This window comes from Aliivibrio sp. S3MY1, assembly GCF_028765575.1.
Classification (GTDB): domain Bacteria; phylum Pseudomonadota; class Gammaproteobacteria; order Enterobacterales; family Vibrionaceae; genus Aliivibrio.
In genome coordinates this window covers 115,115-172,785 of sequence record NZ_JARACO010000004.1, presented here as the reverse complement: position 1 = coordinate 172,785, position 57,671 = coordinate 115,115, and the positions used below count along the sequence as shown (strand labels likewise).

41 protein-coding genes and 1 CRISPR repeat array (2 of these 42 running past the window's edge) are annotated in these 57,671 nt (G+C 39.9%); of the genes, 31 read left to right on the top strand and 10 right to left on the bottom strand.

Going from position 1 to position 57,671, the window contains the following annotated elements; translation table 11 throughout:
• From bcsB to PVK62_RS04485, 9 genes are all read left to right on the top strand, one after another.
• Nucleotides 1–1,241, top strand: partial view of a cellulose biosynthesis cyclic di-GMP-binding regulatory protein BcsB gene (bcsB, locus tag PVK62_RS04525; protein ID WP_274443038.1) — the 3' portion only. The gene continues 1,066 nt to the left of window position 1, outside the view; the window shows 1,241 of its 2,307 coding nt (coding positions 1,067–2,307); its start codon lies off the left edge, out of view; it ends in the stop codon at nt 1,239–1,241.
• Complete coding sequence (gene bcsZ, locus PVK62_RS04520; RefSeq protein WP_274443037.1) at nt 1,238–2,416, top strand: cellulose synthase complex periplasmic endoglucanase BcsZ; 1,179 nt, start codon at nt 1,238–1,240, stop codon at nt 2,414–2,416. Before bcsB ends, bcsZ begins: the two co-directional genes overlap by 4 nt.
• Nucleotides 2,407–6,162 (top strand): cellulose synthase subunit BcsC-related outer membrane protein, encoded by a 3,756-nt coding sequence (locus PVK62_RS04515; protein WP_274443036.1) that lies wholly within the window; start codon nt 2,407–2,409, stop codon nt 6,160–6,162. The genes bcsZ and PVK62_RS04515 overlap by 10 nt, the downstream gene beginning before the upstream one ends.
• 227 nt (nt 6,163–6,389) lie before the next feature.
• On the top strand, nt 6,390–6,728 hold the full coding sequence (locus PVK62_RS04510; protein ID WP_151653808.1) for a c-type cytochrome: 339 nt from the start codon (nt 6,390–6,392) through the stop codon (nt 6,726–6,728).
• Nucleotides 6,729–6,733: 5 nt separating this feature from the next.
• Nucleotides 6,734–8,149, top strand: coding sequence for a cytochrome-c oxidase, cbb3-type subunit I (gene ccoN, locus PVK62_RS04505; RefSeq protein ID WP_274443035.1), 1,416 nt, complete (start codon nt 6,734–6,736; stop codon nt 8,147–8,149).
• On the top strand, nt 8,149–8,763 hold the full coding sequence (gene ccoO, locus PVK62_RS04500) for a cytochrome-c oxidase, cbb3-type subunit II (RefSeq protein WP_274443086.1): 615 nt from the start codon (nt 8,149–8,151) through the stop codon (nt 8,761–8,763). Before ccoN ends, ccoO begins: the two co-directional genes overlap by 1 nt.
• Before the next feature lie 2 nt (nt 8,764–8,765).
• On the top strand, nt 8,766–10,910 hold the full coding sequence (ccoP, locus tag PVK62_RS04495; RefSeq protein ID WP_274443034.1) for a cytochrome-c oxidase, cbb3-type subunit III: 2,145 nt from the start codon (nt 8,766–8,768) through the stop codon (nt 10,908–10,910).
• A 468-nt stretch (nt 10,911–11,378) separates the two neighbouring features.
• Nucleotides 11,379–11,750 carry a hypothetical protein gene (locus PVK62_RS04490; protein WP_443111758.1) on the top strand — a complete coding sequence of 124 codons (372 nt, stop codon included), beginning with the start codon at nt 11,379–11,381 and terminating at the stop codon, nt 11,748–11,750.
• A 74-nt stretch (nt 11,751–11,824) separates the two neighbouring features.
• A complete protein-coding gene (locus tag PVK62_RS04485) occupies nt 11,825–12,484 on the top strand; it encodes a hypothetical protein (protein ID WP_274443033.1) in 660 nt (219 codons plus the stop codon).
• A gap of 137 nt (nt 12,485–12,621) precedes the next feature.
• Here PVK62_RS04485 and PVK62_RS04480 read toward each other — a convergent pair whose 3' ends face one another.
• Both PVK62_RS04480 and PVK62_RS04475 read right to left on the bottom strand, forming a co-directional pair.
• The gene (locus PVK62_RS04480; RefSeq protein WP_274443032.1) at nt 12,622–13,746 is read right to left on the bottom strand and encodes a M14 family metallopeptidase; all 1,125 of its coding nucleotides are present in this window, start codon (nt 13,744–13,746) and stop codon (nt 12,622–12,624) included.
• A gap of 56 nt (nt 13,747–13,802) precedes the next feature.
• On the bottom strand, nt 13,803–14,957 hold the full coding sequence (locus tag PVK62_RS04475) for an aminotransferase-like domain-containing protein (RefSeq protein WP_274443031.1): 1,155 nt from the start codon (nt 14,955–14,957) through the stop codon (nt 13,803–13,805).
• Between the two features lie 113 nt (nt 14,958–15,070).
• Between PVK62_RS04475 and PVK62_RS04470 the strand changes: the two genes are divergently transcribed.
• Complete coding sequence (locus PVK62_RS04470; protein ID WP_274443030.1) at nt 15,071–15,940, top strand: AraC family transcriptional regulator; 870 nt, start codon at nt 15,071–15,073, stop codon at nt 15,938–15,940.
• Here PVK62_RS04470 and PVK62_RS04465 read toward each other — a convergent pair.
• Nucleotides 15,927–16,778, bottom strand: coding sequence for an EamA family transporter (locus tag PVK62_RS04465; protein WP_274443029.1), 852 nt, complete (start codon nt 16,776–16,778; stop codon nt 15,927–15,929). The two genes, PVK62_RS04470 and PVK62_RS04465, sit on opposite strands and share 14 nt — an antisense overlap.
• A 140-nt stretch (nt 16,779–16,918) precedes the next feature.
• On the opposite strand from PVK62_RS04465, the gene PVK62_RS04460 reads away from it, so the two are divergent.
• Nucleotides 16,919–17,539, top strand: coding sequence for a DsbA family protein (locus PVK62_RS04460; protein WP_274443028.1), 621 nt, complete (start codon nt 16,919–16,921; stop codon nt 17,537–17,539).
• 97 nt (nt 17,540–17,636) lie between these two features.
• Here the strand turns inward: PVK62_RS04460 and PVK62_RS04455 are convergent, their stop codons facing one another.
• A complete protein-coding gene (locus tag PVK62_RS04455; RefSeq protein WP_274443027.1) occupies nt 17,637–18,839 on the bottom strand; it encodes a putative manganese transporter in 1,203 nt (400 codons plus the stop codon).
• A gap of 320 nt (nt 18,840–19,159) precedes the next feature.
• On the opposite strand from PVK62_RS04455, the gene astB reads away from it, so the two are divergent.
• From astB to PVK62_RS04440, 3 genes are all read left to right on the top strand, one after another.
• On the top strand, nt 19,160–20,494 hold the full coding sequence (gene astB / locus PVK62_RS04450) for an N-succinylarginine dihydrolase (RefSeq protein ID WP_274443026.1): 1,335 nt from the start codon (nt 19,160–19,162) through the stop codon (nt 20,492–20,494).
• Between the two features lie 397 nt (nt 20,495–20,891).
• Entirely contained in the window at nt 20,892–23,036 is a 2,145-nt protein-coding gene (locus PVK62_RS04445) for an LruC domain-containing protein (protein WP_274443025.1), read from the top strand.
• Nucleotides 23,037–23,047: 11 nt separating this feature from the next.
• Nucleotides 23,048–23,530, top strand: coding sequence for a hypothetical protein (locus PVK62_RS04440; protein ID WP_274443024.1), 483 nt, complete (start codon nt 23,048–23,050; stop codon nt 23,528–23,530).
• A 52-nt stretch (nt 23,531–23,582) separates the two neighbouring features.
• Here the strand turns inward: PVK62_RS04440 and PVK62_RS04435 are convergent, their stop codons facing one another.
• Nucleotides 23,583–24,773 (bottom strand): leucine-rich repeat-containing protein kinase family protein, encoded by a 1,191-nt coding sequence (locus PVK62_RS04435; RefSeq protein ID WP_274443023.1) that lies wholly within the window; start codon nt 24,771–24,773, stop codon nt 23,583–23,585.
• A gap of 198 nt (nt 24,774–24,971) precedes the next feature.
• Here PVK62_RS04435 and PVK62_RS04430 point away from each other — a divergent pair, with 198 nt between their 5' ends.
• Nucleotides 24,972–25,499 (top strand): lipocalin family protein, encoded by a 528-nt coding sequence (locus PVK62_RS04430; protein ID WP_274443022.1) that lies wholly within the window; start codon nt 24,972–24,974, stop codon nt 25,497–25,499.
• 61 nt (nt 25,500–25,560) lie between these two features.
• Here PVK62_RS04430 and PVK62_RS04425 read toward each other — a convergent pair whose 3' ends face one another.
• Nucleotides 25,561–26,820 (bottom strand): hydroxymethylglutaryl-CoA reductase, encoded by a 1,260-nt coding sequence (locus PVK62_RS04425; RefSeq protein WP_274443021.1) that lies wholly within the window; start codon nt 26,818–26,820, stop codon nt 25,561–25,563.
• Nucleotides 26,821–27,164: 344 nt separating this feature from the next.
• Here PVK62_RS04425 and speA point away from each other — a divergent pair, with 344 nt between their 5' ends.
• Nucleotides 27,165–29,057, top strand: a complete 1,893-nt coding sequence (gene speA / locus PVK62_RS04420) for an arginine decarboxylase (protein WP_274443084.1) — start codon at nt 27,165–27,167, stop codon at nt 29,055–29,057.
• On the top strand, nt 29,057–29,983 hold the full coding sequence (gene speB / locus PVK62_RS04415; RefSeq protein ID WP_274443020.1) for an agmatinase: 927 nt from the start codon (nt 29,057–29,059) through the stop codon (nt 29,981–29,983). The genes speA and speB overlap by 1 nt, the downstream gene beginning before the upstream one ends.
• An 80-nt stretch (nt 29,984–30,063) precedes the next feature.
• Here speB and PVK62_RS04410 read toward each other — a convergent pair whose 3' ends face one another.
• Nucleotides 30,064–30,969 (bottom strand): M15 family metallopeptidase, encoded by a 906-nt coding sequence (locus PVK62_RS04410; RefSeq protein ID WP_274443019.1) that lies wholly within the window; start codon nt 30,967–30,969, stop codon nt 30,064–30,066.
• 382 nt (nt 30,970–31,351) lie between these two features.
• Here PVK62_RS04410 and PVK62_RS04405 point away from each other — a divergent pair, with 382 nt between their 5' ends.
• Nucleotides 31,352–34,402, top strand: a complete 3,051-nt coding sequence (locus PVK62_RS04405; protein WP_274443018.1) for a DUF748 domain-containing protein — start codon at nt 31,352–31,354, stop codon at nt 34,400–34,402.
• 88 nt (nt 34,403–34,490) lie between these two features.
• On the opposite strand, the gene PVK62_RS04400 is transcribed toward PVK62_RS04405, so the two are convergent.
• From PVK62_RS04400 to PVK62_RS04395, 3 genes are all read right to left on the bottom strand, one after another.
• On the bottom strand, nt 34,491–35,543 hold the full coding sequence (locus tag PVK62_RS04400; RefSeq protein WP_274443017.1) for an aldo/keto reductase: 1,053 nt from the start codon (nt 35,541–35,543) through the stop codon (nt 34,491–34,493).
• Nucleotides 35,521–35,727 carry a hypothetical protein gene (locus tag PVK62_RS17665; RefSeq protein ID WP_338000107.1) on the bottom strand — a complete coding sequence of 69 codons (207 nt, stop codon included), beginning with the start codon at nt 35,725–35,727 and terminating at the stop codon, nt 35,521–35,523. Before PVK62_RS17665 ends, PVK62_RS04400 begins: the two co-directional genes overlap by 23 nt.
• Before the next feature lie 121 nt (nt 35,728–35,848).
• Nucleotides 35,849–37,723, bottom strand: a complete 1,875-nt coding sequence (locus PVK62_RS04395; protein WP_274443016.1) for an SUMF1/EgtB/PvdO family nonheme iron enzyme — start codon at nt 37,721–37,723, stop codon at nt 35,849–35,851.
• Between the two features lie 473 nt (nt 37,724–38,196).
• Here PVK62_RS04395 and PVK62_RS04390 point away from each other — a divergent pair, with 473 nt between their 5' ends.
• From PVK62_RS04390 to cas6f, 13 genes are all read left to right on the top strand, one after another.
• Nucleotides 38,197–38,976 (top strand): helix-turn-helix transcriptional regulator, encoded by a 780-nt coding sequence (locus PVK62_RS04390; RefSeq protein ID WP_274443015.1) that lies wholly within the window; start codon nt 38,197–38,199, stop codon nt 38,974–38,976.
• 145 nt (nt 38,977–39,121) lie between these two features.
• Entirely contained in the window at nt 39,122–42,283 is a 3,162-nt protein-coding gene (gene putA / locus PVK62_RS04385) for a bifunctional proline dehydrogenase/L-glutamate gamma-semialdehyde dehydrogenase PutA (RefSeq protein WP_274443014.1), read from the top strand.
• Between the two features lie 14 nt (nt 42,284–42,297).
• Complete coding sequence (locus PVK62_RS04380; RefSeq protein WP_274443013.1) at nt 42,298–43,005, top strand: 1-pyrroline-5-carboxylate dehydrogenase; 708 nt, start codon at nt 42,298–42,300, stop codon at nt 43,003–43,005.
• 149 nt (nt 43,006–43,154) lie between these two features.
• Nucleotides 43,155–44,651 carry a sodium/proline symporter PutP gene (gene putP, locus PVK62_RS04375; RefSeq protein WP_274443012.1) on the top strand — a complete coding sequence of 499 codons (1,497 nt, stop codon included), beginning with the start codon at nt 43,155–43,157 and terminating at the stop codon, nt 44,649–44,651.
• 157 nt (nt 44,652–44,808) lie between these two features.
• Nucleotides 44,809–45,168 carry a glutaredoxin family protein gene (locus tag PVK62_RS04370; protein WP_274443011.1) on the top strand — a complete coding sequence of 120 codons (360 nt, stop codon included), beginning with the start codon at nt 44,809–44,811 and terminating at the stop codon, nt 45,166–45,168.
• Between the two features lie 273 nt (nt 45,169–45,441).
• Complete coding sequence (locus PVK62_RS04365; protein WP_005423266.1) at nt 45,442–45,669, top strand: hypothetical protein; 228 nt, start codon at nt 45,442–45,444, stop codon at nt 45,667–45,669.
• Nucleotides 45,670–45,942: 273 nt separating this feature from the next.
• Entirely contained in the window at nt 45,943–46,938 is a 996-nt protein-coding gene (locus PVK62_RS04360) for a helix-turn-helix transcriptional regulator (RefSeq protein WP_274449347.1), read from the top strand.
• 33 nt (nt 46,939–46,971) lie between these two features.
• Nucleotides 46,972–47,967, top strand: a complete 996-nt coding sequence (cas1f, locus tag PVK62_RS04355; protein WP_274443009.1) for a type I-F CRISPR-associated endonuclease Cas1f — start codon at nt 46,972–46,974, stop codon at nt 47,965–47,967.
• Complete coding sequence (gene cas3f / locus PVK62_RS04350; RefSeq protein WP_274443008.1) at nt 47,964–51,383, top strand: type I-F CRISPR-associated helicase Cas3f; 3,420 nt, start codon at nt 47,964–47,966, stop codon at nt 51,381–51,383. Before cas1f ends, cas3f begins: the two co-directional genes overlap by 4 nt.
• Complete coding sequence (csy1, locus tag PVK62_RS04345) at nt 51,376–52,731, top strand: type I-F CRISPR-associated protein Csy1 (RefSeq protein ID WP_274443007.1); 1,356 nt, start codon at nt 51,376–51,378, stop codon at nt 52,729–52,731. The genes cas3f and csy1 overlap by 8 nt, the downstream gene beginning before the upstream one ends.
• A 1-nt stretch (nt 52,732) precedes the next feature.
• Nucleotides 52,733–53,707 (top strand): type I-F CRISPR-associated protein Csy2, encoded by a 975-nt coding sequence (csy2, locus tag PVK62_RS04340; protein WP_274443006.1) that lies wholly within the window; start codon nt 52,733–52,735, stop codon nt 53,705–53,707.
• 21 nt (nt 53,708–53,728) lie between these two features.
• Nucleotides 53,729–54,712: a type I-F CRISPR-associated protein Csy3 gene (gene csy3 / locus PVK62_RS04335; protein WP_274443005.1), complete on the top strand. Its 984-nt coding sequence runs from the start codon at nt 53,729–53,731 to the stop codon at nt 54,710–54,712.
• Between the two features lie 8 nt (nt 54,713–54,720).
• Nucleotides 54,721–55,272 carry a type I-F CRISPR-associated endoribonuclease Cas6/Csy4 gene (gene cas6f, locus PVK62_RS04330; protein ID WP_274443004.1) on the top strand — a complete coding sequence of 184 codons (552 nt, stop codon included), beginning with the start codon at nt 54,721–54,723 and terminating at the stop codon, nt 55,270–55,272.
• A gap of 128 nt (nt 55,273–55,400) precedes the next feature.
• Nucleotides 55,401–57,671: a CRISPR direct-repeat array (repeat unit 28 nt; unit sequence GTTCACTGCCGCACAGGCAGCTTAGAAA); it runs 4,177 nt beyond the window's last position.

Here is a 57,671-nt window from a genome sequence, read left to right as displayed (position 1 = left end):
TACTGCCAGAAAGTGCATTATTACAGGTAGAGGGGCAGACTCCTCCTCCTATTTCAGTACACTTCCGTTTACCGCCAGATTTATTTACTTGGCAAAGTCGTGGTATTCCATTTGATTTGAATTATCGCTACACCCCGCCATTGATGGATAACTCTGGTTCTCGCATGACTTTAAGTGTGAACAACCAATTCGTAAAAGCGTTTAACTTAAATACATCTGGTGAGTCAACTGACAATACGCGTATACGATTACCTCTGCTAGATGATGATTTATTAGGTGGAGGTGACGTAGTTCGTATCCCTGCTTTTCAAGTCGGTAGTAAGAATGAAGTGAAGTTTGAGTTTGGTTTTGCATCATCTGTAGGTGGGAAAGAACAATGCCAAACGACGCAACCAAGTAAAAATTATGCGGTGATTGGTGAGGACTCTACCATTGATTTCTCAGGTTTTTTACATTATATCGAAATGCCAAATATGCGTGCGTTTGCTAATTCAGGCTATCCATTTACAAGAATGGCAGACTTATCGGATACCGTTGTTGTTATTCCTCAACATGCATCAAATGAAGAAATTCAAACGTTTGTGAATATGATGGGCGTATTTGGTTCAAACTCAGGGTACCCAGTCTTAAACGTTACGGTTACCGATAATTGGAACAAAGAAACATTAGAAAATAAAGACATCCTAACGATTGGAGTCATGCCTGAACTGGCCTCTGTTGATAAAAAAGACATAGAGCATATTCAATTAATCTCCTCTGAGCGCGTACTTAATTTACCAAGTAAAAATGAATCGCAACGAGGAAAAAATTGGGTAGATCCAGCAAGTGATAATCAACAAGTTGCCGATTCTATTAGTATTCATACCACGGGAAATTTTGCCGCAATTACCAGTGTTGAATCACCTTATACGGCGCAGCGCACTATGGTGAGTTTACTTGCACAAACACCAGAGTCATTTGCATTGATTAATCAAGCATTAAACGACAGTGGAAAAATATCGTCTATGTTTGGTTCAGTCATTACTTTGCGTGATGATGAAGTCGCCAGCTTTAATGTGGGTGAGCGTTATTATGTGGGTGAACTGCCTATATCACAATTGATTTGGTATCATTTTTCTAAATATCCATTATTGATCGCTTTCTTTGCGACGTTATTGGTCGTCATGGTTACCATCATTTTATATCGAGTACTTCGTCACATTGCACAACGTCGTTTAAGTACAGAAGAGGATGAACTATGAAAACACGACTGACATTATTGAGTGTTTTTATTGGTTCATTACTAACAACGCCGATGATAACAGCACAAGAGATGGGTCTTTCGCCTCGAGTTAAATCGCAAGTGGAAATGACAAAAGAAAATCAATGCCAATGGGCACTTTGGAATAGCTTTAAGCAAAATTACATTAAGAATGGAAGAGTGATTGATACTAGCGATCCTCGCTTAATTACGACGTCAGAGGGGCAATCGTATGGGTTGTTTTTTGCACTAATCGCGAATGATCAAGCAATGTTTAATTCGTTACTTAATTGGACTGAAAAAAACTTAGCAGGAGGCGATCTCACGGCTCAACTCCCCGCGTGGTTGTGGGGAACAAGACCAAATGGTAGTACCGGTGTGCTAGATGCAAACTCTGCTTCAGATTCGGATTTGTGGATTGCTTATAGCCTAATGGAAGCGGGTCGTTTATGGGATAACTTCTATTATCAATCTTTAGGTCATTTGCTTGCGAGCCGTATTTTGCGAGAAGAAACCGCGGTGGTATCAGGTCTTGGTACGGTCTTATTGCCTGGCAAGCAAGGGTTTATTTATGGTGATAACCATGTTCGTTTAAATCCTAGTTATGTACCATTGCAATTACTTACTCGCATGGATACGTTGTTTCCAAATTATCAATGGGCAGAGTTATATCAATCAAGCGCGCGATTGATTAAAGATACCATGCCTAAAGGGTCTAGCCCTGATTGGGTTGAGTGGAAAAAGGGTCAATTTCAAAACGACAAAAAAACCAAATCCGTTGGAAGTTATAACGCAATTCGTACTTACTTATGGGCAGGAATGCTACCTAACAGTGATAAGAACAAAGCGGCTATTTTAAATAGAATGCATCCAGTTGTGCTTGAGTTAAAAAAAGGTAAAGGAATGCCTGAGATATTTAATACTCGAACGGGAAAAACAAAAAATATAGGTGGGGTTGGTATTAATGCCTCAGCACTTCCGCTGTTAGATGCCGTTGATTTAACATCTCTCGCAGATGAGTATGCTCAAGGCATTGAGGCATCATTATCAACTATTGAGAAAGATCGTTACTATAACAGCGTATTAACCTTGTTTGGGTTAGGTTGGCATAAAGGGGTTTATCAATTTGGTAATGATGGTCGTGTTATTCCTAGTTGGACTCATGTATGCCAATAGAACGCTTTGCTGCTAATAAAATAACGCGATTACTTTCTATTGCAGTGATAGGAGTATTTTGTTCATCATCGATTATGGCGGCGACGGCTAAATCAGAATTACCGATGATGAAGCCTATTGTCTTTCAGAGTGATGTATCTAATGTTGATTCGACTAAACAGTTAGTGGAACAGTTAAGATATGCACAATTACTCCATCGCCCCGATATTACAGAAACAACACTCAAACGTTTATTTGCGGTTGACCCTAATAATGCCAAAGGGCTGAGTTTTCAAGCTCAGCATTTGGCTAAATTGGGGCAGGTTGATCAAGCCATGGGTATTTTAAAAAAATTAGAAGCGACTCAACCTAATTCAGTAACCATCAAGCAGCTTAGAGATAGCTTATCTATTTATGGTGATAATAAAGCGGCCTATCAGAAAATTATTTTACTGTCCCGTTCTGGTCGTAATAAAGAAGCACTACAGGCATTCAATAAATTATTCCCTAATGGTATGCCGACGCCAGTACTACAATTAACCTACCTGAATATAGAGTCTGGTGTTAAAGGGCATGAAAGAAAGGTATTAATTGGACTTAAAAAATTAAATACAGAGCACCCTGGAGTACCTGATTTTCAATTAGCCTATGCGAAGCATATTTCAAAAGGAGCCCCATCAAACCCTATTGCTATGAGGTTATTACAACGCCTTTCATTAGAAACATCGGTTTCAGGCAGTGCTGCGTCATTATGGATCTCTCGCTTAAATGACAGTTACATAACAAAAGAGGTTGTTCAGCAATACGCGATACTTTCCAGTTATTACCCTTCAAATACAAGCTACAGAAAAGCATTAATTGATGCGAATAAGCGTTTTGAACAAGAAACTGAGTTGAGAAAAGACCCTAAATACCTAGCTAAGTTAACCGGATTAAAAGAACTTGAATCAGGGCATATTATGAATGCTCGACAACAATTATTGGTTGCCTTACAAGCTCGGCCTAATGATCCTGAAATTTTGGGTGGGTTAGGTATGGTTTATCTACGACTAGGTCAACAAGAAGTGGCTTTATCTTATTTTAAAAAAGCAAAAAAATACGATAAAGATCTTCGTAATGTCGATAAATGGACTGGTTATATCAACTCTTCAAGTTATTGGGCTTACCTCGAACACGGTGAGAAAATGATGCAAAGAGGGGATTTTGATGGTGCCAATAGAAAATACCATCAAGCAATAAAATATGAGCCAGATGACCCATATGCATATAATTATCTTGCTGAATTAGCTTTAGTTCAAAGGGATGAAGAGCAAGCTTTAGATTATTACACTACCGCATTAAGCAAAAATCGGTTAGATGAAACGGCATTAAGAGGTTGGTTTAATTTGCAACTCTCTTTCTATGGGGGCGAGAAAGCGTTAGAGAAAGGACATAACTTATCTTCACGTCAACAGCGTATTTTGGCGGAACGATTTCATGAAGTTGAGATCTCTTTATTAATGACAAAGCTTACTGTCGCGATTAATAAAGGGGATATTGAACACACTAAAACGATCTTGGATAAGCTGGTGATAGATCCTCCCGTCTCTCCTTGGCAGCGTAGTGAGGTAGCCGATTCTTTACGATCAACGGGGCAAGCTCAACGTGCTGATAAATTGATGTCGACGTGGTCAAAAAATGGAACGCCGGAGATGTCATTTGCGTATGCTTTGTATTTGGCTCGCTATGGTCAAACGGTTGAAGCTATTGCCCAATTGACGGCAGTAGCTGAAAGTGATCGTAGTGAAGCAATGAACTCAAACTTAAATCGCTTAGAACAAAATCAAATGTTTAGTGCATTATTTATTCTTGCTAAAAATGATCCAGAAGCTGCAAAGAAAGAGATTAGACGATTAGAAATCGAATATAATTCAGATCCTGATGCAATATTATTGTTAATTGATGCTCAGTTTCAGCTTGGGTTTACAAAGCAAGCGTTTATTAAACTACAGAGCATTAAACCGACAGATAAATGGAACATGGAAACGCAGTTACGTTATGGCGGGTTATTGTATACATTTGAAGAACATGAAAAATTTAAAGAATGGAAAAATCATTTAGAAGGTAACAGTGAGCATATTGTTCTTTCGTTTGATCAAAAGATCCGTCGCGATTTACTTTTTGCTGAGTATGCATTTCGAAATGAAGAGTATGCAGACGCTAAAATATACTATTCATCGGCAAGTCAATTAAATTCGCAATATCAATATAGTGCTTTACTTGGGCTGCTGAAAACTCAACAAGCACTTGGTGAAGACGATGATGCACAGCAATTGGCGCTGTATGTATACTCAGAAAAAAAGGCGTTAAGTAGCCGTCAGAGCATGGAATTAGCTCTAATTTTGATGGCGTATGGTTACCAATCAGAAGCCATTGCTTTAGTTGAAATGCTGAAACAAAAGCAAGACAGTGACGCCATTGATTATCGCGATGGAATGGCGGTTGCAGTGGAAGCTAAAGAGTGGAACCTTGCTACAAGCATGGCACATTATGCATTAGTAGAAGAGGCCATTCCCGCTCAAAACGATGCGACTATCGCTGAGTATACTAATGATGACGTACTTGACCTTGAGCTAAGTGAAGAGCCCAAAGACGAAAATTTGCGTGAGTTATACAATAATGCGGATGACAACTGGCTTACTCGAAATGTGAAATCTGATTTAGATAGTATTCAGGCTAGGGATCAAGGTTACGTCTCTTTTGGGATAGATTACAGTGCAAGAGATGGTGCGAATAAATCAGTACAAGTACCGATTGAAGCCATTATACCAATGCCTGAGTACGATGGGCATTTACAACTTCGTGCTGATGTCGTTCATCTTAATTCTGGTGATATTGATTACGATAATACAGAAACAAGAATGAATGAGAAAGAGACGGGTAGCGCTTTCGGTATTGGCTGGCTAGCTGATTCATGGAGTGCGGATATTGGAACAACGCCTGTGGGATTTGACCAACAAAATATTGTTGGTGGTTTGAATCTTTCTGGCGATTTAGGCGATATTGGATGGAAAGCGACATTATCTCGCCGCTCAGAAACCAGCAGTACTCTTTCTTATGCTGGTATGACGGTGCCCGATACCGCTTCAAATCATCAAGGTGATGAATGGGGCGGAGTGATGAAAACCGGTGTTAAGCTTGGTGGTAGTTACGATTTAGGTGGTGACGTTGGTTATTGGGCAAGTGCTCAATTTCATAAAATGACGGGCAAATCAGTAGAGGATAATACTCGTTTAGGCTTATTGGGCGGTACATATTGGAAAATAATCAACGAAAACGATAAACGTTTCAGTTTAGGCTTAAATTTAATGTATCTAAATTATGATAAGAATTTGAGTGAATATGCTTACGGATATGGTGGTTATTATAGCCCTCAGGATTATATATCTGTATCTATTCCTGTGAATTATTATGAGCGTATTAATAATGGTCTTTCATATTTAGTCAGTGGCTCAATTTCAAATTCGTGGACAAAAGAAGATGATCCATATGTTGAAGGGACAAGGCTTGATTCAAGCCGTGGCGGTGGTTTTGGTTTTTCTTTAGAGGCGGCAGTAGAGCAAAGAATCAGTAAGCGTTGGTATTTAGGGGCATCGGTTGATATTCAACGGTCTGACTTCTATAAACCAAACCACTTACTCTTTTATGCGAAATATACGTTTACCGACCGTTGGCAACCAGTATCAATACCGGTTGACCCATTAACTTTGTATGGTGACTTTGACTAGCGGAGTTTAATCTCATTATAAGAACCAAATACTTAAAAAGCCGATGAATTAATACGTCATCGGCTTTTATTATTTGTTGTAAAAATTTCTCCTGTGTGGTGATGATTTGTGTAAGAAGTAAGTCGCATTTTACGTTTATTCTTCCCAATTATATGGCTTAAATTAAGCACGCTTAAAATAAATAATCTAAACTTATTTACTATTATTGAACCAAAAGGGTTTTAAATATGAATAAATGGTTTGTCGTTTATTTTGCTGTTTTATTTAGTGGTTTTCTTTCTGCTGAAGAGTTAAATCAATTTGAGATTGGAAAACAAAAAGCCAAAGTATGTATGACTTGTCATGGTGCAGATGGCATTGCATTGATTGACCCCTATCCAAATTTACGAGGCCAGCGCGCTTCTTACCTTGTGTCTGCACTAAAAGATTATAAATCTCGCGAGAGAACCAGTGGGTTAGCCATTCTAATGCAACAGCAAGCTGATACTTTATCTAATCAAGACATGAAGGACATTGCCTATTATTACTCGATGTTAGGTTCTGAGTCTCAAGATAAAATGGAGTAAAGGCGATGACAGATATCAGGGATTACGATACCAAAGTTGTACGCTATTTTATTATTGCCGCGGTTATTTGGGCGGTTATTGGCATGAGCGTTGGTGTCATGCTCGCCGCCCAGCTTTATTGGCCATCACTCAATTTTGATTCACAATATTTTCAGTTTGGACGGTTGAGACCACTGCATACCTCGGGGGTTATTTTGGGTTTCGTCGTCAATATATTAATGGGGACCTCGCTGTATATTGTTCAACGAACAAGTAAGATTGAGTTATTTAATAAAAGCCTGTCTTGGATGGTGTTCTGGGGATGGCAGTTTATTTTAATTCTCGCCTTGATAACCCTGCCATTAGGATACACAACGACGAAAGAATACGCCGAATTAGAGTGGCCAATCGATATATTAATCGCCTTAGTTTGGGTGCTTTATGCCATCCTGTTCTTCGGTACTATTGCGAAACGAACCGTCAGCCATATCTTTGTCGCCAATTGGTTTTTCGGGGCATTTATTCTCGTTATCGCGATGATTTTCATTATTAATAATTTGGCATTGCCCGTGTCGATGTGGAAATCTTATTCTGTCTATGCCGGTGCGCAAGATGCCATTGTTCAGTGGTGGTGGGGTCACAATGCAGTAGGTTTCTTGTTAACTGCGGGCATTATTGCCATGAACTACTACTTCATTCCTAAAGTGTCAGAACGTCCTATTTATTCTTACCGTCTATCTATCATTCATTTTTGGGGATTAGTGGGCTTTTATACATGGGCGGGAACGCATCATCTGATCTATTCCTCAGTACCAGAGTGGGTGCAAAATATTGGTATCGTGATGTCGCTGATTTTGTGGATCCCATCATGGGCAGGCGCATTTAATAGTGCAATGACGCTGCTCTCTAACAAAAGCAAACTGAAAAAAGACTACATTATGTTGTTCTTCTTCTCGGCCATTCTTTATTACTGTCTCGCCACGTTTGAGGGACCATTACTGGCGATCCGTTGGTTTAATATGGTCGCTCATAATACCGAATGGATCATTGGTCATGTGCATTCTGCGGCCTTAGGTTGGGTTGGTATGTCTGCCATTGCTGTATTTTATTACTTTATTCCTCGTTTATGGGGAAAAGAAGAGCTGTGGTCACTCCGTTTATTAAAATGGCATTTCTGGTTCGCTCATATTGGCGTTGCTCTTTATGCTATCGCCCTTTGGGTTGCAGGGATTGGTGAAGGCTATATGTGGCTTACCCAGCTTGATAATGGTTCACTTGCTTATAGTTTTGTGGAGGCGATGGACTTTAAAGCGCCATGGCTGTTTGTTCGATTCCTTGGTGGTGTGTTCTTTGTGGTCGGTTTATTGATGATGGTCTTTAATTTGTATAAAACGGTTACCTCAAATTCGATTCCCACAACAGCAGTGGAGGGTAAATCATGATCTTAAGTAAAGATTTTACCCAATCGGTGTTCATTTTAATTCTCTCAACGGTCATTGTTGCCTCTTTTTCGTTATTAGTTTGGGTTGTACCGAATGTATTTATGGCTTCTGATTTAAAAAAAATATCTTTAGCTAAACCGCTTACTGCACTAGAACTTGCGGGACGAGACATTTATATCAGCGAAGGGTGTCATGTTTGTCACACCCAAATGGTGCGTCCATTAGAAGCAGAAATACTGCGTAATGGTCGTGCCAATAAAGAAGCCGATGATATTTATGAGTTTCCAAATTTATGGGGCTCAAAACGTACCGGACCTGATTTGACGAACATGGGACGTAAGTATACCGATCAATGGCATGTTATTCATTTAATGAACCCTAGAAGTGTGGTGCCAACTTCTATCATGCCAAGCTATCCATGGCTGTTTGAGCAAACACTCGATGGGGAAGCGATTTCCGATAAAATGCGAGCGCTCCGTACGCTTGGTGTACCTTATACGGACGCAGACATTGATGGTGCTCGACTTCAAGTCATTGGGAAAACCCAAGGGGAAGCGTTAATCCGTTACTTGCAGAGTTTGGGTGTTGATACTATGCAAGATCAGGGAGAATAATTATGACTGGATTTTGGAACGTATGGGTCATTAGTCTTACTGTTATCTTCTTAGCGCTAATGGTCTATGTGGTGATCAAATATTGGCGTATCAATCACCTTGCCGATAAAAACAAAACCATTGATTCATTTGATGATATTGATGAAAACGACGGACCACCGCCACGCATTATGTTTGTGGGCTATTTTGTCGCTTTTGCTTGTTCTTTGGTGTTCCTCGTTTTATATCCGGGGCTAGGTAACTGGCAAGGACTGTTAGGGTGGCAGCAAAGTGATGATACGGTTCAGGAGCACAATCAGTCTTTAGATCAACAAATAGCTCAATTGGGTAAGATTGATTTTACGGCACTTGCTGCTGAACCAAACATTGTAGCTTCTGGCAAAGGGTTGTTTCAAACTCACTGTGCTGCTTGTCATCGAGCTAATGGGCAAGGACAAAAACACTTCCCAAATTTAATTGATAATGTGTGGTTATATGGCGGCTCAGATGAAGCCATTTTGCATTCAATTAAAAAGGGACGTTACGGAGCAATGGCTGGGTGGATAAATATTCTTCCTAAAGAGGATATTCAGAACATCTCTTACTATCTTGCTTCTTTGCAACAGCGCCCACTAAACGCACCCTCAGTCAAAATAGACCTTGGTAAAACGGCATTTATGAAAAGTTGTATTGCGTGCCACGGTGCCGATGCAAAAGGGAACCAAGCGCTTGGGGCACCAAATCTATCTGATAATGTGTGGCTGCACGGTGGGAGTATTGAAGAAATACAACACACTATTAATTATGGTTTGAATAACATCATGCCCGCGTTTGAAGATCAATTAAGTGACAACGATATTTTAGCGTTAGGTGCATTTATTACGTCTCAGCGTATTACTTACGATGAAAAAATGGCCGCTATTCCACAAGAGGAATTAACTCAAGGTGAATACCTCGCTTATGCAGGGGATTGTGTTGCTTGTCATAGTGCTGAAGGCGGCGAACCCTTTGCTGGTGGTTTGCCATTTGTTACACCATTTGGAACCGTGTATTCAACCAATATAACCCCTCATTATACTGAAGGGATTGGGGATTACAGCTATGAAGAATTCAAAGCAGCACTTTACGATGGTAAAGGAAAGCATGGCTACCTGTATCCTGCAATGCCTTATACGTCTTACCAATATGTAACAGAAGAAGATGTAAAAATATTGTGGGATTACTTGCAATCCATCCCTGCGGTTTCACGTCGTAATGATGAAAATAGCATGATGTTTCCATCAAATATTCGTTTAGGGCTATTAGGCTGGAATATCGTATTTATGGATAGAGAGCCGTTAGATTTAACGACTAATGCTCCAGAAGATAACGCTGATATTTGGGCTCGTGGTAAATATTTAGTGGCAGGGCTTGGACATTGTTCAGAGTGCCATACGCCACGAAATATTGCTCAGGCATTAGAAACGGATAAGATTTTCCAAGGTAATATTATTGATGGTTGGAATGCGCCAGATATTTCATCACGAGAGTTATATCAAGATCGTTGGGATATTAAATCACTGACGGATTTCTTACATACAGGGCACTCAGATAAAGGGTCTGCGTTTGGTGGTATGGCTGATGTGGTCAAAAATAGCACCAGTTTTATGACTCGTAAAGATGTGGAGGCAATGGCGACGTATCTATTAGTGGGGGATGAAAATAATACCATTCCGCCAAATACGAAGCAGTTGCAACCGACAGGATTTACTGAAGAAGCCAAACAATCTGATATGTATCCTTTATTCGTTTCAACCTGTGGTGCTTGCCATGGTGAAGATGGTAAAGGGCGAGATCCAATAGCGCCGACGCTGTTAAATAACGGTATTATCATGCACCGAGATCCATACAATACGATCGCCGTGACTATTCGAGGGTTAGAGCCAAGCTACCTTAATGAAGAAAGAAACTTTATGCCGATGGTGAGCTTCCAAAATATATTAACGGATACGCAGTTGTCTGAATTGATTTCGTTTATTCGTGACTATCTTGGCGATCGAACGGAAGTGGTGACAACAGAAGATGTAAAAGCGGTACGAGAAAAGCTTCAACAAGCAGGTTATGCGGGCAATTTCCATACTACGCCTGATATGTACGATAAACGAGACCGTAATATCAATGTCGATTAATGAATGTAGTTGGTATATAAAATAGGTCGTTGATAGAGAATATCAGCGACCCATTTTAAGGCTGTTAGTTAACTCAGAATTAAGCCGTTTTTTCTTCTGATTTATCTTTCATTCTCAAAGCCACATTAACTAAAGCGATTAACACTGGTACTTCGATTAGAGGGCCAGTGGAATATTGGTTGTACCGACCGACATCGATTCATTCCATTGTGTCACTTGAGGGAACTGAACCCCAAGTAATACACCAATAGCCATAGTGATAAAAATCCACACGAAGCTTCTTTATTACAAAGCTTAAAGTGCTTAGTTTATTTAACTGCTGTTAGAAAATAAATAATAAGTAAAGGCAGCAAAAAAGAGTGAGGTACATCAAAAAATCAAATCAATAGGCAATAAACATTCGCAAGTTTTCTACTTGATGACCGATATAATTTATAGGCGGTTAATTATTCATCAAAGGACAGAGTAATGATAAGTGGCGTTTCTTCATATCAAAATGCAATGACATACAGTAAAACGGTGCCTTCTACTGTCATGGCTGCTAGTCCAAGTGTGAAGGTCTCTTCAATGGGAAATTCGATAGCGGTCAGTGGTAACCAAGTCAGCTTATCAAGTGAAGGAAAGGCCTTATTGTATGCACTTCAAGATATAGAAAAAGAAAGCCAACTAAACCGTGATTCAAACAAAGGCATGGGGGACGACGTTGAGTCTTTTGCTCATGGCGCTTTAGGGATGGATCATCCAGATAAAATCGAAGAAGAAAATGACTCCTCTTATTCTGCGGGGCAATACTTATCTGCAGCATTAACCGTGGGGGGCGTATTATTAGCACTGGTTTGATAATCTAAACTTGTTATTGTGTATTCTTATCTAAACTTAGGTTATCGTTAAGAAAATATACAATAGGTATGATTATGTTAGCTCGATTAGGAATAGCAATACAGGCGTTATTAGCGATCTCAATTTTTTATTTGGGGTATACCATTTACGCGTTTACTAACTCAGTAAATACGGTTGTTGAGAAATACCCTGAACTAATGGCTGAAGTAAATAAAACGGCTGATAAATTGGAAATTGATCAATGGCTATTATTAGCTCAGCACATTGAAGATCTCACCCCTCAAATATTAACCTTAGTCAGTGAAGTGAAAGATACGGTAAAGGATGTAAATCAAACCGTTGCTTCTGTTGATAATAAAATTCCGCTTATTCTTGATGAAGTTAAGTCTATTCGTACAGAATCGCTGCCTAAAGTGATCACAATAATGAATGCTGTTAATACAGAGACAGTGCCTAATACACTGGTTGAGTTGAAGAATTATCGCGAACAGGTTTTCCCTAAAGCCTTTGTCGAAAGTAAGGGTTATCGAGTAACAACCATTCCTGCTGTGATTAAAGAATCGGAGAGATTGCGTAAAGAAGTGCCACCAATCATGGCAAAAGTCGATCAAATTATCGATAAAACGGAAGAGCTATCACAGCAAGCTACTCAAGGGGCCGTGAAAGGGGTAATAATGTCACCGTTTAACTTATTGAGAGAAGCAGGGACTGAGATCCAGTCCAAAGTACAGTAGTAGCATTATATCAATTGTAGTAAATAGCTGATCATCTTAGCTTGCTAAAATGCTATTTCTGACTGTGATTGGTATTATCTTAAATAAAAACGCCGTAGAGTATTATCTGCGGCGTTTTTTAGTATTTACAGCAAAGATTATAGCTTATCGACGGTAGCCCAAATAGCAGATAGCGTGTCTTGACCAAAGGCGATGCTTCGCTCTGGAGACCAACCATACAGTTCATCAGCGTGGCTAATGTGATCTTTAAATGGCATCTCAACCGTATAAGAAAGGCATTTGAATTGCTCACCAACCCAGTTAGAAGCAACGGTTAAGTTTGCTGTACCGGGTTCATTTTTGTCGTAACCAATCTCGTCTTGAAACTCTGGAGTAATCGTTAGTAGCGCTTGTTTAAAGGTAGTCTCTAACTCAGCAATACGCTCATTGTAAGAAGGAAGACCTTCACTACCAGCAACGAAGTTGTATGGAATCGCTTCATCGCCGTGAATATCTAAGAACATATCAACGCCGGTTGCTAGCATACGCTCACGAACTAAGAATACCTCAGGTGATCTTTCCATTGATGGTGTTTGCCATTCACGGTTTAAGTTAACACCAATCGCATTGGTACGTAAGTGACCACGGATACTGCCATCAGGATTCATGTTAGGTACGATATGGAAAACAGCGCTATCAAGTAGGGCACGACCAACGGTGTCAGTTTCATCTAATAGGCGTGATAATAAGCCTTCAATGAACCATTCCGCCATTGTCTCCCCCGGGTGTTGACGACCAGTGATCCAGATATTTTTCTTAGTTTCGGCAGGCTCACCAATGGTTAGAATGCTGATATCGTTATTATCTAATGTAACACCAAGCGTTTCTAACTGGCAGCGGTGGTATGTTTGTGCACCGTGAAGTAGGTCTTGGTGGCGGTCGTACGAGTAAGGTGCAAAGTACGCAAAATACATTGAACGGTACTCTGGCATCACATTAAAGCTAAGCGTATCGCCATCAAATTCAGCTGGAATGCGAAACCACTCTTCACGGTCATAAGACGCAACTACATCGTAATCTTGCCAACCTTCAGGATAAGCAGATTTAGCCAACCCTAAAATTTTAAATGAATGCTGCTGTTGAGGCTGGCTTTCTAAGCGAAAGTGAAACCATTGAGCGATCTCAGTTTGGTTATCCGCAGGGATAGTTAACTGAATATCATCAGGCGTATTCGCTGCAACGACATGAATGTTACCACTTTCAAAATTACTGAATATTTTCATTTATATACCACTTAAATTATAAATTTTATGATGATTATCGTTATCGCTTCACCGAATTAGCTTAACGCTTCATTCAATACTTTCGTTAAACGATCTACCGCTTCAACTAACTCTTCTGGGTTTGCATTAGTAAAGTTTAAACGTAGTGCAGAGGGGGCGCCTTCTGGTTTTGGGTAAAATACAGGGCTTGGTACTACAGCAACACCGTTAGCAATTAATGTTTTAGCCAGAGCGAAAGTGTCGCAATCTGGTAGCGATAACCAAATGAACATGCCGCCATCAACAGGGGTTAGCACGCAAGTGTCAGGTAATTGTTTTTTCAGTTCTGCGAATAACACATCATAACGCGTTTTATACAGTGCTTGAATTTGTTCCATGTGCAGACCAAAATCAGCGTGCTTTAATAGGCCAACCAGTAGGGCTTGCATTGGTACGCTTGAGTGTAAATCAGCCCCTTGTTTTACTTTGATCAGAGGTTCTAAATAACTTTTCTTGCCCGTTACTGCACCGATACGTAAACCCGGAGAGGCAATTTTAGAAAATGAACGCAGCACAATAGAATCGTCAGGGCAAAAAGTGGAGACCATTGGCAGCGCTTCACCGGTAAAGCGCAGCTCACGATATGGTGCATCTTCAATGAAAGCGACTTTGTATTTAATACACAACTCAGCCACTTTTTTACGTGTTTCTAATGACCAACATACGCCAGTAGGGTTATGGAAATCAGGCACGGCATAGAACATTTTGGGTGAATCTTGAATAAAGCATTGCTCTAACTCTTCAAGATTAGGACCAAAATCTGTTTGTGATACGGTCGTGATATTGGCTTGAACTAAACCAAAAACTTGCATTGCACCAAGGTAGCTCGGTGCTTCCATTACCACGGTATCATTTGGGTTAATGTAAGCTCGCGCAATAAGGTCCAGCCCTTGCTGAGAACCAGTACAGATCATTGGTATGTGCGTTTCTGGCAATTGGTACATTTCTGTCAGTAGTTCTAAAAGAGGACCGTAACCTGCCGTCGCGCCGTATTGAAAGACTTCTGGCATATCAGACAGGCTTTCTAGTGTCGGTTTCATTAAATCAATTGGGAACGTTTTCTCATCAGGTAATCCTCCTGCGAGAGAGATAACATTCTTGTCTGTTGCTGCCGCTAAGATCTCTCTGATATAAGATGATTGGATCTGTTGCAGTGAGTGAGCTATTTCCATATGTGTTCCCATCATTATCTTATTTATTTTATTCTTTGATAGTACAAGGCGTTGCACAACTATGTTTGTCCGTTTATGCTTATAAATATGCCCATTTATGCTATTTTGAGTTTATGACCCAACAACACATATCAAGAATCAATGATGTTCTGTTTTATATACATAAAGACATCAGCAAAGAACTTACGGCAAAAGAGCTTTCTGAGGTAGCAGCGTATTCTGAGCAGCATTTTCATCGCATCTTTAAACAAGTGGTGGGAGAGTCGATTCATCAGTATATTCGTCGAACTCGTATGGAATATGCAGCAAATCAACTGATGTTTGATACTAAGTCGACCGTTTTAGATATTGCCAATACGTGTGGCTTTAGCTCACTATCATCGTTTAGTCGTGCATTTAAGTCGACTTTTGATATGTCCCCGGGGGAATGGCGTAAGCACGATTTACAGATATCAGATAAACCATATTTGAAAGATCCTGAAATTGCAGAGGGATATTTAAGCGTGGCTGATAGAGTGTTACCTCAACCAAAAATCATCGAAGTTTCAGAGCTGTTGGCGGCCTATGTGAGACACGATGGCTATAACCGTTCTATTCGTAATGCGTGGTTAGTATTAAAAGCATGGGCAAATACAGAGGATCGTGATTTCTCTACTCAATTTGGCTTACACCATTCAAATCCTGCATGGGTTGAGCTTAATAAGTGCCGTTATGTTGCTTGTATTGCGATTGATAAGCCATTGAAATACCGTGGCGTGGTAAATCAAATGGTGATCCCTGGCGGGTTACATGCGGTGTTTCGATTGCATGGTATTTATGGGCAACTACTGCCACAAATCAGTACAGTATTGGAGAAATGGTTGCCGGCATCAGGCTTTAAATTAAGATCGACACCGGCGTACGTACGCTACCACAAAAACCACTTTTTAAATGAAAGCGAAGAATTTGAATTGGATTTTTATCTTCCAATCAGCTTTTATTAGTAAGATTCGGTTTATTTGGCTTCTTCATTTTTATGTTAGCAATCATGATAGAGATAATGACCAATATCAACGCGCACTTTTGACCGCTAGAAATAGGCTCATGATAAATCCATATAGCTAAGGCGAGATGCAAAGTCGGTTCAATATATTGAAGTAAGCTTATCTTGCTGAGTGGTGTTTTGAGGATCGAAATGCTCAATAATAAAATCGAGACGAGCTGTAATGGTGCCGCTCCCATTAAGGTTGCCCAGTTAAGTGCAGAAAGTTCATCAGAGTGAGTGATGATGTACCACAAGGCAATAGGCGCAAACAGGATATGCTCAAAGAAAATAGCCCCAAAGGTGTTTAATTTTATTAGCTTTTTGATGGCAATATAGCTAGCAAAAGAGAGTGAAATAGCCAAACTTAACACAGGCAATTGTTGGTCTAAATAGACATAACTCACAATGGCCAATACCATCATAAATAGAGCAATTTTTTGTGGTGATTTTAGATCTTCTTTAAAAAAGACAAAGCCGATAAAAAACACAAAAACAGGCGTAATATAAAAGGCTAATGATGCTGCCATGATGTTATTGGAGATGGTTGCGTATACAAATCCTAACCACGATAAATTCATCATGATCCCTGCCATAAACGCAATTGAGACATTTCTAACTGTGCATTGTTTTTTGTCTATTAGGTTGGGTTTAAAGCAAAAAACAGCAATTAGAATTACCGCCGACCAAAAGATACGATTAGATAGAATTAATGCAGGGCTGAAGCCTTCCAGTTGATGGAAGTAAACAGGAACTAATCCCCATATAATAAAAGCCAAAGCCCCAAAAAATGTATACATAACGAACCTTTTAATAATCTACATCAGCACGACAGTAGCGCGCTATTTGAAGGAGATTGATTCTATGCCCTTCTTTGATGTTTTGCTATTAAGTAATGCATCCCATATGATGAAAGTAATTATTTAAAAGGAATTAAATTATGTCAGAGGAAAAAGCGATACTTTATTACGTCTATGATCCAATGTGTTCATGGTGTTGGGGCTATAAACCAGTATGGGATAAGGTGAAAAAAGCCGTTTTTAATGATGTCGATATTGTCTATGTTCTTGGTGGGTTAGCGCCTGACTCAGAAGAGCCTATGTCGCAAGAGATGCAGATCCAAATAGCATCGTACTGGCAAAAAATAGAAAATTACCTAGGTACTTCTTTTAATCATGACTTTTGGGAGAATAATACCCCGCGCCGCTCTACATATCCCTCTTGTCGTGCCATTCTTGCTGCTCGATCTCAAGGTGCAGAACTTGCCATGCTTGAGGCAATTCAAAGCGCTTATTATTTAAAAGCGATGAACCCGAGTGATAATGAGGTTCTACTAGATTGTGCCAGAAGTATTGGTTTAGATATGGTTAAATTTGAGTTGGATTTATTCTCTCCAGAGACGCACCAAGCATTGTTAGATGAAATTGCATTTTCTCGCTCAATTAGTAAAAGTGGATTCCCTTCTTTATTTTTTAAAACAGAAGATGAGCTGATTGAGTTCCCTATTGATTATGAAAAATCAGAAGGAACCATAGCACTGTTAAAAAGTCGTCTATATTAATTAATGCAAAAGGCGACAGCATAATACTGTCGCCTTTTTCATTCGCATTCATCTGATCACTAACTTATTTTGGTTATTGTTACGATCTAGCAACAAGTTACATCTCAAATAAGAAGTAATAACCATAACCAACCACAAAGGCTGGAACTGCCGAGTAGAAGGTCGCAACCATTGCTGCTTTTGGTGCTAATGCAATTGCTGGAAATAGCGCGTCACCATCGTTTGATATTGCATTTGAAAGCTGTGCTGACATTGGCATCGCCCCTGATAAATATAGGCTCGTCACTAGAATCTGAGGACCACAACCCGGAAGTAAACCAATCGCCAAGCCAATCAGTGGCATCCACATTCCATAACCTAAGAATACCGTGTGTAAATCGATGCCAGAGAAGTAGGTGGTTAGTTCAAAAATTAAGAAAGCGACAATTACCCAAGCAGAGACAAAATTGGTGTCTTGCGCCGCCTTTTGCATTGGATGAGAACTTACACACTTGTTATCTTCTGAAACTGTTGATTGATAATCACTGATTTCTTTGGTTAACGACCATAACATCATGCTGCCAATCGCTAATATGGCGCCAATCCATTCAATGCTGTGTTGTGGTAAATGAAACAGTTGATTGATATCTACTTGGAACGAACCGAGTAGGGCAATCACTGTTGCAGGAATTAATACCCATTTCCAAAATACACCCTGTAAGTTGATCGCTTTTACTTGTAAGCATGATGTGTTTTGTTCTGAATTTTCAGCTTTCTGATCTTGTTGTTTATCTTGAGCCTCAGGGCGTAAAAAATCGTCTTTATGTAATGCATTTACAACCATACCTGAGATGGCACCAACCACAACACCTAATGCCATTACGCCAAATCCCACTTTAGGCTGTGCTGCAATTAATAAGAAAGCGGCATCACCCATGGTAGCCGTTAATACCGCAACGACAGAGCCAAAACCAACTTTACCGCTGATGTATTGAGTGGTAACGACAATGGCACCACCACAGCCAGGCAGAGCACCAAGTAAAGATGAAAACACCACTTGGTTGGTACGAGATTTATTATAAAGCGCAGTAATACGGTTGGTTTTACCCATTATATTCGATAGGTAATGGTAAATAACCAATGTGAAAGCTACGTAGGTAGATACTGCCCAAAAAGCATCAGATAACGTTGTGACGGTGATTTCTCGTGTTGTCTCTGCACCTACTAAAGCTAATAAAGTGATAGGCAATAATAGACGTTTGTGTTGCAGTGAAAACTGCGAAAGTGAGAATGAGTGTGAAAATGTATGAGTAGTCATCATAATAATAAAGCCATAGGTAAATGCGAATAGTTATCAGTATATGCAAATGAGAATTATTATCAACTATCATTTCAATAGTTTTTACCGATTGATAAGTAAATTTTATGCAAAAAGAATAATTAGAATAAAAATCTGCATAGTTATTTGATAGCAGAGAATAGTTAATTAAAAGCTATTGTATGTTAAGTTAAAGTTGTGATTATGTGCTTATTAGGTAAAGTTAAATGCTACTGACTTAGTTTAATTTGTTACTATCAGGCCAATAAATAGATTAAGCCACAGTGCTTAATTAGCGCTAGAGAACAGTTATGAGGGAATATATGAAAGCAGTTGAAGCGAATTTTGATGGTCTTGTTGGACCTACACATAACTACAGCGGTTTATCGGTAGGGAACATCGCCTCTAAAAGTAACAAATCTGGAGCATCGAATCCAAAACAAGCCGTAAAGCAAGGCCTAGAAAAAATGAAGGCTCTGTATGATATGGGCTTTGTTCAAGGAGTATTAGCACCACAAGAGCGTCCAGATATCCATACACTACGTCGTTTAGGGTTTTCTGGCTCAGACGCTGAGGTGTTACAGAAATCTCATCAATATTCACCACAACTACTCGCTGCGTGTAGTTCGGCCTCAAGTATGTGGACAGCAAACGCAGGTACGGTTTCTCCAAGTGCTGATACCTCTGATGGTAAAATCCATTTTACTCCGGCTAACTTAATTAATAAATTTCATCGCTCAATTGAAGATGAAGTGACAGGCAATGTCTTAAAAGCCACGTTTGCGGATGAAAAGCATTTTGTTCATCATGAAGCGTTGCCGCACAGTGATTATTTTGGTGATGAAGGGGCGGCAAACCACACTCGTTTTTGTAATGAATATGGCGAACAAGGCGTTGAGTTCTTTGTCTTTGGGAAAAGTGCGTTTGATGAGAGCTACCTTGCTCCGAAAAAATACCCTGCACGCCAGACATTAGAAGCCAGTGAAGCGATTGCACGAACGCATGGTTTACGCGATCAATTTACGGTGTTTGCACAGCAGAACCCTGATGTTATTGACCAAGGGGTATTCCATAATGATGTTATTGCTGTCGGTAATAAAAACACCTTATTTTGTCATCAACAAGCATTTTTTAATCAAGAACAAGTGAAGTTAGAACTAAGTGCTGCTTATGGTTCTGGCTTTAATGTTATTGAGGTGCCAACAGATAAAGTATCGGTGCAAGATGCGGTTGAAACGTATCTTTTTAACAGCCAGCTAATCACCAAGTCAGATGGAACTACCTTGATCATTCTTCCACAACATTGTCGTGAGAATCCAAGAGTATGGGCGTATTTAAATCAGCTAGTAGAGAAAAAATGCGGCATTGATGAGTTGCATACCTTTGATTTAAAACAGAGCATGCAAAATGGCGGTGGGCCAGCGTGTTTACGTCTCCGTGTCGTGTTAAATGAAGCAGAGAAAAAAGCCGTCAATCAACAGACCTTGATGAACGATCAGCTGTTTACAACATTAAATCTGTGGGCTGATAAGCATTATCGTGATCGTATTGCAGACAAAGATCTTGCGGATCCACTGCTGTTATTAGAATCACGTGCAGCATTAGATGAGTTAACACAAATCATGCAGCTAGGTTCCGTGTATCCGTTCCAAAGGTAAGTGATTATTAGGCAAGGCTGGCTGTTTTTAGCGGTTTTATTTTTAAATCTCCTAATATCGATGACTTGCTTATAGCCTAATCAGTGGAATGTCATAGCTTAACGTCATATCAATTGCTTATAAGGTATTTAAAGAAAATACTCAATTAACGATAAGCGCACATTATTTAATTCAATATAAAATGCGCTTTCGTTTAATTTAGGTTATTTAGCGAACTTCCTTTCTGCAAATTATCAATATACTGTTATCAGTTTGCGTCTCAAAAAGATAATGCACAGTTCTTATTTTGATTCTATTTATCAAAATATACAAAAAACTTTTTTATATTAAGCACTTAAAAACATGGTATGGGTTGTGCTCTTCTTCATTATACGCTAGGTATAAATGAGGGAATATTATGAAAAAGAGCAGATTACTTTCTTGTATCGTTACATTAAGTCTTACTGTTGGAGTCAATGGTCAAGTGCAAGCTGTAATTCCATTTGCTTCCTGTCCAGGGCAAGCCTTTATGATACAAAACCCTTCTGGATCTCCGGTGGCTTATGGCATTAACTTAGATGTCGGTAGCTATAGTACTTTATCTTGGGAGGTTGGAAGCGGAAAAATTAATGCTATTGGCTATAGCGTTCATGATGATTACATTTATGGGTGGGATTATAGTGCAAAAACCTTAACTAAAATTGGTGCTGATTTTGTATCAACGCCATTATCGGTTTCTAATCTCAATGTTGGTCCTACGTCAATTTATGTTGGCGATGTATCAACTATTGAAAATGCTTGGTATGGATACCGAATGAATCAAGGGCTTTTTAGAGTTGGCTTAGATGACTTGATTATGACTAAAGTTGCCAACTCTGGCACGGTTGGTAATTGGCGTATTCTTGATATGGCTTTTCATCCAGATGATGGAATTATCTATAGTGTTGATAATTATGGTTATCTTTATAAAATAGATCCGAATACAGGAGTAAGTACTCAATTAAATCAAGTGATTAGCAGAAATAGTATAGGCCATAGTTTAGCTTTTGGTGCTCAATATTTTGATGTCGATGGAAACCTTTATCTCAGTAATAATGGTAATGGGTATATTTATATTATTAATATTGATGACACCAATTCGACGTCAGCCTTTTTTGCTTATGGGCCATCAAGTAATTCAAATGATGGTGCTCGCTGTGCATTTGCAGCAGTAGGACAAAATGATAATAGTGATTATGGGGATGCGCCTGATACTTACGGCACGTTATATGATTCATTTGGCGCTCGTCATGGTATTTCTGATTTAAAACTAGGTCTGATTGTTGATGGAGAAAGTGAAGCTTATGTGTTTCCACTTTCAGATGACACATCAGATTCAAGTAATGATGATGATGGTATCTCATTCCCTGTACCGCTTGAAATTGAGGAAACAAGCTTCATTTATGCAGATGTTGAAGGTGCTGAAGGTGAGGGGGTACTTAGTGCTTGGATTGATTGGGACCAAGATGGTGTGTTTAATGACGATGAAATGATTCTGAACAGTGAATGGGTAGATGATGGTCAAAATCAACTCTATTTTGAAGTGCCAAGTTGGGCTTTAGCAGGAGATACCTGGGCCCGTTTTCGTTTAAGTCATACCTATGATGTTAGCCCAAATGGAGGGGTAAGCGCAGGTGAAGTCGAGGATTACCAAGTTACTGTTACCGATCAAGGTGTATCTGTTGAACTTTACCCAGTAGGGTCTGGCTACACAACTTTCGCTTATGAGGACCAATTTCCTAAAGTCGGTGATTATGATATGAATGACGTCCTTATGAACGTCAAATACACTGAATTTAGCCATAACAATCAAGTAATTCAACTTAAAATTGAAGGGCAAGTTGCCGCTCTTGGTGGAACTTATCACTCTGGTTTTGCTATTCGTTTACCTAATATAAGTCCAGATAGAATAAAGGCTGATTCAGTTAAGCTATTTATTAATGAAGAATTACAAAATACGACAGTATTAGAGAGCGGTACTTTAGATGCTGTTTTGATTATTCATGAAGATCTGTGGTCGCTGACTGAAGCAGGTGAGGAAGAGGGGTGTAGTATGTTCCGAACTGAACCAGGTTGTGGGACTCAATATCGTCCTAGCTGGTCACTAACAATCCCGTTTGAATCCCCTATTTCTCAAGCGCAAATGCCTGATTTACCTTATGACCCATTCATTTTTGCGACCTCTGGTTATTACTATGGGGAGGATGGATTGCAAGTGAGTGGTGGGCATCCTGGACGTAATCTAGAAGTACATCTGAAAAACAAAAAGCCGACCTCTAAGTTTGATTATGGCTACATTGGCAGAAGTGATGATGCGACCAATACTGCTAATAATACTTATTTCCATACAGATAACGGCCTTCCATGGGCAATTGAAATACCTCTTAACTGGGAACATCCAAATGAGTCAGTAAGCATTCTTGAAGCGTATCCTCAGTTTGCAGACTTCTCTCAAGATGCAACAGGGCAAACTGCTTCGGATTGGTATACCACGCCTAGCGCTGGAAAAACTTATATAGATTAAGGAAATATGTTATGAATAGTATCGTGAATAAAATGTATTTATTACTTTTTGTTGCTAGTTTTAGTCTACTTACTGCTTGTAATAGTGATAGTTCTGGTGGCTCAAATGATTCAGGTACAGGTACAGGTACAGGTACAGGATCATCTTCGAATGCTCAAGTATCTATCTTAGATTTGAAAATCAATGTAGATAATAACCTTGATTCAATATACAGCCTTGATGTTGATGTTGATATTTCAGAGCGTTCCACTAAGCGCGCATTTATATCTATTTGTGATAATAGCCAAGCACAAGGTGATTTATCTAAAGTAGATTTTGATATGTGTTTACTTAAAGGTCGTTTAGAGCAAGGTGTTGGTGAATTTGATCTTCGTGTTGCGAACCATTGTGAAGAGCTAATTACCATCATTTGGATAATGGAAAAAGATCGGGATCCTCTTATCTATACTTTTGCACATAATAACCAAAAAGAGCGTTATTGGTTAATTAATTAAAACCGTTATAGGTTATTTGTAAACCGCCTTGATAGAAGGCGGTTTATTATATTTATTTAGTACCAATACTCATTAAATCATCGATAAAATGCTTAAGCGCTCGCTCTTCAATAATCCTAATTTTTTGCTGTTGAGAGTCATTTAGCATGTGGTACATACTTGCGGCACCAAAGTCGCCAAAGATAATATTTGCGTCAGTATCAAATAAGGTGTTATGCGCATACAAATCACCATGACACACTTGATTATCATGTAGGTGATCAAACACATTACGCATTTCAGCCGTCATTTTATTAATGTGCTCTAGTGATAGTGTGAAACCATCAGGAAAAGTATCACGTGTGCAGCTTTCTAAACTTGGTGGTAAACCTAAGTTTTTGTAATGTGCAGGGATTAGATTCATTATTAATGCTAAGTGGTTATCTTCACTTACTTGCGCCAATGATTGCACCAAACTTGGGTGATTACCTACTTTTAAACACGCTTGCAACTCATCTTCAGGGTAACCATCACTAGTCACTTCACCTTTAAATACTTTAACGGCAATTTCTTGTGGGAAATCCGTTTGTTTTTTATTCCAACGAGCTTTAGAAATGACACCTGATGCGCCTTGGCCTAATACTTCTTCTAATGTGTAATCTGATGAGGCGATACTCGGAACGGATTTCACTTTCACATCGGATTTACAGAATGGATTACCCGCAAAGGCAAACCAAGCCAGTTTGGGTAAATTCAGTAGTTGCTCTGGGCATTCAATCAATTGGTTTGCTGAAATACGCAGTAATTCCAAGTTGTGTAACTGAGATAGGTTACTTGGTAATTCTGTCAGTTTGTTGCCAGCGAGTGCCAATTTTTGCATTAAGTGGCAATTACCTAGTGAGTTAGGTAATGCTTCAACTTGGTTATCGGTTAAGATCAACCAACGCAATTTGGGTGGGAAGGCCTCTTCAGGAATATGCTGAATTTGACACGATTTAAATCCAATCATCTCAAGGTTTTGACACTGCGCCAGAACATCAGGGAACACAGTGAATGGGTTGTTTGATGCAAAGAAGATCTTCAATTTAGATAATTGATCGATCTCACTTGGTAGCGTAGTTAATTGATTACTCGATAAATCTAAGATTTCTAATGAATCCGCAAGCGATAAGATCTCAAGTGGAAACTCTGTTAATCCTTCACTTAATTGTAATCGAGTAATACCTTGTAATTCACCGGATTGTAACTGCGCTAATGTATGCAAACTAATCTACCTATGTTGTTTGTATTTTCCGCCGATTGTACGGTGTTTCAGTATGAAAATCTAATATACCAATTTGGTTATAATAGCTATAACGGATGGGTAATTGGCTCATGAATTGTCATCATATTGATAAAATAAGTGATCTTTTTTACGTTAATTTACCGTAATATTAAACAGAGGCAGTTAAGGGAGCTAACGATGATACAACGTATAACAAAAATAGGTTTCATAGGAACAGTATTAATGATTTTAAGCGGTTGCTTAGGGATGCCAAAGGGCGTTGACCCCGTATCAGGCTTTGAATTAAATCGCTATTTAGGCAAATGGTATGAAGTGGCGCGATTAAATCATTCTTTTGAAGAAGGGTTGAGTAAAGTCAGCGCCGAGTACCGCATTAATGAGGATGGAAGCGTTAAGGTCATTAATCGAGGCTATTCAAAAGAAGAACAAGAGTGGAATGAAGCAGAAGGGAAAGCGAAATTCATTGGGGCAGAAGATAAAGGGTATCTTAAAGTCTCGTTCTTTGGCCCTTTCTACGGTTCATACGTGGTGTTTGAATTAGATAAAGAAAATTACCAATATGCGTTTGTATCAGGCCCTGATCTTGATTACTTATGGCTACTATCTCGAACCAAAAAAGTGGACCAAGAAGTGATTGAGCGTTTTGTATCAACGGCTCAATCACTCGGTTTTAAAACCAATGAACTTATCTTTGTTGAGCAATAATTAAATTGACGCGTTAGTTAACGGATATTCTTGGGTTCTAAAGGATATCCCTGTCGATTAACTAGCGCGCTAACTTATGATGCGCTCGAGAGAAATGCCCAGCACAGAAAGCACCAACAATCGATAACTCTCCCGCTAAACACAACGCTGCGCACACTTCTGCTAACGCTTGTGATTTTCCTGTGCCGTGCAGTCCCATCAATTCTAAACAGGCTTTTTGGCTCGGTAATCCAGTACCACCACCAACCGTACCCAGCATTAAATTTGGCAAGGTTACACTTGCGTATAAATCGCCATTTTTATCCACTTCAATTCGTGTCATACCAATAGCTGATTCGGCCACGCACGCAGCATCTTGACCGCACGCAATATAAAGAGCAGCAAGGGCATTCGCATAATGAGCATTAATGCCTATAGTTCCGCTGAGCGTTGCACCCACGGTACTCATTTGCGTAAATTGCATCATTTTTTCAGGGGTGGTGTGTAGGTATTTTTTCACTAATTCAGCAGGAATATGCGCTTCGGCAGTGACTTTTTTACCACGAACACTGCGAAGAGACTGGCTACTGGCTTTTTTATCCCCTGATAAGTTTCCATCTAAATACGCATTTTCAGGCGCAATAGGGGAGTTATCCACGATATAGCTAAACACGGCATTAGTGGCGATGGTTACCATGTTCTGTCCAGAAGCATCACCAGTTAAAAACTCGAATACCAAATAAACATGATTGCCTTCAATACTGATATTAATGTCGCTGAGTTTACCGTGTGAAGTAGTCGCTTCTGCTAATTGTTTAAAGGTGTCGTATTGGGTAACAGCCCATGCAACAAATTGTCCGGCCTCAGCTAAACCATAGAATGCAAAAGCAGGAGTACGAGTAACCCCTTCATTTAATAGCATAGCACTTGCACCACCACTTGCCGTTAGCAGCTGTGCTCCACGATTATAAGAGGCCACTAAAGCCGCTTCTGTAGTGGCAAGAGGTACCAAGTAATCATCATTGGCAAATAAGCCATTCACACGTAATGGGCCTGCAAGACCAACAGGTAATTTCACCGTGCCAATAAAATGCTCGATGTTTTTCTCGTACACATGGCTTTGGGCTTGAGTGTGCGGATCGAGTAATTCTGATTGAAGTTCAGGCTTTGCTAGCTTATTCCAACGACGAGTGAGGTTTTTTTCTGTTAGATAAGGGCTAGGGGTGATTTTATTGGTTGGTCTTTCAAAATGAGGATTGAGCGATTGCTCTAATTTATCTGCAGAGATATCGCCTCCTAAGATTGATACATAGTCACGACGGTGCAGATTCAGTTTTGGCATAAGAACATATTAATTTACAGCAAATGTTGAGGGGGATTTTACTGAGTAATGAGGGATAAACAAGAGGTAGATATAAACGGTTACAGTTTGTTTATATTTTAGGGGGTTGTTAGGGCTAGATAAGTGTATAAAACAACCTTATAAAGGTCACATTTATCGACAAGTTTTTTTGATTATCACGATAAATATTCATTATTGGACTACCTTTTAATTATGTTAGTTAATGCCGTTAACGCATCGTTAGTTTACGATGTTTGTTAGGTTATACCTCGATATTCCAACGAGGTATTTTCTGTTGATGGCCCTATTGTGTGAGGTCTCTAGATTTGGAACATTCGGTTAATTTGGAACGCATCCGTGCTGAGTATAATGTAAAGCATTGGAGCCAAGGTTTTTACGGTATTGATGATAATGGTGAAGTGTATGTATCACCACGTAGTGAATCAGATCATCAAGTCCCATTAAGTCATATTGTGGATCAATTAGAGCAGCGAAATATTGGATTGCCTGCGTTGGTTCGTTTTCCTCAAATCGTACATCAGCGTGTGCATAATATTTGTAACGCATTTAACCAAGCGATTGAAGAATACCAATATGAAAACCATTATCTTCTTGTTTACCCTATTAAAGTAAACCAACAAAAAGAAGTGGTTGATGAAATTCTTGCAAGTCAGGCGCAATTAGAGCAAAAGCAATTAGGCTTAGAAGCGGGCAGTAAGCCTGAGCTATTAGCCGTATTAGCATTAGCTCAAAAAGCGAGCTCTGTGATTGTATGTAATGGTTATAAAGACCGTGAATACGTTCGCTTAGCACTGATTGGTGAGAAACTTGGTCACAGTGTTTTTATCGTTCTAGAAAAATTATCGGAATTAGATTTAGTTCTATCTGAAGCAAAGGCATTAGGTGTCAAACCTCGCCTTGGTTTGCGTATTCGTCTTGCCTCTCAAGGTGCAGGGAAATGGCAAGCAAGTGGTGGTGAAAAATCGAAATTTGGACTATCTGCCTCTCAAGTATTGACGGTAATCAATCGTCTAAAAGCAGAAGATCAATTAGATATTTTAGAGCTTGTGCATTTCCATCTTGGTTCACAAATGGCGAACATTCGTGATGTGCGTAACGGCGTAAGTGAAGCGGCACGATTTTATTGTGAGTTACGTGATATTGGCGCAAAACTCAAATACCTAGATGTGGGTGGCGGTTTAGCGGTAGATTACGATGGAACTCGTAGTCAATCATCTAATTCTATGAACTACGGCTTGACGGAATACGCACGTAATATCGTGATGACCATTGGTGATATCTGTCAGCTTTACTCACAACCAATGCCAGTGATTATTTCAGAATCAGGTCGTTCATTGACGGCGCACCACGCCGTGTTAATTACTAACGTGATTGGTACTGAAAGTTATACGCCGGAAGCGATTGAAAAACCGCATGCTGATGATCCGTTGTTACTACACAATATGTGGCGTAATTTGGAGGAGTTAGAGAATGGCGGCGACGATCGCGCATTAATTGAGATTTATAACGATACTCAATGTGACGTAGCAGAAGCGCACAATCAGTTTGCGACAGGCATGATTAACCTTCAGCATCGTGCATGGGCAGAGCAAATATCACTACGTATTAACTATGAGTTAAGCGTAAAAATGAGTACAAAGAACCGCTACCACCGTCCAATCTTGGATGAGTTAAGTGAGCGTTTAGCGGATAAATTCTTTGTGAACTTCTCTCTGTTCCAATCATTACCAGATGCATGGGGTATTGATCAGGTGTTCCCTGTAATGCCATTAAGTGGTCTTGATAATGCGGACGAACATCGCGCAGTTGTACTGGATATTACGTGTGATTCTGATGGTACGATTGATCAATATGTTGATGGCCAAGGTATTGAAACCACACTGCCAGTACCGGCTTGGAATCCAGATGAGCCTTATTTGATGGGCTTCTTCTTAGTGGGCGCATACCAAGAGATCTTGGGTGATATGCATAACCTATTTGGTGATACTCACAGCGTTGTTGTTAATGTTGATGAAAACGGCGAAGCAAATATTGATTACATCAATGAAGGCGATACCGTTGAAGATATGATGCGTTATGTACATATCGATGTGGATTTGATCCGTCAAAACTACAAAGACATGGTAACAGCGAAAGTTGCAAAAGAAGAACAACAAAGCGTGCTTGAAGAGTTAGAGCAAGGCTTAATGGGTTACACCTATTTGGAAGATTTTTAATGAACGATTTATTCACCAAAAAAGATTATTCATTGTACTCAAATGCAATGACATTTATGCGTCGTCCATTGGTACAAAACCCAATTGATAACGATGCAGATATCGTCGTTCTAGGTGCGCCATTAGATATGGCTACATCAGGTCGTCCTGGTGCGCGTTTAGGTCCTGATGCAATTCGCCGTGCATCAGTGAATCTTGCGTGGGAAGGCAAAAAATTCCCATGGGATTTCAATGTATTTGATCATACAAAAGTCATTGATTCTGGCGATTTAGTGTTTGATACCGGTGATGCAGAAGACTTCACTGTACGTCTAGAAGCGGCGGCTGATGCGATACTAGATAGTGGTAAAACGCTGTTAGGTTTAGGCGGCGATCACTTTATCACGCTTCCATTACTTCGTTCTTACGCGAAAAAATACGGTGAAATGGCATTGATCCATTTTGATGCTCACACTGATACTTATAGCCATGGCAGCCGTTACGATCACGGTACCATGTTCTATCATGCACCAAACGAAGGCTTGATCTCACCAGAACACTCTGTTCAGATTGGTATTCGTACTGAGTATGACCAAAAAGATCACGGCTTTAATGTGATTAACGCAATGCAAGCCAATGACATGAGTGTTGATGCAATTATCGAACAAGTAAAAGGCATTGTTGGTGATAAACCAGTCTACCTAACGTTTGATATTGATTGTCTTGATCCTGCGTTTGCTCCGGGTACAGGAACTCCTGTGTGTGGTGGTTTGAATTCAGATAAGATCTTAAAAATCATCCGTGGTTTGCAAGGTATCAACATGGTTGGTATGGATGTGGTAGAAGTATCACCTGCGTATGACCAAAGTGATATCACGGCACTGGCTGGTGCGACGATAGCTCTTGAGTTGTTATATGTTTGGACGGCGAACCGTTTAAACAAATAAGCATGATAAAAGCTAAGTAAGATATATAAACCCGCTGAATGAGAGTTCAGCGGGTTTATTCTTTTCAGGATTCAGGATTTTTATTTAAAACAGCGAGATTGTGAAACTTGTGCTTTCTTGTTTATCGCTTGCATAACCGCATTAGGGGTGGCTTTATATAAACGATTTAAAGAGGTCGTTGTTTTTAATTCTGTTTGCAAATATGAGGTGTAATCTTTGAATGTATTCATCTGCTTAGAACCGTAATTTTGTTGGCATGATTGAACCCAATCAACATAATGGTTAAAAAATATTGAGGCATCTTTGGTCGGCATCGCCGTCATCAAATACGCCATATCTCGGCTAGTTTGAAAGTGCTGAAAATCAATTGGCGTATCCCAATAGCCACCCCAGTAGATGAATCCATTTTTAGCAAAAATATTGATGACTTCTTCTGCAAACCCCTTCCTGTCATCTTTTCCTAAACGTTGTAACATTCGATTTGAATATTCGTGGCCTTTTAATGGTTTAAATGTTGCGGTTCCCCATGAGGTAAATTCAACAAATGGATTTTGTAATGGGTTGATATCAATAGCAACGCCATAGGCATGTAAAGAAAGCGATGATTTCCCTGCAATCGGTCGGTAGTTAAATGCTGAGGTGTTATTGGCATCCATGGATTTAACATCATTCCCCGCGTAATACTCGATAGGTTTGGCTTGATCTATTGGGAAGCCTTGCTGATACAAGATATCAAAAATACGGTTAACATGAGGAGCTACAGCATCCAATACAACCAGTTTACCTGTCGTTGTTTTTCCATCAAACGTGTAATGTTTAAAGGTGACATTACGTAAACGCTCACATTGAACTGGCGCTTTAGTCGACATAACGCCTTTGCCGATCATGGCTTGGCATTGAGGTGAACTAAGTGGAGTTACACTAGCCCAAAGTGGGGTAGAGAAAACAGTCATCGCCACTGCACTTATTATAGAGATTATTTTCATTTTTTAGAGTACCTAACCATGAACAGGGTAAATTATTTTATCTGTTGATAATAAATGCATAACAGGACTATAGCAGTATTTATTTAGGGATTTAGAGTAAATACAGCACCATTTATAAATGGTGATTTCGCTGCAAAGTTACTTTTGTCGAATTTTGATCATCGATACGAGGAGATTGGTAGACATCAACAAACACTAGGGATAAAATTTTGGAGCTTTACTTAGGGATCATAGGAATAAGTAATTATTCTCATCATTATGCCATTGATGGCTTTTTTAGTTAATCAGGGAAAGATGCGTATCTGGATAAGTTTTAGAGTTAAAGAATATCCAGATGAGTATCTGATCCTTGTCGATATAGACGTAGGAGTATAGAGTCATAATGTCGAACAAATTTAAAACAGCAATAGCCAAGTTTCGTGCTTTCCCGCGACGTATTCGCTGGAGTACGTATGCATTAAGTGCTTATCTTTTATATGCCGCACTGTTTGGTCTACTGGTTCCTTATATTGCTAAACAGCAGATCCCAGAACACCTATCTAAACTCATAGAACGCCCAGTGATGTTAGCTGATGTGACGTTTAACCCTTTTACTCTTCAGTTAGATATAGCTCAGTTTTCTATCCAGGATATTGAGTCTTCAGATTCTTTTGTCAGTTTTGAAAATGCCAGCATCCAAATGATTTTTTGGGAGTCCATTTTAAATGCCGCGATCTCAGTTGAATATATTGCATTAGATAAGCCTTATATTGATATTGAACGCCTAAATAACACACAACAGCGGGTATTTAATTTCAGTGATATTTTAGATGCTGTAAATCGTAATTTGGCTTCACAAGAAAAAACAGAACCATCAATAGAAGAACCCATTGATCGTCATAAAGCGTTATTTCCTGTTTTGATTAAACAAACAAGATTAGCTCAAGGTCATGTCAGATTTTTTGATGGTGCCACAGCAACAGAGTTAGTCTATCCAGACATCAACTTCTCGCTAGGATCATTTTCAACTCAAAGCCTATTAACAGATGCAGAGCAAAAGAATAACTACCGTGTGCAAATTACCGATGCAGATTCGGGCAACGTAGAGCTTAAAGGCCAAGTGCAATTAAAACCGTTAGAAGTGGTTGGCGATGTTAAAGTTCAACGCATTCAGTTACCACGCTTATGGGGATTCATTGAAAAAGACATTATTGCCAAATTAACCTCAGGTAATGTGAATTTTTCATCCAACTATCATCTGGTTCAAACCAGCGGTGATACCGAAAGTGATGATACGATGAGCATTACTACTGATAAGGGCATGTTCTCTGTTAATGATTTGAATTTTAATGCCGAGGGAAAATCGATTGTCTCTTTGCCTGATTTTTCAGTGAGTGGCATAGCGACGAATGTAGAGAAGCAAACCGTTAATATGGTTTCTGTGACTTCTCATGGCTTAAATGTGTCAGCAAAAGTAGACGATAAAGGGGTCGATCTTGTTACCTTATTTACCCCTAAATTTCTTACAGAAGAGTCAAAAGAAAAGAAAGAAGAACCGATAGAAAAAGATCCCAACCCTACCGTGGATTCTTCATGGTTAGTGACACTGGATGGCGTAGAAATTAAAGACTACCAGCTAAACGTCGAAGAGAAAGCCATTACCAAAAAAGCCAATCAATGGCAGATATCTCCAATTAACCTAACCACAAGTCAGATTGTAAGTGATCTCTCTAAACCGATTGATTTTGATTTCTTTACGTCGGTAAATGGTAAAGGTGATATCAGCGTTAAAGGCCAAGCCGATGCCAAACAACAAGCCGTATTGGCTGATATTGATGTGAAATCATTGAAGTTAGCGCAATTCCAACCTTATTTAGCGACCGCAGTAAATGCAACCTTAACCAAAGGGGAAGTGAGCACGCAAGCTAAGTTAGACGCCAATGCAAAAGGTAACGTTGAGGTTAGTGGTGGGGTTCAAGTAAACCATCTTTCAATTCGTGACAATAAACTAAGAAAGCCGTTCGTAAAATGGCGCTCATTGGCGGTCAATAAGTTTGATTTTGATTTACAAAAAAACAAATTAGCAGTCGATACGTTAAGGTTAAGCCAACCTTATGCGCGAGTGGTGATCAATAAAGATCGTACCACCAATATTGGCGACTTAATTGTGACACAGCCGAAAGCCAAAAAGTTGAAAACAACAGCCAAGAAGAAGAATACAAAACCGTTTGATTTGAGAGTTCGAAAAATAGCGTTCAATAATGGTTCGGCATTCTTTGCAGATAACTCCCTTACACCGAATTTCTCTTCAGGCATTGAGCAATTAAAAGGCAATATCGGCCATGTATCGAGTATTCCTGGCACCAAAGCAACGGTTGATATCAGCGGTAATATTGAAAAATACGCACCGGTAAAAGTGAAGGGCGAAATAAATCCATTACTTAAACAGCCTTATTTGGATCTTGATGTCATATTCCAAAGTGTAGAACTAACCACGGTAAACCCTTACTCAGGCACGTACGCAGGCCATTATATTGATAAAGGTCAGTTAACGTTAGCGCTTAATTATAAATTAGAAAATAACCAATTAAAGGGTGAAAATCACGTTATTATCGACCAACTACAGTTAGGTAAAGCCAGTGATAGTGATATCGCGACCTCACTGCCATTAGAGTTGGCGATCGCTTTACTGCAAGATAACGATGGGGTGATTGATTTAGGGGTTGAAGTAACTGGAGATGTAAATGATCCTGAGTTTAGCCTTGGAGCGGTGATTTGGAGCACGATTTCAAACATCATTACTAAAGCCGTCACTGCGCCATTCTCGTTCATTGCGGGCCTTGCGGACTCCGATGAAGAGTTAAATGTGATTGCCTTTGATTTTGGTGCTAATACGTTAACGACTGAAGAGCAAAATAAGTTAAAAACACTGGGTACAGCACTAGAAACTCGTCCGAAGTTAAAGCTAACCGTTGATGGAGCCGTAAATGCCCCAGAAGACAGTAAAGCGTTAGCGCTAGCCCAATTTCATCAACTTCTAGCAGATTCTGCACAGCTCATGATCACCGAGTTACCGACAAACTTGACGGCGAGTACAATGCCGACATCAGGTAAGTTATCGAAAGCTTTACAACAACTGTATAAGCAAGAGTTTAGTGAAAAGGCAAGTGTAGTAGAAGACAGAATAGAAGATGAGGAAGATAAAAAAGGCGAAGAGTTAACCGATGAAGAGTTAGCGAAACGTTGGCATATTACGTTATATAACTTGGTATTAAATAAGCAAGAGGTATCACAAGCACAGTTAGGGCAATTAGCTCAAAAACGCGCTCAAGCAGTAAAAGCATATTTGGTTGATACCGTTAAAGTCGATGCATCTCGTGTGTTTTTACTTGATAGTAGATTCGATATAGAGCAAGACACCAGTAGCGTATTATTATCGTTAGAGGCTAAGTAATCTCTATTCTCTAGGGATTTAAAGAATAAAATGGCGCATCAAGATAGGATGCGCCATTTTTCTATGTAGTGATAACCTACTTCGCTAATTAAAAAGGCATTGGGTACTGTCTAAATACCGCATTAATCTCTGAAATTGCGTCGTCACTTAATGGTTTTGAAAAAGCGTCAATGTCTTCTTTTAATTGCTCTAGAGACGTAGCACCAATAATGGTTGATGTCACGCCATCCACTTGATCACACCATGCTAATGCAAGCTGACAAGGCGTATAACCGTGTTTTTCTGCCACTTGCATATAGGCTCGAACCGCTTCATTTGCCGCTGGCGTATCTCGAAAAATACCATTACGTTGTGAGAACGTCCAACGGCTGCCTTCTGGCATTTTTCCATCTAAGTATTTGCCACTTAACATACCGCCCGCTAACGGTGACCACGGTAAATAAGCCACATTTTCATGAACACAATTTTCAATTAAATATGGCCAATCTTTAGCGTGTAATAAACTGAATTCATTTTGAATTGATACCATTTTTGGTAAATCGTATTTAGCACTCAGTTTAAGGTAAGTGTTAATGCCCCAAGGCGTATCGTCTGATAATCCGATATGGCGGATCTTACCTGCTTTTATGCAAGTATCTAATGCTTGTAAGATCTCAAGCATATCCGCTTCTTCTTTCTTCGCCTCAAAATCACTGAACTTGAATTGGTTAGGAAAATGCTTACCAAAATGTGGAGAAGTACGGTTCGGCCAATGCAACTGGTAAAGATCAATGTAATCGGTTTGTAAACGAGCAAGTGATGCATCAACTGCAGCAATAACGGCGTCACCTGTAATTGGAGCACCCTCACGAACCCAAGGTAAGCCCGGGCCTGCAATTTTAGACGCCAGAATGATATCACTACGACGTTCTAGATTTTCCGCTAACCAATTACCAATAATGGTTTCTGTTTTACCGTAAGTATCAGGCGAGGGAGGCACCGCATACATCTCAGCCGTATCAATGAAGTTAATACCTTGGCTAAGTGCATAGTCAATTTGTTGATTGGCATCCTCTTGATTGTTTTGTTTTCCCCATGTCATGCTTCCTAAGCAGATACGAGAGACAGAGAGATTGCTGCTACCAAGTGTTGAGTATTCCATTTGAGAAGGTTCCTTTATTTAATTTTTTATTAGATTCTTGTTCAAGAATACGCACCAATACTTTCCCTGCTTTAGAACTATTATACTTGAGGGTCAGTAGTGGATTATTTAGCTGGAAAACAAACTCAAGGTATAAACCAATAAAAGCCAGTAGTGCCACCATTCGAAACACGCTAATGCTCAACGGCTGTCTAAGGATCCTTGTATATGTTTTTCCTAAAACGGTTGACTAATGTTATTTGAACATAAAAAAACCGCTGATGTCAGCGGTTTTTTAATGAATGCAGTTAAAATATATTCATTAATTACAGAGTTCGAACCACTCGGAAACCTGTGTAGTTAGCGCTTGTAGATGGGTTAAGTTCTAGAGACTCATAAACTTTTGCTTTTGTTGGTGCAAAACTCCATGCGCCGCCACGAACAACACCTGATTTAGTGTTTGTCCATTCCCAAACATTACCTGCGGTATCATAGATACCATAAGGGTTTGCACCAAAACTACCTACAGGAGAAGTTGACTTGTTTGCCCAAGATGAACCACCCCAGCCCGTGTTTGCATTGCCAGAGCCAATGTCAGAGCCCCACCAGTATGCATCTTTACTGCCAGCACGTGCTGCAACTTCCCACTGTGTTTCAGAAGGAAGAGCGTAAGTAAAGCCTGTTTGTTTTGTCAGCCATTGTGCGTAGGTCTCGGCATCTTTCTTAGAGATACATACAGCTGGTGCATTTTTTGACTGTTCAAAACCAGGTTTACGCCAGTTTTGATTTTGGTGACGTTTAGTTTCGCCACCATTGATTGCATTACAACCAGCGCCTTTTTCTGCTTCAGTGATGTAGCCTGAGCTCGCAACAAACGCATCAAATTGATTTACCGTTACTGGTGTCGCAGCAATAGAGTAGGCGCTTGAGATAGTGACATTTTTTGCAGCATCTTTACCAACGTGGTAATTACCAGAACCAATCACAACCATTTGGGGTGCTTGGTGGTTGTTACTTAAACGGTCAGAAAATTTCTTACCTGGTTTTGGGCGGTTTTCTTGCAATTTTAATTCAGCCCATACCGTCATGTCTTTAGATAGTGACATTTGACGGCTGTATGGTTCAAAACCTGATTTCTCAACCGTAACTTGGTGCTGACCAGCAGGAAGCATAACATCTACAGGCGTGCTGCCGTAGTTTACGCCATTAACGGTTACGTTATCTTCATGGCGGTTAGAGCGAATGGTAATACCAACCCATTTTTTCTCTTTTTTGATTTTATCGTCTGATGACTGCGCTATGCCGTCTTCAATACAGTAACGGTTTTCTAGACCCAATAATTGACATGCAGCCGTTGAATTTGGACGTGCACGTAATGACGCTTGTAATTTAGTTGTGTAGCGGTTGCTTCCATTAAACCCACTGTCAATAATGGCACTGTCTAGTACGTGAATATTTAACGATACATTATCTATGTGTTGTTTTACTGTTTCAGCTTCAGTAAAGCCGTTGATCAACTGCTGCTGAAAGCTGTTAACCGCCTTTTGCATGCTTAGCGTTTTACCTTGACTTGAACATGCGCTTAATGTCATCGACATCTTACAAGTAACAGTATGAACTACATCTAAAGTATCTTGTGCTGCTAATTCTTCTTGCAGACGAAGCACACGCGCTTCCTGACGAGATTCACCAAGAATTTCAAGTTCGTCTAATGCACGTTGTTTTTTAGTGCTGCTTGTTTTTAATACACGAGTTTGTTCTTGAATATCCTGCTGAATGGATAATTTAGCAACTTGGTTCTCTTTTACTTCTTTCCAAGAGTCTTGGTATTGCTTTTGGAAAGGAGTGATATCTAGATCAGGATCATCAATCATTCGATTGTATTGCTCATCTAAATTACGTTGAGCAAGCTTACGTTTAGAATCCAATTGTGTTGCATTTTTATCTAAAGCATCACTTTGATTACGCAATTCACGAAGACGGCTTTGATCATTAACGACAGCATTTTCTAATTGCTTAACTTCATCACGCTTGTGAGTTAATTTAATATCAATTGAAGCAACAGAATCAACACTAACAGTTGTTGATTGAGTGTCGGTATTAGCAAGCGCAACAGAGGTAAAAAGCGCCGGCGATAACAGTAGTGCTAGTGCGGGTAATCCTTTACGGTTCATTATTTTTCTGCTTTTAATATTAGACATAAGATAATTTGTTCTTTTAATTCATTTTTAGTTAACCCTTCGATTATAAGGGTTACTGTATCGCGATACTGATCTGCGTAGCCCATTTTTTAAAATATCCTAGGCAGATGAGTATCCGTGTATTCATAGTTTTGACACTAAATATCGATGCAATTTCTATACCAAAGATAGATGCCACCGAGTGTGTTAGTCAGGGCTTTTCTTGATCATCGTTTCAATATTTAAGAACGATGATCAAGGTTATAAATAAGACAGTGTTTTCTTAAATCTTAATAATTACCCTAATTTACTGTAAATAAAGAGTATTTATATAAAAATCACAGAGTTAAATCGAATGTAATGAGTTGAAACTACATCGACAGTATCATACGTAAACATGATCATGCTTTCGTAGTGATATTTAAAATAGAATGCTACTATGATGTAGCTAACATTTTCACGAAAGACTTTATGTTGATATCGATGGATTTCTTATGAAAAAAAATTGGATTTCACCTGCACAGATTATCATGTTACCCGAAGAGAGGGATCTTCACTCGCATGAATACCATCAATTAGTGATAGGCTTAAAAGGTCACGCTGAGTTTGAAATCAATGGACAAAGCAGTTTGATTTACGCTGCTAAAGTTGGGGTGATACCCGCTAACCAAGAGCATACTTTTTCTAGTTTGTACCAAGCTGAAGTCTTAGTGCTTAATTTTCCTCAGTTTTTTGAAGATCATGAACTGGCTTCAAGAGTCAACGAATTGTTTAGTCAGCCCGGCTATTATCAATTAGATGGTCAGATACAGAATTTAATTCAGTTACTTGTATGTGAAATCCAAGCGAGTGTTAATGATCACCTTTTAAATAAAGCCTGCAGTGACACGATAATTTCCTTGCTTCACCGTCATTTAATTGATGAAAATTCAGAAAAAAAAGTTCAACGATTAAATTCTGATGTGATTGACAACTTTATAACGCAACATATTGGCAGTAAGATCACAATCTCTCAGTTGGCTAGTACCGTTTTCCTCGGTGAGAGTCAATTTTATGCCATTTTTAAGCAAGAATTTGGAACCACCCCGCATCAATATATTATCGTAAAGCGGCTAGAGTTTGCCAAAAAGCTACTCAATCAAAGCCTATTGAGTATTGGTGAAATCGCTCAGCAAGTAGGATTTTCGAATCAGAGTGCGTTTAGTCATGCTTTTGTTAAATATAAAGGAATATCCCCAAGTAAATATCGCCATTTACACTTTATTCGTAATTAAAATTTACCGCTTTTGTTCTCATTTTGTAACCGTATGGATTATTTGGCAATTTAATCGTAGGTTTTGACAAGTAATTTAAGTAAATAAAAAATAGACTCTTTCGCAATTAGCCTTACTAACGAACAGATTAATAAGAGGAACAGATATGTTTCAAGCGAAAGATGTATTGATGCCATCCATTGTTGATCAGCCATTAGCTTCCTTATGGTCAATAATTTCCCCTCTTTACATGGTCGATGAAGCTCAATGGTTAAAAGAGCTTATCCCATTAGCTCAGCCGAGTGAGCAAGAAGCCAAAATGATGAAAGATCAGGCTGGTGAGCTTATTCAACGTGTCCGTAATGATAAACAAGCCGTACAGATGATTGATGCGCTATTGTTAGAGTACAGTTTAGACACTAAAGAAGGCATTTTATTAATGTGTCTTGCTGAGGCGCTAATGCGTATTCCTGATGCAGCAACAGCAGACGCCCTTATTCGTGACAAATTACGCATAGCCGATTGGAAATCTCATTTAAAAAATTCAGATTCAACATTCGTTAACGCTTCTACGTGGGGGTTATTGCTGACCGGAAAAGTCGTTAGCATGGACGTAAAAACCGATGGCTCTCCCTCCAATGCGATTAGCCGTTTAGTGAATAAGTTCTCAGAGCCCGTCATTCGTCAAGTAATGAACCAAGCCATGAAGATCATGGGCCATCAATTTGTATTGGGCAGAACGATTGAAGAAGCGCAAAAGAAAAGCAAGCCAATGCGTGAAAAGGGCTACACCTATTCATTTGACATGCTAGGTGAAGCAGCATTAACACAATCTGATGCGCATAAATATTTCAAAGATTATATTGTTGCAATCGAAAGTGTCGGCAGAGCTACAACGATGGCGGGATCTCCTGATCCAACGGTATCGATTAAGCTATCAGCATTACATCCTCGTTATGAAATGGCGAATAAAGCCCGTGTTATGGGCGAAATGTGTGATTCAGTCTTACAGCTTCTAGAACGTGCTCGTGAGCTTGATGTTGGTATTACGATTGATGCTGAAGAGGCCGATCGTTTAGAACTGTCTTTAATGTTATTTGAGAAATTGTATCGCAGTGACATCGTTAAAGGATGGGGTAAGTTTGGCATCGTTGTTCAGGCATACTCTAAACGAGCACTGCCAGTATTAGTGTGGTTAACTGCGTTAGCAAAAGAACAGGGTGATATGATCCCACTTCGTTTAGTGAAGGGCGCTTATTGGGATACTGAGCTTAAAATATCTCAGCAACTTGGCTTTGCACGTTACCCTGTATTTACTCGAAAAGAAGCGACCGATGTTTCTTATTTAGCGTGTGCACGTTACCTATTAAGTGGGCATGTTAAAGGCCATATTTTCCCACAATTTGCTAGCCATAATGCCCATACGGTTGCCGCTATTTCATCTATGGCTACTCATGGTGAGTTTGAATTTCAACGTCTACATGGGATGGGAGATGCACTCTACGACCATGCGATGGATATGTTTAAACGCAGTGTTCGAATTTATGCGCCTGTTGGCAGTCATAAGGATCTTTTGCCTTATTTAGTGCGCCGTTTACTTGAGAATGGGGCAAACAGCTCATTTGTTCACCGTTTAGTTGATGCAAACTGCCCAATCGAAAGTTTAACAGAGCACCCTGTTGATGCATTATTGGCGTGTCCATCCCTAGATAATCAGTTGATCCCATTACCACCACAGATATTTTCTGATCGTAAAAACTCATACAGTATTAACTTTGATGTAGAGAGTGAAGCACAGCCGTTTGAAGCATTGGTTAAAGAGCAAATGGCTACGTATTGGCAAGGTGGACCAATCGTTAACAATAACCGCTATTACGAAAGCATGATCAAGGATAACGCTGCTGACTTACATAAAATTACGTCGCCATATGACAGAAGCAATAGTGTGGGATCATTAGTATGGAGCTCTGAAGAGTACGTCTCAGATGCATTAACTATTGCTCATGATTACTTTCCAACATGGCAGAGTACGCCAGTATCAGAACGTGCTGAGTATTTAGATTTATTGGCAGATAAACTTGAAGAGAACATGCCAGAGTTGGTTGCTTTGTGTCATAAAGAAGCGGGAAAAACCATTCATGACAGCATTGATGAAGTGCGTGAAGCGGTCGATTTTTGTCGTTACTATGCCGTTCAAGCCAAACTGAATTTCACCAGCCCCGAAACCATTGTTGGTTTTTATGATCTCTCGCATCAAATTGCGCGTCAAGGTCGTGGTGTCTTTGTCTGTATTAGTCCTTGGAATTTCCCATTGGCCATTTTCCTAGGTCAAGTTACGGCAGCACTTGTTGCTGGTAACACCGTGATTGCAAAACCGGCAGAGCAAACATCATTAATTGCGGTTCGAGCGATGGAGATGCTATTAGAGACAGGCATTGCGCCACAAGCGGTTCACTTATTACCTGGGGATGGTAAAACGGTTGGTGCGCCATTAACCTCAGATCATCGTGTAGCAGGGGTTGCCTTTACAGGTTCAACGGAAACCGCGCAATTAATTAATCGCACTTTAGCCAATCGAACCTTTGAAGGTAATGGCGTAGCACCTGTTCCTTTTATCGCAGAAACTGGCGGTCAAAACGCAATGATAGTAGACAGTACAGCACTGCCTGAACAAGTCGTTCGTGATGTTGTTCGCTCAGCCTTTGCATCGGCAGGTCAGCGTTGTTCTGCACTTCGCGTTCTTTTTGTTCAGCAAGACATTGCCGATAGAATTGTGAACTTAATTAAAGGGGCGATGGCAGAGCTAAGAGTTGATTTACCTGAACTGCACAGCACTGATGTCGGCCCAGTTATTGATACGAAAGCAAAAGAAAAATTATTAGCTCACATTGAAAAAATGACCATTGAAGGCAAATTGGTTGCTCAAGCTGAATTGCCAGATTGGGCTGAGAAAGGGGATTTTGTACCACCAAGCGCGTTTGAAATTGACGCCATTAGCCAATTAGAAAATGAGCAATTTGGTCCAATCCTTCATATTGTGCGTTTTAAAGCCAATGAGATTGATAAGGTGGTTTCTGACATCAACTCAACAGGGTTTGGTTTGACCATAGGGATTCATAGCCGTAATGAAGTGACATACACGCGAATTGAGAAAAACATCAAAGTGGGTAACTGCTATATCAATCGTGATCAAGTTGGTGCAGTTGTTGGTGTTCAACCGTTTGGTGGCCAAGGGCTATCGGGTACAGGACCAAAAGCGGGCGGGCCCCGTTATTTATTTAGATACACAAAAGCACAACACATTTTCCCTACGATTGACTCAAAATGAGAAAGGAGAACCTCATGACAACAATAACTCATATTATTGACTCAGCACTTTCTCAAGGACAAATAGAATGGCAAGCGGATTCATTCTCAACGCGCATGGAAAAATTATTGCGTTGGTCAGAGTATTTAGCGGAGCATCCTGATTTTGGCGTTCTGGCAGCAAAAATGGTTCGTTTTCAATGCCAACGTGCGCAGCATTTAATTTCTGAAACGGAACTAATGCCAGGCCCAACAGGGGAGAGTAACGAGCTTTATACCGCAGCAAGAGGTGTTTTTTACATCACATCAGATGAACATTCATCGGTTATTGCATTAGTTGGACAAATAACGGCGGCATTAGTGGCAGGAAACGCTATTATTGTTGCCCTTTCGGATCAGGGTGTGCAACTCACTTCCGTTATTCTTGAGGGGTTGCATCAAGCTAAGGTTCCAAGATTAGCGGCTCAACAGGCAAAGTTTGCAATAACAGACATTAATGATGTTCGTTTAGCGGGTGTCTGCTTTGTTGGTAGCGAGCAAAAGTCGATAGCGCTTAACCAGCAATTAGCCAAACGAGATGGATTATTAGCGCAATTGGTTGCCGAAACCGATCAAGACCACTTACCAGTAATTACAGATCCTCATTTTGTTCTACGTTTTATTACAGAGCGTACACGAACAATTAATGTCACAGCTGTCGGTGGTAATGCCACCTTGCTAGAGCTTGGTGGGGGTAATCACTAATAATTAATATTGATACTAATTTGGATAAAATCTTACCCAAGCTGGTATCAGAAATCAGCGTCGTTATTGTGCCATAACAATAGAGCCTTGATGCTCATACACAGCAGTAACGACGTTAAGCTTACTGCCAATAATATAAAGGAAATATAATGATTGAAAATAATGTTGCCATTACAGGTACGTTTATCGCTTATCTGATAATGATGCTTGCGATTGGGATTTATGCCTATAAGCGAACGAGCAGTTCATCTGATTACTTTTTAGGAGGCCGAACACTAGGGCCTTGGCCAGCGGCGCTATCAGCGGGGGCTTCTGATATGAGTGGTTGGTTGTTACTTGGCCTACCGGGTTATGCTTATGCTGCGGGTTTAGAGTCGTTATGGCTTGCTGGCGGTTTATTGGTAGGTACGTGGTTGAACTGGCTCATTTGTGCTAAACGTTTACGAACTTACAGCATAACTACTGATGACTCATTAACACTGCCAGAGTTTTTATCACGCCGTTTTAATGACAAATCTAAACTTATTCAAACCATTTCAGCGTTGTTTATTTTGCTGTTCTTCCTTTTCTATACGAGTTCTGGTTTGGTTGCTGGTGGTAAATTATTTGAAACGGTATTTGGTCTAGATTACAAAATAGCGGTGGTTATTGGTACGCTTTGTGTTGTGTCTTATACTTTATTTGGTGGTTTCTTAGCGGTAGCTTGGACTGATTTAGTTCAAGGGCTTTTAATGTCTGCGGCATTGTTGATTGTACCCATTGCCGCGATGCAAGGTGGTTTTGGGCAGTTGAGTGCAGATTTAGTTGCGATTAATCCAGAGCTTATGACGTTATGGACCGGAATGGATGGCAATCCACTAAGTGCCATTGCGATTATTTCATTAGTGGCTTGGGGCCTTGGTTACTTTGGTCAGCCACATATCCTAGCGCGTTTTCTTGCTTCTCGCACAAACAGAGAGCTGACTGCTGCTCGTCGAATCGCCGTAGTATGGACAGCGTTATCCATGGTTGGTGCAGTGTTGGTTGGTCTTGTTGGTTTACTTTATGTCAATGGTTCAATGGCAGGTCAAGCGATTGATGGCGAAAAAATCTTCATGCTATTAGTGAATGCGATGTTCCACCCCGTGATTGCTGGCATCTTATTGGCTGCGATCCTTGCTGCCATCATGAGTACTGCAGATTCACAGCTATTAGTTTCTTCTTCAGCATTATCTGAAGATCTATATAAACAACTAGTGAAAAAAGACGCAACCAGTAAAGAGGTCGTCAGCGTAGGACGTATTGCCGTGATAGCGTTATCACTTATCGCATTAGCATTAGCGATGAACCCTGATAGCTCAGTACTTGGTTTAGTGTCTTACGCTTGGGCTGGTTTTGGTGCTGCATTTGGTCCTGCAATTGTACTAAGTCTTTACTGGAAAGGAATGAACCGTAATGGCGCACTTGCTGGTATCGTTGTTGGTGGTATCACGATTGTTGTCTGGAAACAGCTAACAGGCGGTTGGTTTGATGTGTACGAAATTGTCCCTGGGATCATTTTTGCAACAACAGCAATTATTGCTGTGAGTAAGTTGACAGGTAAACCTGAAGAAGCTGTCGCTCAGCAACATCAAAAATTTGAACGTAACTTAATTGAATTCGAATAAGCTAATGTAAAAGTGATTTAATATGAAAGCCCCATTTAGAGTCTCCTCTACTTGGGGCTTTTTTGTAGGTTCACTGAAATGAAACTGTTACAATCTATACACTTCAAAAAGAAATAACAATTATAATCAATTAGATTGCATTACTAGGAGAGTAAACATGAAATTAATTCGTTTCGCGCTTGGAAAAGTCATTTTAGGGTTGAACTGTGTATTTTCGCCATCAGGCGTTAAGCGTGACCCTGTGAAACAAATAGAAATAGACGCAGAAACGGCGAACTACTCACTATACCAATTTGAAGCTTGCCCATTTTGTGTCAAAGTTCGTCGTACAATTAAGCGTCAATCATTGAAGATTGAACTACGTGATGCAAAAAATAATGAAGTCCATAAAGCCGAATTATTAGCTGGTGGCGGACGAGTAAAAGTGCCATGCCTACGTATTGATAAAGATGGCGAAACGACTTGGATGTATGAATCATCAGATATTATGGCCTTCTTAGAGGAAAAATATCCTTAGTATTCACAAGGTTATAACTGCCCATAAAGTAGTAATCAAAGGCGAACTTATTGATAGTTCGCTTTTTTATGTGTTTTTTTTGTAAATTTACAGCTGTTTTATTAATGAGATTTACTTGTTAATAGTTCTATTGTTAGTCGTTTTTGTGACTTTGTGAGACTCAAGTCACAAAACGCTTGGCTTTACGTTAATGCTAGGTTAAACTGCTCTTTGTGACTTGATTCACAAATAAAATAAAAACACATTAGGCTAGTTATTATGGAAAAAATGAGTATGACTCATAAATGGTCAATTAAAAATTGTCCCAAGGATATAGAGAGCCAAGTTTTATCTGTTATTGGATTAATCGATAAGAAAGGTTCAGCATCAGACATGGATCTCTGCAAGATCTTTGGTGAAGTTCTGTGGAGTGATGGGAAATATTTCAATTCTCACGCATTTCGCTTCCTATTTGATCATGAGACTCTTTCATGTGAAGTAACGAAGAGACACTTACACTAAAGCAAACAAGCTATGTATTTTTAAGGTCATTATTGTTCCCCCGATAATGGCCTTTTTTATTGTTATTTTTCCACTTATCAGTTTGTTGATACCAACACCACTAATAATATAATCATTATTATTGTACTTATCTTTCATGTTTACTACGTATAGATAGCTCAAATTAGATTGAGAACTAAATCATAGAAATAATAATCAGAATATCATTTTATTTATAGAGGTGATATTGTGTAAGTAATTGTTTTAAATAAAATATAGATAAGGTTGTTAGTAGTGGAACAGCTCTCTCGTTTATCAATTATTCATAAATTACTTAGCCAATCTAAATACCCAGTACCGAAAAGTACACTTCTAGGAGCATTAGAGTGCTCTGAGTCTACCTTTAAACGCTTGATCCGAAAAATTAATGACGAATTTGATGCCTCTATATCATACGATAGAGATCTAAAAGGTTATTTATATGCTCCTGATAGTCCCCAATTACCATTACCATATCTGAGTTTTACTGATAAAGAATGGTTTGCTTTATTAACCGCAGAAAAGCTGTTTACTGATCTACATATTGGATCATTAAATAAAGAGCTAGAAGGGATCAAACACGTTCTACAAAAGACAAAAAATCGAGCAACAGATTTTGGCATCGCCAATAAAATAGAAATACGCAGTGCGATTAGGACGATTAACCATGCTGATGTCTTCAATCAAATTACAACAGCGCTATGGGCAGAATCAAGCGTTGATATTGAATATCAAGACAGCAGCCAGAACATTACAGTACGCACCCTCTCACCTCAAAAGGTATTTCTATATAAAGACGCATGGTATTTATTAGCTTGGTGCCATTTACGATCTGAAATCCGAATATTTTCTCTTAACCGTTTAAAATCAGCGAAAGAGGGTGATACCCCTTTTACCGCGTTACCTGAAGAATCAGTGCAAGCCTATTTAAAAAATAGTTATGGCCTAATGGTAGGAGAGACTCAGTATCAGGCGATTCTTTGTTTTGAGCAAAGCGTAGCACCTTGGGTTTTAGATCACACTTGGCATAGTGAACAGCAGATAGAAACTCAAGATAATGGAGACTTAATCCTAAGTTTCTTCTTTAGTGACCACCGTGAATTAGTACGTGAAATTATGCGTTTTCAACCAAATGTAACCGTTGTCTCGCCTGCATTTTTGAAAGAATCAGTAGAGCAATGTTTATTAAAAGCGGTAGAAAAAATACAAAAAGATCGCTCAGGGTCAGTATGTGACCTTGCTGTTCAGTAAGATGGCGATATTAATCATTCAAGGATAGTGTCAATGGATAACTTTTCGTCTTCAGATCTAAAAAGCATTCTGCATTCTAAGCGTGCCAATATGTTCTATTTAGAATATTGCCGAGTGATGCAAAAAGACGGTCGTGTTCTGTATCTCACAGAGGCGAAGAATGAGAACCAATACTTCAATATCCCGATTGCAAATACCACCGTACTGCTACTCGGCAATGGTACATCAATTACCCAAGCGGCCATGCGAATGCTCGCTCAAGCTGGCGTTTTAGTTGGCTTTAGTGGCGGTGGTGGAACGCCTCTCTATATGGCGAATGATGCAGAGCAGCCAATTGAATGGTTTACGCCACAAAGTGAATATCGCCCAACCGAGTATTTACAAGGATGGATGTCATTTTGGTTTGATGACCAAAAACGTTTGGCAGCAGCAAAAGTATTTCAGCAAGCAAGGTTGAGTTTTTTACAGAAGATCTGGGCAAAAGACAGAGAGCTAAAACAAGAAGGCTTTGATGTAAAAGAGCCAGGGTTGCAAGCCGCGTTTGAACGGTTTGAAGAACGAACAGAAGCCGCAACAAAGCAGAGCGATTTATTACTGACAGAAGCGCAATTAACCAAACACTTATATAAGTTTGCAGCGAATAACGTTCAGCTACAAGATTTTAAAAGGCAGCATCAATCAACCGATAAAGCCAATGACTTTCTCAATCATGGCAACTATTTAGCTTATGGTTTGGCTGCGACAACATTATGGGTATTAGGTATTCCCCATGGTTTTGCCGTAATGCATGGCAAGACTCGACGTGGGGCATTAGTGTTTGATGTGGCTGATTTAATTAAAGACACCATCGTGCTGCCGTGGGCATTTATATGCGCCAAAGAAAACGACACAGAGCAAGAGTTTCGCCAACAAGTATTGCAAGCCTTTACCGATCATAACGTATTGGATTTTATGTTTGATACCGTTAAAGACGTGGCGTTAATGCATCAACAACCTAAGTCGCTAGATGGCGGAGATCAAGCAAGATGATGGTCACTTTTGTTTCTCAGTGTGAGAAAAATGCGTTAAAGAAAACACGCAGAGTGTTAGATGCCTTTGCAAACCGCATTGGGGATAACACATGGCAGACCATTATTACCGAAGATGGTTTATTAACCGTAAAGAAAATGCTGCGACAAACAGCAAGCAAAAGCACTGCGGTAAGTTGCCATTGGATACGCTCACGCTCTCGCAGCCAGTTTTTATGGGTGGTGGGAAATCGCTTGAAATTTAATACCGAGGGTGTGGTGCCAGTGAATCGAACCAGTTTGAATCTTGATCATAAAGAATGGGAAAACGGTTGGGATAAACTGGAAGTGATCGCCAATGCCACCAGCATTGCAGGCTTGTTTCATGATTTTGGTAAAGCCAATGATTTGTTTCAAGCAAAACTGCAAGGGATAAGTGGAGCAAAAGGAGAACCTTATCGACACGAGTGGATTTCTCTGCGCTTGTTTGAAGCTTTTGTAAAAGGAAAATCAGACCAAGAGTGGTTATCTGAATTAAGTGAAATAAATCGCTTAGGTAATGGCAATCGTATTGAATCCTATGTATTAGACAACTTACATAATGATCACAGTTCAGGTTCATTATCACCATTTAAGTCATTGTCTTCTTTTGCTACGTTAATCGCTTGGTTAATTGTTTCTCATCACCGTTTGCCATTACCTCAAACTAAGCGCACACAAAATGTCGTTAATGAAAATATGCCTCAATGGTTAATTAATGTTTTTAATTGTGATTGGAACTCTAGTAATGCAGAGCAATTAGATCAAATTGGTAGTGAAGTCATCAATAAAAATTGGACTTTCAGCCAAGGGACTCCATTTATTAGTAAAACATGGCAAAAACAAGCGTCTAAATTGGCGTATCGAACATTAAAAAATACAAAACTAAATCATGAGCAACCATGGTTAAAGCAACGTTTTGTTGCTCATTTGTCACGTTTGTCTTTAATGCTTTCGGATCACTATTATTCTTCCTTAGAAGCTGAACGATCTCAATTGGAGTGGCGAGATAACGACTATTTACCAAAAGCTAACACAGATAGAAAAGCGACCCAGCTTGAAGGAAGTGCGGTATTTAAACAGCAATTGGATGAGCATAATATTGGCGTTGCTCACAATGCCATGCACTTTGCATTAAACCTTCCTGCTTTGAAATATGCACTGCCAGCGATAGGGCAACACAAACTATTCAGTCGCAATGCACCGAAAAAATTCGTATGGCAAGATAAAGCTTATAAAGCCGCCAAAGAGTATGCTCGATTAAGTGAAAAGCAAGGATTCTTTGGGATCAATATGGCCTCAACAGGCTGTGGTAAAACCATTGCCAATGCTCGGATCATGTATGCACTTGCTGATGAAAGAGAAGGGTGTCGCTTCTCTGTTGCCGTAGGCTTAAGAACCCTAACATTACAAACAGGTGATAGTTATCGTGATTTACTGAAATTGGGAGATGATGAACTTGCGGTATTAATTGGCTCGCAAGCGGTTAAAACCTTACATCAAGTGAATAAAGAACCAACTAAAGAAAAACAAAGTTCAGGAAGTGAATCAAGCGATGATTTTTTCGAACAACTTTTCATTAGTTATGACGGTCAAATTTATGATGGACGCTTAAAGCACTGGCTACAAGGAAACCCTAAATTAGAGCAATTGATTAGTGCACCTGTCGTGGTTAGCACCATTGATCATTTAATGCCCGCGACAGAAAGCTTGCGTGGTGGCAAACAAATTGCGCCTATGTTGCGTCTATTAACATCAGATTTGATTTTGGATGAGCCAGATGATTTTGGCTTGGAAGATCTATCAGCGTTATGTCGCTTAGTTAACTGGGCAGGCATGCTTGGTTCTCGTGTGTTACTTTCTTCGGCCACCTTACCACCATCACTAATCAATGCGTTATACCACGCCTATTTAGCAGGAAGAAAGCACTTTAATGAAGCCAATTTTCCAGATGGGGAGTTACAAAGTGTGGTTTGTGGATGGTTTGACGAGAATAAAAGCCATGTTACTGAGATAAAATCATCTGATGCTTTTACGGAAGAAAACGATATCTTCGTGCAGAAGCGCATTAAAAAACTGAACGAAAATAAAAAAGTGCTGCGTAAAGGGGAGTTAGTCACAGTTCATATTGATGATGAGTTAAGCGAAAAGAAAGATGATGATCATATTTATCAGTCAGTCGCAGCAACCATTCATAGACTGCTCCATCGATTACATGATAATCATCACGTAAAACACCGCTCAGGACGAAAAGTATCTTGCGGTGTGGTTCGAATAGCAAATATCGACTCAATGATCAATGTGATGAAGTGCCTGTCTGAAATGAGCCCGCAAGAGGATTACAGTATTCATTTTTGTGTGTATCACTCACAGTTTCCATTGGCAGTGAGATCTCACAAGGAAAATCGTTTAGATAATACCCTAACGCGATATGACTCAGAGCAGCTTTGGCAACAACCAGAGATTATAGAAGCGCTCAATAAAACAACGACAGCGAATAATATTTTTGTTGTTATCGGGACGTCGGTTGTCGAGGTAGGACGAGATCACGATTACGATTGGGGCATTGCAGAGCCAAGTTCATTACGTGCGTTAATTCAACTCGCTGGCCGTATTCAACGTCATCGCCAACAAGAGCCGAGCAGTAGCAACTTAATGGTATTGAATAAAAACATCAGAGCATTAAGAGGTGATACCACAGCTTACTGTAAACCGGGTTTTGAAAGTAAAGATTTGCCTTTGTCGACTCATGATTTGAATGAACTATTAAATGGTGAGTTAGAAAGTATCTCTGCAATTTCACGAATAAAAGAGCCGTCTTTTTCTCAGAAAGACTTCTGTTTAGATAAAACATCAAAAAATAAAAAAGCTAAGGGGATTGATAGTTTTTCTGTACAAGAGCATCGTGCGTTAAAGCTAACGCTAGGTTTAGAAAATAAGCTAAATAAAGATATCTTTTTTCAGAAAGATGATGAAGCTTGCTTGTGGTGGAGTAGTGATAATCATGCTGATTGGAATGGTGAGTTTATCAACCAAACTAGGTTCAGAAAGTCAGACTCACAAGAAGAATTCATTTTGTGTAAAGCCGATGAGTGGGATGATTTAGGTTGGCATCAAAAAGACACAACGCAAAAGAAATGGGTATTTACGCCACAAAATCATAGAGTGGTAACACAAAGCATTGAGTTATCAGAGGGTAACTATTGGTGGATGAATACCGATGCAGAAACCATCTATAGTAATTTAGCAGAACAGCTAGAGCAAACAGTAGAAAGTACCGGGCAATATTTTGGCGCTATTAGTTTAAGAGCACCAAAAGAAGATCAAGAATTAATTTGGAATTGGCATGATCAGTTGGGCATTTACCAAACAAAAATAACTAGGAATAATAATGGATAATACATTATCTCAGGCTATTGCTGATTATATTCAGCAACGAAAAGAAGCAAAGTTAGAGCCATTACTAAAGGCACTAAATAAGGTCTTAGAAAAAAGTGAAGATCCTGTTGAAATTGCAAAAGCGAAAGCAGTTTATGCAGAAGAATCAGCACCGATAGAGGCTGAATTTAAAATCAACACATGGTTATCAGATAAAGCGAATAGAGCATCAGAGCTTAGTTTAGCCACACATGGTCCTAAATATACTAATGGAGATGTAAAAAAGGCGACTAGTATTTTTGAAGACGTATATGTGTCAAATGATACATATTTAACAACGAAAAGTATAAAGAATAAGGCTCTTGATTTTGTTGGTAATTCTGCTCGTTTTCCTATAGCGAGTTTACTCAAGCTAGAATGTGATGGTGAAAGTTTAATTACTCAATTACAGCAAGGCCACATCAATGCATTACACCCTTTTGGAAGTGATGAACAGCAATTACAAGAGTGGAAAGAAGGATTTGCACAAGCCCTTGGTGACAGCAAGTTATCTAGCCATACCTTAAGTAAGCAACTGTACTTTCCTTTAATTGGTGAGGATAAAACCTCAGTTGACTACCATTTGTTATGTCCACTTTTTTCATCGGCTCTTGCGCATGAGCTATATCATGAAGTAAGACGCATTCGGTATGGTGACTCAAAAGAGATCCGTGATGCTCATAAAACAGATAAATACCATGAAAAGTTAGATGAACGTTTCTTTAATCTTGCGGTACAAAATTTTGGAGGGTCTAAACCTCAAAATATCTCGCAATTAAATAATGAACGTCATGGAGAAACGTTTTTATTAAATTGTGCGCCACCGCAGTGGAAGAGTATCACCTCACCACCAATAAGCAGCCCAAGCGTATTTGGGCGTGAATTAAGCTTTAAATCGGCTGCATTGATCCGTGATTTCCGTTTATTTCTTGAAAACGTAAGGGAAGATGAGCGAAACGTACATATCCGCCGTCAACGAGATAACGCGTATCTTTTACCAATCATTGATACGGTGTTAAACCACGCTGCGGTCATTCAAATGATGAAAGATCATGCAGGTTGGTCAAATAGTGATGAATGTAAAATGAAGCCTAATCATGCATTGTGGTTAGATGTTTACAACACCGATGAAACATTCCAAAAACACCGTGAAAAAGGGGATTGGTTGGTGCTTATCGCGACGGATTTTGCCAGTTGGTTGACTCATAAATTAAAGAGCAATAAAGAGAAATATATTTTGGGTGATATTGAACACGCTTATTTTTCAACGTTGTTTTTACATCAATTAAAGCATTTTGAACGCTCAACGCCAAAATTAGGGGAGCTGTAACATGAGCCGCTATTTATTATTAAAAGACATCAGCGTACAAAACGCCAATGCCATTGCAGGCTTAACGTATGGTTTCCCTTCCATGACGAATTTTTTGGGATTTGCCCATGCTTTATCACGAAAATTATCTTCTGAATTAGCAATAACATTAGGTGGCGTAGCCGTTATCAGTCATGAAAATATGGTTCACGCAAGGCAACCTAAAGAGTGGGGGGATTATGTCTTTGCCTTAACGCGTAACCCATTAACTCAAAAAGGAACCACAGCTCCAATTAATGAAGAAGGTCGTATGAATATGACGATTTCTCTCTTAATTGAAGTGCACGGTTTGTTGGGTGGTGCCATGTATCAGGAAGATCAACTCGTCAATGAGGTTGAAAATCTAGTGCCTAAACTCAGAATTGCCGGAGGGCAAATAACACAAATTGGTTCTATATCACTGACCAATAAAGAGGAAGATAAAAAAGTATTGCGTCGTTTAATGCCCGGGTTTGTATTGTTAGACCGCAGTGAATATTTAACTGAACACGTTAAAAATATACATGAGCAAGGCGAGCAAATCTCAGTATTTGATGCGTGGTGTGATTTTTACAAAGTTAAATATCAAGCCACGCGCGTAGAAAGTGAGGCAGAAGATCAAGGCGAATTAAGTAATAAAGCCAAGTGGGAGTTTGTGAAGAAACCTCAAATGGGATACTTGGTGCCAATCATGTCAGGTTTTTGTGCTATATCGCCACTGTATGAGGCTGGAAAAGTTGACAATGTGCGAGATACGACCGTTCCTGTTGCGTTTACTGAGGCAGCCTATGGTGTTGGTGAATGGATGAGTCCGCACCGTTTAACAAACATAGATGATGCCATTTGGCGTTATGAGCATTGTGAACCTTGGTATGTCGCTAAAACAAAACCGTTTATAGATCCTATTATCGAACTCTTTATGGATGAGTTTGATGAAAATGCAGCAATGAAATTTTAAAAATAAATAGAGAGAATTAAAATGGCTAAAACAAACTTAAAAACACCGTCAGTCTTGGCGTTTGAAGCAAAACTACTTCCATCTGATGCATTAATGTTTGCGGGTAATTGGGAGAAACAAGAGTGGACACCAATTATGGTGGGTGAAAAAGCGGTACGCGGTACGATCTCAAACCGCTTAAAAACAGCAATGGCAAATGATCCAATAAAACTCGATGCAGAAGTATCAAAGGCTAATTTGCAAACCGTTGATATTGCAGCGTTAAATCATCAAGCGGATACATTAAAAGTGCAATTTACCTTGCGTGTATTAAGTGATTTACAAGTGCCATCGACCTGTAATAATCCTGAGTATCAGGCGGCATTAGCTGAGAAAATTGAGGCTTATAAGCAAGAAGAAGGCTTTACTGAATTAGCCAAACGTTATGCACAAAATATTGCTAATGGTCGTTTCTTGTGGCGTAACCGTGTTGGTGCTGAAAATGTGGTAGTAAAAGTAGCAGCAGAAGGAAAAGAATTTACCTTTAATAGTCATGATTTTAATTTACGTAGCTTTGATAATAATCCATCGGTGGATGAACTAGCCGAGATTATTCAAAAAGGGTTAGTTGAAAATCACTCGTTAATTAAAGTTGAAGCATTCACGCAGTTAGGTGAAGGCCAAGCTGTGTACCCATCACAAGAGCTAGTGATGGGTGGAGGTAAAGGGGATAAGAGTAAATTCTTGTATCAGCTAAATGGTCAAGCGGCAATGCACTCTCAAAAGATTGGTAACGCATTACGTACTATTGATACTTGGCACCCTGCTTTTGAAGAGGTTGGCCCAATTGCGGTTGAACCGTATGGCTCTGTAACCAACCGTGGTGCTGCTTACCGTCAACCAAAAGAAAATAATGACTTCTATAAGTTATTGGATGGTTGGATGTTAAAAGATAAACAACCAGAGAAAGAGCAACAGCATTACATTATGGCAATGCTTATTCGTGGTGGCGTATTTGGTGAATAGGGGTTGTCATGAAATTTTACTGTGATATTAAAGTATTACCCGATCCAGAAGCGTCAGAGCCTGTGCTTATTAGTAACTTAATGGCGAAGCTACATCGAACCTTGGTGGAACTGAAAGACAGTAATATTGGTATTAGCTTTCCTAATGTAGATAAAACGTTAGGAGATACTTTGCGTTTGCATGGTAATGAAAGCGATTTGAAGCAATTATTTGAGATAAATTGGCTGAAAGGCTTACGTGATTATTGCTCTCAAACATCAATTTTATTGGTTCCTGAGGGGTGTCAGTATCGCTGTGTAAAACGCAAACAAGCTAAAAGCGCTAATAATAAACGTAAGCGTTCTATTGCTAAAGGTTGGTTGAGTGAAGAAGAAGCGACATTGAAAATTGGCAATGAACAGCAAAAAATGTTGCGCTTACCCTTTGTTCAATTAAAGAGTACATCCACAGGGCAGGTGATGAAGTTATTCATTGAGCATGGTGGATTGCAAGATAAAGCCGTTGAAGGCCAGTTTAATCGCTATGGATTAAGCTCATCAACAACGGTTCCTTGGTTTTAACCAAAAAATTGCTCTTTAAAAACGAGTCAATAAAATCAGTAAGTTACAATAGGTAGTAAAAATTAGGTAAAAATGGATATTTTTGCTTATCTACTTGTTGTAACTTATTTTTGTGCTGATATTCTATTGTTCACTGCCGCACAGGCAGCTTAGAAACATCGGCTCGAATGGCATCAACGGAGTGGATCGTTCACTGCCGCACAGGCAGCTTAGAAATACTATTTCGCATCAAAAGATGTGGTTTTTAGGTTCACTGCCGCACAGGCAGCTTAGAAATCAAAGATAGACCAAGCTTCAGAGCTTTTCCAGTTCACTGCCGCACAGGCAGCTTAGAAAGACAGAGAAAACTAAAAACTTCATTTATCAACGTTCACTGCCGCACAGGCAGCTTAGAAATCATCATCGTTTTTTCGGTTAACGTTGTGAATGTTCACTGCCGCACAGGCAGCTTAGAAACATCGGTCGAAGATAGTTTTTTCTTTTTCAGTGTTCACTGCCGCACAGGCAGCTTAGAAATTTCTTGAAGATCTCACTAATTTCAAAACCAAGTTCACTGCCGCACAGGCAGCTTAGAAAGTTAAATGGGTAAAAAATTTGCGGTATGTGATGTTCACTGCCGCACAGGCAGCTTAGAAAAGCACAAGAAAAGACTAAAGAGATTAAAGAAAGTTCACTGCCGCACAGGCAGCTTAGAAAGCATAGAGGTGTGCGAAAAGTATTCCAGTACAGTTCACTGCCGCACAGGCAGCTTAGAAATGTGAAGATTGGTCGAAAAATCGAATCTGTGAGTTCACTGCCGCACAGGCAGCTTAGAAAAATAACTGGAGCTGCGCCCTCAACCCATACAGGTTCACTGCCGCACAGGCAGCTTAGAAAACTTACCGCCGTTTCTCAAAATCCCCTCGATGGTTCACTGCCGCACAGGCAGCTTAGAAATCATCAACCCATGAACTCTTATACCCTTCATAGTTCACTGCCGCACAGGCAGCTTAGAAATGTGTCGTGGTTTAACGGTGAGGGCGGCAGCTGTTCACTGCCGCACAGGCAGCTTAGAAAGCAAAGCCTTGCTTTGGTGGCAAAGGTTCAGAGTTCACTGCCGCACAGGCAGCTTAGAAAATCTCTTTACGTTACTCGTGATGTTGATGAATGTTCACTGCCGCACAGGCAGCTTAGAAATGATGCAATGTTGACTCAAGGTGAAACCGCAAGTTCACTGCCGCACAGGCAGCTTAGAAATAGCGCACTCTCAGGAACGCGAACGGCCCATAGTTCACTGCCGCACAGGCAGCTTAGAAATGAAGAAGTCGACTTAAGGGATGATCTTTTTGGTTCACTGCCGCACAGGCAGCTTAGAAAATCAGGGAACGTGGTAAACACTGGAGATATCGGTTCACTGCCGCACAGGCAGCTTAGAAATCAGATGACTTTTGCACCAGATCATAACTAACGTTCACTGCCGCACAGGCAGCTTAGAAATAGATCCAGACCCTTATGGGCACTTAAAATCAGTTCACTGCCGCACAGGCAGCTTAGAAATTGTGAGCTGGGTTATCTGCAACTCCGATATTGTTCACTGCCGCACAGGCAGCTTAGAAATGAGTTGATTGTTAGTTCCGGCGTTTTTCTTAGTTCACTGCCGCACAGGCAGCTTAGAAATTTAGAAATTCCGCCGTCTGAGCAGCTATATAGTTCACTGCCGCACAGGCAGCTTAGAAAATTATCAAGAATGCACAGAACCGGAGTACCTTGTTCACTGCCGCACAGGCAGCTTAGAAAAAACAGCGCGTGAAATGATTTTAAGTGCCCATGTTCACTGCCGCACAGGCAGCTTAGAAACTCCATTTGAACCGCAGTGACAATGCCGAGCGGTTCACTGCCGCACAGGCAGCTTAGAAAATCAATCTAATGAACGCTGCGCTTGGTATTTCGTTCACTGCCGCACAGGCAGCTTAGAAAGTAAGGGCGCTCACTTGATTGATCTCTTACTAGTTCACTGCCGCACAGGCAGCTTAGAAACACATAAGACCAGCCGTTGCTGCCACACCTCCGTTCACTGCCGCACAGGCAGCTTAGAAAAAGTGCGATCACAGAGTGAGATACATCATTCAGTTCACTGCCGCACAGGCAGCTTAGAAAAGCCATTGCAGCAACACCTTTTGTTCCTATGTGTTCACTGCCGCACAGGCAGCTTAGAAAATACTAAAAGGTGGAAGCAACGCCGCGAGTGGGTTCACTGCCGCACAGGCAGCTTAGAAAAACTATTAGAGAGATTAAGTGGTATTTATAATGTTCACTGCCGCACAGGCAGCTTAGAAAACCTATTGGACTCGATTATTTTTTTTAGTCACGTTCACTGCCGCACAGGCAGCTTAGAAATGCCCATGGCGTAGTGTCTGCTT

What these genes read in the sequence shown, in the direction of transcription:
- PVK62_RS04410 (WP_274443019.1), bottom strand. Translation starts at nt 30,969, where the DNA reads ATGAAAATAATCTCTATAATAAGTGCAGTGGCGATGACTGTTTTCTCT.
- PVK62_RS04445 (WP_274443025.1), top strand. Translation starts at nt 20,892, where the DNA reads ATGAAAAAGAGCAGATTACTTTCTTGTATCGTTACATTAAGTCTTACT.
- csy1 (WP_274443007.1), top strand. Translation starts at nt 51,376, where the DNA reads ATGGATAATACATTATCTCAGGCTATTGCTGATTATATTCAGCAACGA.
- PVK62_RS04460 (WP_274443028.1), top strand. Translation starts at nt 16,919, where the DNA reads ATGTCAGAGGAAAAAGCGATACTTTATTACGTCTATGATCCAATGTGT.
- PVK62_RS04510 (WP_151653808.1), top strand. Translation starts at nt 6,390, where the DNA reads ATGAATAAATGGTTTGTCGTTTATTTTGCTGTTTTATTTAGTGGTTTT.
- PVK62_RS04395 (WP_274443016.1), bottom strand. Translation starts at nt 37,723, where the DNA reads ATGTCTAATATTAAAAGCAGAAAAATAATGAACCGTAAAGGATTACCC.
- cas1f (WP_274443009.1), top strand. Translation starts at nt 46,972, where the DNA reads ATGGATAACTTTTCGTCTTCAGATCTAAAAAGCATTCTGCATTCTAAG.
- PVK62_RS04390 (WP_274443015.1), top strand. Translation starts at nt 38,197, where the DNA reads ATGAAAAAAAATTGGATTTCACCTGCACAGATTATCATGTTACCCGAA.
- csy2 (WP_274443006.1), top strand. Translation starts at nt 52,733, where the DNA reads ATGAGCCGCTATTTATTATTAAAAGACATCAGCGTACAAAACGCCAAT.
- speB (WP_274443020.1), top strand. Translation starts at nt 29,057, where the DNA reads ATGAACGATTTATTCACCAAAAAAGATTATTCATTGTACTCAAATGCA.
- csy3 (WP_274443005.1), top strand. Translation starts at nt 53,729, where the DNA reads ATGGCTAAAACAAACTTAAAAACACCGTCAGTCTTGGCGTTTGAAGCA.
- ccoP (WP_274443034.1), top strand. Translation starts at nt 8,766, where the DNA reads ATGACTGGATTTTGGAACGTATGGGTCATTAGTCTTACTGTTATCTTC.
- PVK62_RS04400 (WP_274443017.1), bottom strand. Translation starts at nt 35,543, where the DNA reads ATGGAATACTCAACACTTGGTAGCAGCAATCTCTCTGTCTCTCGTATC.
- putA (WP_274443014.1), top strand. Translation starts at nt 39,122, where the DNA reads ATGTTTCAAGCGAAAGATGTATTGATGCCATCCATTGTTGATCAGCCA.
- PVK62_RS04490 (WP_443111758.1), top strand. Translation starts at nt 11,379, where the DNA reads ATGATAAGTGGCGTTTCTTCATATCAAAATGCAATGACATACAGTAAA.
- PVK62_RS04370 (WP_274443011.1), top strand. Translation starts at nt 44,809, where the DNA reads ATGAAATTAATTCGTTTCGCGCTTGGAAAAGTCATTTTAGGGTTGAAC.
- PVK62_RS04485 (WP_274443033.1), top strand. Translation starts at nt 11,825, where the DNA reads ATGTTAGCTCGATTAGGAATAGCAATACAGGCGTTATTAGCGATCTCA.
- PVK62_RS04475 (WP_274443031.1), bottom strand. Translation starts at nt 14,957, where the DNA reads ATGGAAATAGCTCACTCACTGCAACAGATCCAATCATCTTATATCAGA.
- PVK62_RS04380 (WP_274443013.1), top strand. Translation starts at nt 42,298, where the DNA reads ATGACAACAATAACTCATATTATTGACTCAGCACTTTCTCAAGGACAA.
- PVK62_RS04480 (WP_274443032.1), bottom strand. Translation starts at nt 13,746, where the DNA reads ATGAAAATATTCAGTAATTTTGAAAGTGGTAACATTCATGTCGTTGCA.
- cas6f (WP_274443004.1), top strand. Translation starts at nt 54,721, where the DNA reads ATGAAATTTTACTGTGATATTAAAGTATTACCCGATCCAGAAGCGTCA.
- PVK62_RS04465 (WP_274443029.1), bottom strand. Translation starts at nt 16,778, where the DNA reads ATGTATACATTTTTTGGGGCTTTGGCTTTTATTATATGGGGATTAGTT.
- PVK62_RS04430 (WP_274443022.1), top strand. Translation starts at nt 24,972, where the DNA reads ATGATACAACGTATAACAAAAATAGGTTTCATAGGAACAGTATTAATG.
- putP (WP_274443012.1), top strand. Translation starts at nt 43,155, where the DNA reads ATGATTGAAAATAATGTTGCCATTACAGGTACGTTTATCGCTTATCTG.
- PVK62_RS04455 (WP_274443027.1), bottom strand. Translation starts at nt 18,839, where the DNA reads ATGATGACTACTCATACATTTTCACACTCATTCTCACTTTCGCAGTTT.
- PVK62_RS04365 (WP_005423266.1), top strand. Translation starts at nt 45,442, where the DNA reads ATGACTCATAAATGGTCAATTAAAAATTGTCCCAAGGATATAGAGAGC.
- PVK62_RS04440 (WP_274443024.1), top strand. Translation starts at nt 23,048, where the DNA reads ATGAATAGTATCGTGAATAAAATGTATTTATTACTTTTTGTTGCTAGT.
- cas3f (WP_274443008.1), top strand. Translation starts at nt 47,964, where the DNA reads ATGATGGTCACTTTTGTTTCTCAGTGTGAGAAAAATGCGTTAAAGAAA.
- ccoN (WP_274443035.1), top strand. Translation starts at nt 6,734, where the DNA reads ATGACAGATATCAGGGATTACGATACCAAAGTTGTACGCTATTTTATT.
- bcsZ (WP_274443037.1), top strand. Translation starts at nt 1,238, where the DNA reads ATGAAAACACGACTGACATTATTGAGTGTTTTTATTGGTTCATTACTA.
- PVK62_RS04515 (WP_274443036.1), top strand. Translation starts at nt 2,407, where the DNA reads ATGCCAATAGAACGCTTTGCTGCTAATAAAATAACGCGATTACTTTCT.
- PVK62_RS04405 (WP_274443018.1), top strand. Translation starts at nt 31,352, where the DNA reads ATGTCGAACAAATTTAAAACAGCAATAGCCAAGTTTCGTGCTTTCCCG.
- PVK62_RS04425 (WP_274443021.1), bottom strand. Translation starts at nt 26,820, where the DNA reads ATGCCAAAACTGAATCTGCACCGTCGTGACTATGTATCAATCTTAGGA.
- astB (WP_274443026.1), top strand. Translation starts at nt 19,160, where the DNA reads ATGAAAGCAGTTGAAGCGAATTTTGATGGTCTTGTTGGACCTACACAT.
- PVK62_RS04470 (WP_274443030.1), top strand. Translation starts at nt 15,071, where the DNA reads ATGACCCAACAACACATATCAAGAATCAATGATGTTCTGTTTTATATA.